A 55,330-nucleotide genomic window follows, 5' to 3' on the forward strand; every position below is an offset into this window, starting at 1 on the left:
GTCACCCTGGAAAGCGCCTCGTCGATGGCGGCCGTGCGCAGGTTCACCTGGCGGGCGAACTCGGTGCCGGTCGAGTCGTTCCAGCTCGGTTCCAGGTGGTCCAGTTCACGCCGCAGCGAGTCGGCGAGCTCCCCCAGTTCCGCCGCGACGGTGCGCCACATCCGGCTGGCCTGTTCGACCCGGACCAGGTGCGTGTGGGCCTCCACGTCGACGAGCGCGAACTGGACCATCGAAGGCAGGCGGGCGTAGTCCATCGCTCAGTCCCGCTCGGCGAGCTCGATGACGGCGCCGAGCACCGCTCGCGCACCCGCCTGGTCGCTGGCCTCGTAGTCGGCGGCGGCCACCGCGGCCGCGGCCTTCAGCGTCGCGATGTCGTCCCTGGTTTCGGCGAGGAAGTGGCCGAGCGACAGCGTCGCGGCCAGGTCGGCGGCGGTGAACCCCGCGCACGCGGACATCCCGGCCGGACAGGGGGTGGCCGCTGGTGGAACCGCGACGTCGGCCACCGCATCGGGCCAGGCGATCCGCTCGGCGAACTCGCGCATCGCCTCCGGGTCGCCGTGCATCTCCTGGCGTGTCTCATTCATGGCTACTCCCCTCGTCCTTCGCCAGCCAGCCGAGCTGGACCAGTCGCGCGGCGTGCCGCCTGCCGACCAGCCACGCCCGGCCCGGCGGCAGCGGTTCCGGTTTCAACCCGCCCAGCAGCGGGCCCTCCTCCTTGTCCCCGGACATCAGCAGGCCGGGCGAACCGACATCGCGCAGCCGGGAGATGAACGGTTCGAACAACGCCCTGCTCGCGCCTCCGGTGCGGCGGGCCAGCACCACGTGCATGCCGATGTCACGACCTTGCGGCAGGAAGTCCAGCAGCGGCAGGAACGGATTGTCCATCTGGCTGACCACGAGGTCGTAATCGTCGATCAGGAGGTACAGTTCCGGCCCCTGCCACCAGCTGCGGTCGCGCAGCTGGTCCGGGGTGACGTCCGGCCCGGGCAGCCGCGCCGCCATCTCCCCGGCCAGCTGCCGCATCAGCCGGGTGGTCGACTCCCGGTCGCTGCCGTAGCCGATGAGGTGTTCCGAGGTGACGTCGCCGAGCAGGCCGCGCCGGTGGTCGACGATGATCACCCTGGCCTGCCTCGGTTCGTAGCTGTCCGTGATGGCCCTGGCCAGGGTCCGCAGGAACGTGGTCTTGCCGGACTCGGTGTCACCGAACAACACCACGTGCGCATCGGCGCCGAAATCCAGCCGGGCCGCGCCGAAGTCGTCCTCCGCGATACCGACGGCCAGCCGGTGCGTGGCGGCGTCGTGGGCACGGGACAGCTTCGCGTAGGGCAGCTGTCCCGGCAGCAGCCGCACGGCGGGCGCGGGCGAGCCCGGCCAGGCCGCGGCCACGGTGTCCACCAGATCGCGCACCCCGTCGGCGAGTCCGGCCGGGTCCTCGACGCCGTCGATCCTGGGCAGCGCGACCAGCAGCTGGTGCTTGCTCATCGTCACGCCACGACCCGGCGCGCCCTCGGGCACCTTGATCGCCGAGGCCCGGTCCACCATGCTGTCCACCGGGTCGCCGATACGCAGTTCCAGCTTGCTGCCGAACAGGTCCCTGATGTTCATCCGCAGGTCGAACATGCGGGCCGCGGACACCACCACGTGCACGCCGTAGGAAAGGCCGCGCGCGGCGATGTCGGCCACCACCGCCTCCAGGTCGTCGAACTCGCTGCGCAGGGTCGCCCAGCCGTCGATGACGAGGAACACGTCGCCCCACGGATCTCCGTCCGGACCGCCGCCTTCACGCACCAGCCGGCGGTAGGCGGGCATCCCGTCGATCTCGCGCTCGGCGAAAACCCGTTCCCGCTGCGCGATCAGCGTGCGCACCTCGGCGATCGTGCGCCGCACTGCGCCCACGTTCTGCCTGCCCGCGACGACGCCGACGTGCGGCAGGCCGCGGATCGAGCCCAGTGCGCCGCCGCCGAAGTCGAGGCAGTAGAACTGCGCCTCACGCGGCGTGTGGGTGAGCGCGAGGCTGGTGACGATCGAGCGCAGCGTGGTGCTCTTGCCGGACTGCGGCCCGCCGAGCACCAGCACGTGCCCCGCCGAACCGGACAGGTTCAGCACCAGCGGGTCGCGCCGCTGGTCCAGCGGCCGGTCCAGAATCCCGACGACGGCCCGCAACGCACCGGCCAGCCGCTCGTGCGCGCAGCCGAAGCCCCGCTCTTCGTGTGCGACGAGATTCGGCAGCAACGCGTCCAGCGTGGGTGAGGAGTCCAGCGGCGGCAGCCACACCTGGTGGGCGGGCGTCCCCCGGCCGCGCATCCGCTCGACGATGATGTCCAGCAGGCTCTCCCCCACCGCCTCCTCGTCCGGCGCGGGCTCGGTCTCCGCGGGGTCGAGCGCGGGTGCCAGGTACCGCGTCGAGTACTCCAGCAGCTCCATCTCGCCGTCGTCCCCGGAGTCCATCGGGCCCGCCTCCCGCGCATGATGCGTGCCGGAGACGTACGCCGAGCGGAACCGCACCATGGACTTGTCGTCCGTCTTGAGGAAACCGTGGCCCGGCGCGCGAGGAAGCTTGAACGCGTCACCGACGCCGAGCACCGTCTTGCTCTCCAGATCCGAAAACGTGCGCAGCCCGATTCGATACGACAAGTGGGTTTCCAGTCCCCGCAGCCTGCCTTCCTCGAGCCGCTGGCTCGCGAGCAGCAGGTGCACGCCGAGCGCACGGCCGACCCGGCCGATCTGCACGAACATGTCGATGAAGTCGGGCTTGGCCGAGAGCAGCTCGCTGAACTCGTCGCAGATCACCAGCAGCGTCGGCACTTCCGGCAGCGGGGCGCCGGTGGCGCGGGCGCGCTCGTACTCGCGCAGTGAGGTGAAATTGCCCGCCGCCCGCAGCAGTTCCTGCCTGCGCAGCAGCTCACCGGTGATCGCGTCGGTCATCCGGTCCACCAGGTGCAGCTCGTCGGCGAGGTTGGTGATCACCGCGCTGGTGTGCGGCAGCTTGTCCAGGGTGGCGAACGTGGCGCCGCCCTTGAAGTCGACGAGCGCGAAGTTCAGCGAGTTCGGCGGGTGGGACACCGCCAGCGCCAGCACGATCGTGCGCAGCAACTCGCTCTTGCCGGAACCGGTGGCGCCGATGAGCAGACCGTGCGGCCCCATCCCGTCCTGCGCCGACTCCTTGAGGTCCAGCTCCACCGGCGTGCCGTCGGTGCGAAGGCCGAACCGGACCCGCAGCCGGTCCCGCGTCGGCCGCCGCACCCAGGTCTCGCCCGGGTCGAAGGTGCGCGGGTCGCCGATCTCCAGCAGTTCGGCCAGATCGAGGTCGGCGCTCAGCGGTTGCTCGCCGCGCCCGCCCGCACTGGCCCGCAGCGGCGCGAGCTGCCGGGCGACGCCCTCGGCGGCGGGAACGTCCAGCGCATCCGCCCACCCGAGTTCGACCGTACCGTCCAGGGTCTGGCTGGCCAGCGTGCCATCCTGGCCCACGTGCAGCACGATGGTCGCCGGGTCGAGCGCGCGCGGCGGCGCACCACGCAGATCGATGACCGTGACACCCTCCAGTCCGCCCTCGGCCATCAGCGTGTCCGAGCCGGCGGTCGACCCGCCGTCCAGCACCACGACCACGTGCGGCATGGCCGTCCGGCTGTCCACCGAGAGGTCGAACCGGGGACGCTCGCCGAGCAGGTCGTCGATCATCGCCTCGATCGACACGATCGAGCCGGCCACCAGCCGCAGTGGTCCCACGGCGTCGGCCCGCTCGGGGTGCAGTGCGTGCGGCAGCCACTTGAGCCACTCCCAGTCCGCCTGCGCGACCGCCGAGGGGCAGGCCGCGATCCGCAGGTCGTCCGGTGACTGCAGCGAGGCGAGCTGGGTGAGCACCGCGCGCACCAGCGCGGTCGAGCGGGACCGGTCGCCGCGGACGTAGATCCGGCTGAACCCGTTGACGGCCATGGCGAGCGGCAGCCCGGGAATGGCGGTGTAGGTGGTGAGGAACCGGCGCAACGCGAGTGCGGACAACGGCTCCAGCTGTTCCAGCGGCTTGGCCTCCGGCGGCACGAGGGTCATCGCTGGCCGCTGCTGCCCGGTGCCGATGCGGGCGACCCCGAAGTCGGCGTCCACCGGGCGGCGCTCCCACAGCCGGTAGCTCGCGACGAGGGAGAGCAGCGCGGCCGGTTCCGGGTGCAGGTAGACCATGGCGTCGCGTTGCTTGTGGATGGAGCGGGTCAGCCGCAGCCGCTGCTGACCGAGGTGGCGGAGGTAGCCACGCCGTTCCTGGCCCATTTCCCGTTTGCTGGGCCCGGAGGAGTTGAGCAACGCGACGCCGAGCATGCCCAGCATGCCGACGCCGAACAGGGCCATCACGACCAGCCGCAGCACCCCGGCGTCGGCACCGAAACTGCCGGAGAACATCAGCATCATCGCGGCCATCATGGCGATCATCGGGATCACCATGAGCACCTGCGTCCACTGCCGTCCGGCCGGCTGCGGGATCTCCGGCGGCGCGTCGAGGATGAGCTCACCGGAAGGTTGTTCCGGGGCGGGCCGGCGGACCGGCCTGCGCACCACGACCGTCGGCATCGCGCTCCCCCTTCGTACCCGGACTCCGACGATTCTCACGCCGGTTCGCGCCGATGCGGGGTCGTTGGCAGGAACGTGCCGCGCGCCCGGCGGGCGGGCCCGCCCGAACTAGCGTCGAAAGTGCCCTGTCACTGCTGAAAACCAAGGGCGGGGAAGACGGCGTGAGCCGCAAACGGGAAAGGAGGCTCCGATGACCGGTAGCGGTTTGATGGACGCCAACACGGACACGCTCGCGAGAGTAGTCCAGATGGCCACGATGGTCGTCCAGGAAATCGAAGGTCACCGCGGCAAGCTCGAGGGTGAAGTGAACAGCGTCATCCCCGCGCAGTGGAACATGAACCAGTCCCAGGCGCTGCTCGTGGCGCACAAGAAATGGGACATGGCCATTCGGAACCTGTGTCAGAAACTGGAGAAGCTGGGTGGCGACACCCAGTTCGCCATGAATGACTACATCGGCGCCGACGAGCAGGGTGTCCAATGCTTCAACGGCGCCCAGGGTGACGGCGGTGCGAGCTCCGGTGGCGGCGGTTTCGGCTTCGGCGGCGGCTTCGGCGGCGGCTTCGAGGGTGGAGGCGGCTTCGGCGGCGGTGGCGGCTTCGGCGGCGCACTCGGGGGTGACCTGGGTGGCGGTCTCGGCGACATCGGCGGCGACATCGGCGGCGGTGATTCCGGCGGCGGCAATTCCGGCGGCGATTCCGACAGCGGTGACGGAGACGGTGGCGGCGGTCATTCCGGCGGCGGTGGTTCCAGCGGCGGTGATTCCGGCTCCACCTACGCGTTCGCCGGGGTGCTCCGGGCACTGTGACCTTTCGCTCCAGCTGAGCAACACATCATGGAAGGAGATGACCCGTGCGCAAACTCGCGATGTTCGGTGCGCTGGACGGACTTTCGGCGAGCATGAACGGCTGTGTCAATGGCGTTCAGCAGTCGATCGATTCCTGGGGCAATGCCTCGGGAATGACCCAGGCCGACTGGACCGACCAGGCCGGCGGGCAGTTCGCCGAGATCAGCAGGGCCTGCCAGCAGGTGATGGTCGCGGGACAGGAACTGATGCAGGCCATGAACCAGGGTGTGCAGTCCTGCAACTCGGAGAACATGGCCGCGGTACAGCGTTCCTGCGGAAGGCTGGGCTCCGGCGCGTGACCGGACCCGGCTGAAGGTGTCCCGGTGCGCTTGCGCGCCGGGACACTTTGCCTCGTGCCGTTGCTTTCGCCCCTGGCAGGAACAGGTCAGCGGCGGTCGCGCGAACACCGAGTCCAGGACAGTGAGGACATCCCGGCGATCTGGCGTTAGTCGTATGAGAGGCCTGCGATGCCCGAACCTGGTGCGGCACAGTCCACGGAATCGCCCGCGTCCGCGGAGAACTCCGGCGAAGCCTCGGCGCCCGCGGCTCCGTCCACGGGGTCCTCATCGGCGGCGCCTGCCGATTCCGCGGGGCAAGCGAAGCCGGAAGGAACATCGGATTCCGGTGGTTCGTCGCAGGAAGCGCCTCAGCCGGACGGTGCTCCGGCGGACAAGGCCACTGAACCCGTACCGGACGGCGGAACCGGCAACGAGGACAAGCAGGCAACGGCCGACCGCGACGGTTCCGCACAGGAGCCCGGCCAACCGGGCTCCACATCGGACGATCCGAACGCATCCCCGTCGGCGCCAGGTGGTGACGAGCAAGAACGGGCGAGCCCGGCCACGCCTGCCGGCGAGGGTGAGCAGAACGAGTTCCGCCGAGCTGTCTACGAACAGGAACCGCCCACCGGCCCGGCCGACCCGATGTACCGGGTGGCCGACGACGTGGACAAAGCCGGCGAGAAAATGGCGACCACCGCCGAAGACGGCGCCCGAGCGTGGGCCGCTACCGAGGCGGACTGGGCAGGCGCGCCCGCCGAGGACGCACGACAGCGTGCGACCGAACTGGCCGAGGACGGCAAGGCGACAGGTCAGCTGGCGAAGTCGGTGGCGGATGCCGCCAGGAAGAGCGCGGACCACGCCGACCAGGCCAGGCTTGCCGACGAGCAGGCGCTCATGGACGGGGAAGGCGACTGGAACCTCGCTCGCGCCTTGCTGGCCGACGGGGAAAGGCAGGTCGCCGAGACACAACTCGCCGCGACGACCGCGGACGCCACCCGGCAGAACCACGCCACCGCCGAGGCGGGAATCCGGCAAGTCTGGGATGAGGTGTTCGGCAAGGGCGGTGAGCTGATCGACGCCGCCGGTGACGCCGTCAAGGATGCCGGTGACCAGGCGGACGAGGCGATCGGCGACGCCGGTGAGGCCTTGGCCGACGGGGTCAGCGGCGCGATCGAGTCCGCGGGCGAGTTGCTGGGCGGCCCGGTCGGCAGGGCGGCGGGAGAAGGGGTCGGTGACGCCATCGGCAGCGACCTGGAGACGGCCGGGGAGCTGGCTGGGGAGGCCGTGGACGGCCTCGCCGGCACGGTCGGCACCGGCCTGGAGACGCTCGGCGGGGTCTCCGACGCGATCAGCGACGGCATCCGCGAGGGCGACCCTTGGAGCATCCCGGGCGAAGTGGGTGCCGAGTACGGGGAAGGTGTCGGCGAGACCGTCGAACACTTGCTGGAGACACGCGACGACATGGCTGACGCCGTCGTCGACGGTGCGGCGGAGGGTGCTGAGGACCTGGGCGAGACCGCGGTCGAAGTCGCGGAGGCAGCCGGCGTGCTCGACGACGCGACGGAGGCACTGCGCGACGCGGGCGACGGTGCTGTGGACTCCGCCTCGTACCTCGGTGAACGCACCGACGACCTCATCGATGGTGCTGGAGCCGGTGTCGGCAACGCACTCCAAGCGCTGGGATTCGCGACGGCGGGGCAAACCGTCACCGGCTTGGCCGATGCGGCCGGCGACGTCGCCGCCGAGGGGGCGTTGGCGCACGGCGCGGGGGTGCGAAACAGCGTCTACGACGCCGCCCAGGGCCTGGATGGTCAAGACCGGGCTCGGACCGTCTACATCTCCCACGAACGCTACCCGGCATCCGCGGAGCACATCGACGAAGCCCAGCGTGGAACCATCTGGCGTGGTGACGTCCCCCGGGAGATCCGACCGGGGATGGACAGTGTTTTCAAGGTCGATCGTGAGGGTGCCGCCGGCCGTCGTGCGGCCGCTCTGGGCTCGCTTCCGTCGAGCTCGGAATACGATCGGGACGAGTATCCGCCCGCGGTCGCGGATACGACCGGCGAGAAAAGCGTGAAAAACCTGCCTTTCTCCGACAACCGGGGCGCGGGATCATCGATGGGCAACCAGATCAACGGGCGAGATGGCTCCATTCAACGCCAGCTCGAAGGGACCGGACTACCGTTCTTCGGTGACGGCCGCGTCGACGACGGCGACCGGATCGAATTGAGGACTTTCCGATGAGCACAGCGTTGACGAGACTGGTGGAGCAGGCCAAGGGGCCGCTCGGGCCGCCGATCGAGGCGGACTTCGGCGTCGGCTTGCCGGGTGAGCTCGGCGTGTTGTTGTCGAAGCTGAACGGGTTCGCGCTGTTCAATTACGGTGTCCAGACGTTCCACGCCGGCCCCTCCGGGCTCGGCCCGGAACTCGGCGCCTGGAACGCCGCGGACACCTGGAAGGACGCCTACGGCGACCTGGCCGGCGGGCTGCTGTGCTTCGCGCAGGATCTGTTCGGCATCCAGTTCGCCATCGACGATGGCCGGCGGGTCGTCGCCTTCGATCCGGAAACGGGCGAGCGCGAGAGCGTCGGTCCGGATCTCGACAGCTGGGCCGGCTGGTTGCTGGAGCAGCCGGCCGTGCACGGCGCGCGGTCGTTCGCCACGCTTTGGCAGGACACGCACGGCGCGCTCGGGCATGACGAACGACTGCTGCCGGTCAAGCCGTTCGTGCTCGGCGGCGAGTACGAGGTGGGCAACCTCGTCGTTCGCAACGCGGTGACCGCGATGCGGATCCGCGGTCCACTCGCCCGGCAGCTTCGCGACCTGCCCGACGGCACACCGATTTCGGTCATCACCACCTGATCCGCGCTGCGACATTCCCGTGTGGCGGAGAAGTCCGCGGAGGGTGGCGGGTCTGCGTCAGGGCCGGCGACGTCGTCTTCGGCGGCACCTACCGGGGGCGAGGACAAGGCGGCGGCTGAGGGGAAGCCGGGTTCCGAGGATTCCTCGCGGACCGTGTCCCCATTGGACGGCGATACGGCGGCACAGGCCGCCGAGCCGGTGCAGGATGGCGCAGCCGGCGACGACGATCCAGCAACGGGCGGCGCTGAGGCTTCCGGGCCGGCGGCTGACCGAACGGACTCCGCCACGGCCGCCCTGGACGCACCACGACCGCGGAGGCGACCCGGCGGAACCACACCGCCGCCCAGACGGGAATTCAGCAAGCCTGGCAAGGGATAGCCGATGACGGCTCGCGCCGCGTGCCGCCCGGCGAACCGGCTGGATCGGCCCAGAACGGCGCGGCGACCGGTACCGTCCACCAGCCGGCGCAAGCCTTGCAGAACGCCCAGAGCGCACTCGCCCAGGCCGGCCAGAACGACCCCGTCGCGAGTCTCCCCGCGCCACCGTCCGATGAGGACCTGCTGCGCGACTACCAGGTCGAGGACGACTGGCTTCCGCCGGTCGAGTTCAACGGCCAGCCGTACACGTGGAGTGAACTCGTCACGGCCCTCAACAGCGGCGCTCCGTGGGGCCAGCAGCGGGTCCAAGGAGAGGCCGCCGATGCGGCCGCGCGGATCTTTCCCGACCCGGACGGCCCCGACGACCCCCAGGGAGGACGTCCTGACGTCGGGGGCAATCATCGTGATGCCTTCCGCCACGCCTATTGGAACGCGCTGAGACCAGGGAGTTCGGCGGCCGAGGTCGGCGTCGGGCACGAGCGGCACCCGGACAGACCTGACCGGGATCCGGCACGGGAAGCGCGGGCGGAAGCGATGGATCTGTACAACAACCAGATCGGCAGGCAGATCGCCGCGAGCTTGGGACCCGACGCCCCGGCCGAGGACGTGCACAGAGCCATCGAGCGAGCGGTGCTCGAAGGGAAACTGGTCGTCTTCAACGAGGACTACAGCCTGCTCGTGCCCAGTGGAGGCCCCGAAGACTTCCCGCCGCCCAGGTAGCGCCGGCAGCAGCCCCGCCGCAGGAAACGGGACCAGCGATTCCGGCGGCACGGCAACGCGGTTCCGCGGAACGACCCCGGCAGCTCTGGCAACCGGCAGCGATGGTCACCGCTCGGTCGGCTGGTTGCCCGCCACGATGTCGCCGATGTTCCGCAGGCCCGGATTGGGCACCTCTCCCCTGATGTACCGGTCGTGGGAGCCGGTATCCGAGTAGTCGGCTTCCTGCGGTGGTCCCGGGTCGGTGCGGAAGAATTCGCTTCCGAAGCCCGAGGCGGTGGGATCGGTTCCGTGCGGTGCCAAACCCAAGGGGGCCGATCCGAGGTCGGCGACGAGGTCGTTGTCGGCCTCTGTGGCCCACACCCGGCCCGGAGGGAGGTTGAGCTCCGACGCGTGGTCCACGCCGAGCCCAGGACTGCTGACCGAGATGAAGTCGTCCACCGGCAGATCCCGGTAGTCGCGTGCCGTGGTCCCGGCGACGGTACTGCCGTAGCTGTGCCCGATGAGCGTGTTGTGCGAGGGTGCACCCTCGTGGCTGTCGCGGAGTCCCTGTTGGAAGCCGGCCAGCTCGTCCTTGGCGTCCTCGGCGTACGAGCCCGATGCCGCGTCCGAAAACCAGTCCGGTGCGTCGTAGTCGAACCACGCGATGCTCGAGACCGACTCCCCGGAAGCCCGGGCCTCCTCGGCGATGGCGTCGGCGGTTTTGAGCACCCCCTCGAAATTGTCCAGATCTGTCATCATGCCGGGGACGAAGGTCGCGACGTTGTCGGCTCTGTCCGGATCTCCGTTCGCCACGATGAACCTCCCGTCGTCATCCCCGTCTACACCGAGGAGGTAGTACCGCTCCCCATCGGGCGAAACGCCTCCCAGGCGCTCCTGGAGTTCATTGAGTGCGTCGATCTTGCCGTCGAGATCGAGGATCTCGTCGCTCAACTCGCCGTACTCCGGATCGTTTCGCGGACCCCGGCCCACTTGCTCGCGTTCGGCCACGAGCCCATCGCGTTCGGCCACGAGTGCGTCGCGTTCCAGGCCGAGCACGATGCGGTTGGCCGTGTCGCGGGCGACCGCCGGTACACCGTCCTGGTTGCCGACGAGTTCCGGTTGTTCCCTGGCGAGTTCGTTCCAGTGCTCCTCGATCTGCTCCCGGGTCGCGCCTTCGGGCGGTTGAGGCAGTTGAGCGGGACCTTGCCCGACCTCGAGGCTTCGGATGCCGGCCGCCGTGATCTCGTCCTCTCGGTTGACGTCGCGCACCGTGGCGGCCTCGATCTGCCCCCTGGCGACGTTCCGGTCTGCGTCGGGAAGGAGATGGGAGAGCTGATAGGGCATGTCGTTCGAACTGACGACCGCCTCCCTGCGTTGAATGCCGTCATCGACGTGAGCGGCCGCCGCGTTCGTGTAATCGGCCAGCGCCGTGGCCTCCTTGTCGAGGGTGTCGGCCTCGGTGGTCACCGAGTCGGCGCGGTTCCGCGTCGCCTCGCCCGCGGAGTCGTTCCATGCCTGTCCGATGGCGGTTGTGGCCTGCTCACCCTGGTCGCGAGCCGTGGTGGCCGTCCCGCTGATGTTGCGCACCTCGTCGCCGACCGTGCGCAACCGCTCCGGCGGGGTCACCTCCTGGACCTTTCCCTGCACCGCCTGTGCCAGCTCGCTCTTTTCGCCGTCCGCATCGGACGTACCGGATTGCTCCCGGGCCTGACCCCGGTCTGACGACGATGCCGCGTCGTGCGCTCCGTCTTCGACCGCGTCCTGGGGCGCAGCAGGCTCGCCGGAACCGTCGGCAGGGGCGGCCTCGGTGGCCGTCGCGGACGAGCCTTCGCCCGTGGGCGTGGTTTTCTCAGGCTGGGCAACGGGTTCTTCCGCCTTGGGCGCGGCCGGCCCGGCGGGCGCCGAAGGCGCCGTGGCCGTGCCGCCGCCGGCGCCGCCCGAGTCCTCTGCCATCTGCGGAACTCCTCGATCGACACAGTGGAAGGAAGCCCAGCTTCGCGTGCCGAGAACGGCCGTGACGGCGGCTGACCTGTTCCGGCCAGCGCACGCCCGGGACCCGGGTGGCCGGAACAGGCCAGCCGCCGCCTCACCACCCATACCGGCGCAACACTGGGCTCGGCGCTGATCACCAAGGCTCCGGGCGGGTCGATCGAGAAGTTCAGGGAGTCCCAGATGGCCGAATCACCGGGAAACGGTCCGACCGCGCCCGCCGACGGCGCAAGCAGTGGTTCCCCTGCCGCACCAGCGGATTCCGATGCGGGCGCCTCGGCTACGACGGGCCCGGCTCCCTCGGACAGCCAACCGGCAGCGGCCCAGCCCGCGGACGCGGAGACCAAGGACCCGGCGGCCGGGGATCCCACGGCGAAGGAACAGGGGCCTACGGACCCCGCGGCCAAGGACACCGGAACCACCGAGCCGAACGAGGACCCGGCGCGGGCACAGGACGGTGGCCGCACCGATGGGCGGGACGGGGCCGCCGGGAACGACGATCCCGCCAGGACAGCCGACCCGGGTCAGCAGCCGCCGGACGAGCCGGGGTCTGCGGGTGCTCAGCCCGCGGCACCGGAGGGCAAGACCCCGGACGGCGACGAACTCACCCAGCGAGTGCTCACCGGGGAGCCGCTGCCCGAGACCGATACCGGAGTGCTCCGTACCGCCGCCGATGGGCTGCGCACGTCAGGGACCCGCGGACAGGAAGCCGCCGACGAGGCGCTGAGCGTGGCTCACGGAACCGGGCAGGACTGGCGTGGCCGACCGGGCGAGCAGTTCGGCGAGCAGACGACCGAGGAGGCCGAACGGACCAGGGCGACCGGCGAGGACATGATCAAGCTCGGCGACGGACTCTCCCGCGGTGCCGACACCGTGGACGCGCTCACGCGGGAACGGCTGGCCGACATCGACGACAGCCGTCCGATCTTCGACATGAGCCGGACGATGCCCCGTGGAGAAGGCACCTTCGTCGAGGAGCGCGTGGTGGGCGACCTCGTCCAGCGCGGCAAGACGGCGACCGAGCAGGCCACGCAACAGGTGCGTGGAGCCTTCGAGGGCTGGCAGGTCAGTCCGGTCCAGTACGAGCGGGGTCCCGTGGAGACCGGGCACCGGCTCGAAATCGACACCGGGAGCAAGAAGCTCGGCAGGAACCCCGAGAAGCCGTTCGGCGCGAACAAGACCGAGGACCAGATCGAGCGCAGCAAGCTGAGCGACCCGTCGCTGGTGCGGAACTACGACGCGGTACGCGACGCGTCGTTCCAGGTCGACTCCGGACTGCGCAACCTCGAAATCGCGGGCGACGACGTGCCGGTACGGCTCACCGCCGACGTCACGGGATGGCGCAGCGACTCGTCGCCGCTCGGGGGGTCCCTGTACACCGAATTCCTGGACACGCCCACCCCGAAGGGGGGCCGGTTCGATGGAAGAGCGGCCTGGGGCGCGGGCGGGTCGGCAGACGTGCGCGCCGACGTCGGCGACACCTCGGTCCGGGCCAGGCTCGAAGCGCTGGCCGGCGCCGAGGGCGAGGCCAAGCTCGACGTCGGCTCGCAGTTCTTCGGTGCCGGGGCCGGCGGCTTCGCCGGGGCCAAGGTGAGTGCGGCCGGGTTCGGCGAGGTCGGCGGATTCGGCGCGGGCGGCAAGGCCGAGGCCCGGGCCGGCATCGGTCTCGACGCGGGCGTGACCTTCGGCCAGAAGGACGGGCACTGGGTGATCGGCGGCAAGATCGGCGCCGCACTCGGCATCGGCGGGAAGCTGGAGGGGCAGATCGTCATCGACCCGGCCAAGGCTGGACAGACCTTGCAGGACATCGGGTCGGCCATCGTCGAGGGTTTCCGGGATCCAGGCCCTTCGATTCCCCACACCACCTACTTCTAGCGGAGATCCACGGTGCCGGCGAACATGTCTTTTCCCATCGAGTTCACGATGCCACCCGGCTGGCGGGCCCCGCGGCCGCAGGAGGCCGAGTCATCCGCGGGCACGGTGGTCGCCGTGCGACCCGAGCGGGCCGCGACCATCACGTCGGCAGGCGAGTTCCGTCCGGACGGCGCGGGCCTGCCCGAGATCGCCGACGAGGCCGTCGCCGCGCTGATCGAGCCCGGCGCGCGCGTCGACGTGCTGAGCCGGACGGAGGTCGGCGCGCCCGACTCGCCGGGGCTCGCGCAGATCCTGCTTCTCGGCGGCGCCGAGGCGGGCACCCAGGAGGTCGTGCAATGCCAGGCGTTCCTCGCGATGCTCGATGTCGGCGGCGGCAGCGTGCGCGCGGTGCTGCGGTTCGTGCTGACCACGACCAGGCAGCAGGCCGGGGCCTTGGTGGGTGACTTCCAGCAGTTCCTCGCCACCGTCCACCTGACGGCCGGGAGCGTGGAGCAGGACGAGCAGCCGGCCGCCGGGCCGCAGGCCCCCCGGCACACCCGGTCGGGCTCGCCCGGCGAGAAAACCCCGATGGCGAACGGAAAGTCCAGGGAGGACCCATGGTGAAGCCGATGATCGACCCGGCCGCGCGGAAGGCGGACTACGAACGCCTGCGCGACGACCTGCTCGAAATCAGGGAAAAGATCGCCGGCATCGAGGCGTCCGCCGACTCGCCCGACGGCCTCGTCAGCGCCACGGTGGCCGGCCGCGGCGAACTGAGCGAGCTGTACCTCGATCCCAGGATCTACCGGACGCACGACTCGAAGGCGCTCGCCGCCTCCATTGTGGACACGATCAAGGACGCGGTCGCGCAGTCGCAGGAGCGGCTGTTCGAGATCACCCGCCAGTACCTGCCGCCCGCTGCGAAGCTCGAAGACACCGATGTGCACACCGGCCCCTTCCTGCACCAGCTCGACCGGAAGATCAAGGGAGAGTTCTGATGGCGGACTACGACATGGACCCGGATGCCGTGAGCCGCGGCATCAACCAGCTGCGCGCTGTCGGCGAGGACTTCGGCGGCGCGTGGGAGACGCACAAGCAGGCCATCCAGGCCGGGCAGGCAGGCATCGGTGGTGACACCCTCGCCCAGGCGTTCCTGGAGAAATATCTTCCGCTCGCCGAAAAACTGACGGCGAAGGCCGACGGCATCCCCGCCGCATACGGCAGGTTGTGCGACGACGCGATGGGCTGCGTGGCGGACTACCGCGCGGCGGACGCCCAGGGAACCGGCGCGGTCAACCGCCTGACCGGTACCGACGGCCGGGAAGCGCCGGCCTAGCGTCATGACCGGTAGCAGGCTGGCGGCGGCGGCCGTGGTCGCCGCCGCCCTGGTCGTCCATCCCGGCGTGGCGACGGCGGCACCGCCGCCGGGTGCTTGTGGCGACCCTGCCCCGGCGAGCCCCACTGTCACCGAGGTGCCCTGGGCACAGCGGACGCTGGACACGAAGACCGTGCACGAGCACGGCACCGGCGCCGGCGTGGTGGTCGCCGTGATCGACTCCGGGGTGGACACCGACCATCCGCAGCTGCGGCAGCCCGGAAAGGTCCAGCCCGGTCAGGATTTCTTCCTCGTCGGCGATCTCCCCGGCAGCTTCGACTGTGTCTCACACGGCACCGGGATCGCCGGCATCATCGCGGCGGCACCCACCCCCGGCATCGGGTTCACCGGTCTGGCGCCGGACGCCACGATCCTGCCGGTCCGGATCAGCGAGAGCGACACGACCGACGGCGCCACCCAGTCCATCGACCCCGTGGTGCTCGCCAGGGGCATCTGGTACGCGGTCGACCAGGGTGCCGACGTCATCAATCTTTCCGTCGCGGGTGGACTCGACAACGGCTACGTACGCGACGCGATCCGGCACGCGGTGGAAAAGGACGTGGTCGTGGTCGCTGCCGCGGGCAACGCCCAGGAGGGCGCCGCGCCCGGCCCGGCGAGCTATCCCGCCGGCTACGACGGCGTGCTCGGGGTCGGTGCGGTGGACATGACCGGGACCCGCCTGCCGAGTTCGCAGATCGGGCCGCAAGTGGATCTCGTGGCCCCGGGGGCGGGGGTGCTCAGCGCCGCGCGGGCGGGCGGGCACCAGTACCGGGACGGCACCAGCTTCGCGGCGCCGTTCGTGTCGGCGACCGCGGCACTGGTGCGCGCGGCCGGGCCGGAGCTGTCCGCCCCGGAAGTCGTGCAGCGGATCCTCGCCACCACGAGCCCGGCGCCGGGCGGCCGGGACAGCGCCGCCTACGGGGCCGGGCTGGTCAACCCGTACCGGGCGCTGACCGACACCCTCGTGACAGCCGGCCCGGCCGCCGTGCCCGCCGTGCGGCGTCCCGTGCCCGATCCCGCAGAGGTGCGCCTCGCCGAATGGTGGGACGACAGCACCTCGACGGCATGGACCATCGCGATCCTCACCGGCGCGCTGGCCGCCCTCGGCGCGACGACAGCCCTCGTGCTGACCCGGGGGCGCCGCAGTGGCTGGCGATCCCGGCGCGCTGTCCTTCCACCCGCCGAGCCCCCGCGCGATGACCTGCCGGACGAGATGTTCGTGGTGCCGCCACCACCGGCGGAACGCTGACCCACCGGTTCAGGGTGCCAGCACCGCGGCCGGGTCGAGGCCGCTACCCAGCGGCACCCTGTCGACGAGGCCGGCGGGCAGCCGGATGGGTTCCGCGTCGCCGTAGCCGAGGATGTTCAGCACCTCGCGGCTCGCCAGCGGATACGCCCGGCCCTGGTCGGTGACCAGTACGAGGGTGCCGGCGTGCGCCCCCGCGCTCGGCATCACCTCGACCAGCATCGCCCGGCCCGGCTCGACATGGACGCGGTCGGCCATCGGCATCCCGTGCGCACCCCGGCGCGGCGTGGCCGTCGTCGCGGTGCCGGGCACCGGGGAATCGACGTGCAGCACCGGAACCGCCGCGGCGGACTCGTAGGTCGCGCAGAGCGTGCCCCCACCGGCGAACCGGGGCCGCACCGCGGGCGCCGCACCTGGGCCGGCCGGCGCAGGGGGCGCCTTGGGAGCCGCGGCGGCCGCGGCCGGGCCGAGCGGAACATCCACCGGCTGGCCGCCGTCGTAAGCTCGCCCGGTTTCCGGATCAGCGCGCTGGATGTCGTATTGCAGCGGGGAAATCGGCCGGAGCCGGTCCGCCTCGGCCAGGTAGTGTTCCCGCCCGCCGGAGGTTTGCACGACGAGCAACTGGCCCACCCGCAGGCTGGCCACGCTCGGCACGGCCGTGGACGGCGAGCCGGCGCCGGCCGGGCGGATGGGCTCGATCGGCGCGCCCGCGGGCAGGATGTCCACCAGCGGCATCCCGGCCCGAGTCCTCGGCTCGGCGCTCAACGCGAGCCCCGCCGACACGATGTCCGGCTGCTGGACGCGGTGCCGGTAGCCATTGGCGATCAAGTAGGTCTCCCCGCTGGCAGGCACCTCGGCGAGCACCGCCGCGCCGGCCACCGGCCTGCCGCCGGGCGCGCCGGTGCCCACCAGTAGCAGCGATTCGTCCACAGTGGACCCGCTCGGGTCGGGTACCGGCCGCGAGCAGAGACTCCAGCCACCGGTGAGCAGCTTGTCCGGGGCAGGCAGCTCGTCCGGCGCGTCCGGAATCCCGATCCACGGCCCGCGCGGGACACCCGCCAGCGAATCACTGGACACCGAGACCGTCTCGGCATGCTCGCCGAGTGCGAGCAGCGCCGAGGCGTAGTTCGTCACCGGGTGCAGCACGCCGCCGAGGTAGACATAACGCGCCCCGGATTCCTGCGCCACGATCACCGAGGGCTTTTCCCGCCACGACGTGTTCCCGCCCGGGTTGACCAGCCCGTACACCCAGAACCCCACCAGGGCCAGCACACCGATGACGATACTGCCCACCGCGGCGCCGCCGGGACGGCGGAACGGCGGTTGTTCCGGGTCCGGCTCACGCGTCACCAGTGCCGAGATCACCCGCTGAGCCAGGAACTGGTGCGCCTGCAGCAGGTCGCGTTTGGACGCCATCGCCTCAGCCCCCCAGCCCGCGCACGAACCCGTACAGGCCCAGTACCGCGCACAGCACCGGCATGCACGCCAGCACGATCCCGATTTCCAGCAACTCGGCGAACCTGCCGAAGAACGGGCTCGGCAACCGCTTGCTGTGACCGAGGCCGGTCAGGATCGCCAGACCGGCCACGGCGAGCAGGACGGGAGTGGTCACCGCGAGCAGACCGCCCGATCCGGCCATCACCGGGCCGATGGCCAGCGCACCCGCGCTCGTCACGCCCGCGAGCAGCAACGGAGCCCGGTGCCGCAGGGCCGGGTAGAGCCGGGCACGCAGGCAGAAGCCCACCGACAGCACACAGAGCAGCACGACGACCGAGGTGCTCGCCTGCCTGGCCATCACGAACTGGCCCAGCACGGCGACCATGGCCGTACCGCCGATCGCGCCGGTGAGCAGCTGGTCGGCTCGCAGCACCGCGGCGTACACCGCGTGCCGCGGCGGCTGCGGATCGTCCCGCACGAGGTCGGCGGTGCTGCGCGGGAGCACCGGCATCGGCACCCGGCCCAGCCGGGTGGCCAGCGGGCCGAGCAGCGGCGAGAACAGCAGCACCACCACGGCCGCGACCGCGGCGCCGTCCACTCCGTCCAAGGCGTCCAGGCTGGCCAGCCAGGCCGCGAGCCCACCCAGCAGGCCCGCGGTGACGCCCCCGATGAACAGTTCGGCGCGTTCGACCACGCCGGCGTACCCCAGCGCGGAGGCCACCACCAGCGCCGAGCACGCGGTGAGCAGGTGCGGCGCGCCGAACCCCGCGACCTGCGGGCCACCGCCGAGCAGCAGCCCGCCGCCGGCGAAAGCGAACGGCAACCCCAGCGCGGCGACGACCGCACCGGCGCCCGCGTCGCCCAGCGCGCGGGCCAGCGCGGTCCCGGCGACGAGCAGGGCCGCGCAGCAGCAGAAGGCGACCCACGCCGCCGTCGCCCATGGCGGCCCGGCCCTGACCACCGCCAGCAACGCGAGGGCGGCCGCGAACGCTCCGGTGAGCAGGCCCGCGGCACGGGTGTGCACCGGCCCCCACAGCCGGCCGGCCCGCCCGGCGCCCTGCGCGATGGTGTCGGCGAGGTCGTCGTACTCCAGCTCGGGCCAGTGCAGGCGGCGGGACACCAGGTGCAGTACCTCGCCGTCGCGGATGCCGCAGGTGCCGAGGGACGTGGCGAGGTCGAGTGCGGTGCCGTCGGTCTTGCGCAGCAGCCAGCCACCGTCGGTCACCCCGTCGTCGGCGAGGTTTTCCCCGGCGCGGCGCAGGAGGCCTGGCAGGACCTCGGCCACCGAGGCGCGCTCCGGCAGCGCCACGTCGATCCGCCGGGCCGGTGCGTCGATGGTCACTCTGACGAGGTTCGTCGTCATCCGCGTCGTCCTCCGGGCCTTTGTGGATTGGGCGGCAGCATCCTGCCGCCACCGTGGGAATTCTCGTTCCCACGATGGAATGCCGACGGTCGGAGTGAGCGAGAACGGCAGCTACCGGACACTGGTTTCACCGGGCGGTTCGTCCGCTCCGGTGAGACCGCGGATGGTGCTCGTGCCCTCGGCGTTCGCGGCCAGGTAATCGTCGACGCAGCACTGCATGTCGTCACATGTGGTGCGGTATGAGTCGGACAGGCCATCGGCGCGAGACATCAGACGTTCGGCGATCGGCAGGTACCGCGAAAGGAACGCTTGTGTCATCACGTCGTCGCCAAGTCCGGACGCACCGGCGGCGAGCGCCTCCCGACGGCTTTGCCACGCCGAGCCGAACGTCTCGCCCACGGCCCGAAACCGGTTGATGCCGTGGCTGACTCCGTCGGGATCCATGTCGTACCGGGTCATGTCGCCTCCTCAGCTCAAGCAGTGGTGTGCCGGACCGTTGTTCCGCTCTCGGTCACTTTCCGTGGGGGCGTGGTGCGGAGTTCCGGCGGGATGACGACATCGAGGAGAACCAACTCGAACGGTTGTACTCGCTGAATTCGCTCCAGCATCTTCGTCGGCAGCAACAGCCACGGCTGCTGCTCACCACAGCAGGACTTGAGCCTGTCGAGCGCGGAGTACGCCATGAGCGCCATACGACTGTCGTTCGTGCGACGCAGTTCGACAACCGCGTCGGCGGGATCCTGCACATGAGCTTCGCACGGCAGGTAGACCACCGGCGGAAACTCGGTGTCGTTCATTTTCTGACTCTCCTCACGTGTAAGCGTCAGTTCCGGATCGATGCTTCCCTACTCGTTGCCTGTCAGCCATTTTGCGCCGCCCCAGAGCGCCTCTCCGGCGGAAACGATGTCAGTCCACCCGTTTTCGGCGGCGCGCCCTACGTCGAAGCCGTTCTCGAAGAAAGAATCCACCATTCCCGACGTGAATGCCCCCGCCACTGTCCCGGCAAGAGCCCCGACACCGGCGCCGACCGCCGTGCCGACAATGGGTACGGGGATAAAACTTCCGACCGCGGCACCGACGGCCGCCCCAGTCGCGACCGAGGTGCCAAGTCCGACCCCGTTGGAGACGATGGCCTGCGGAGCCGACTCGCCGCCGTTGTAGTAATCGTTGACAGCGCCAGCGACAGCGAAAGGCGCACCTACCACCCCGCCCACTTTCAACCCGTGCGAAAGAGATTTCCCGATCTCCGCCCGGCTCTGGTGTTCGGCGGCCGCATCCAGGAGCGCCGCGGCCTCGGCTTTTGTCGCTTGGCTCCATTTGTCATAGCGGCCATCGAACATCCAGTCCACGATGTTGGCGCGAGCATCCAGTAAGTCGCCTCTGGCCATCAGGTCTGGTGCCGCCATCTTGGAGAGGTCGGCCCTCACCCCATTGACCGTGTCGGCGCCGGCCGCTGCCGCGGTGGACGAACCCGTGATCAGGCCGGACACATCCACGGTGTCCGCGGGCGGAGCTTCCCACTGGTCCCAGGCAGGATCGTTCCTGATCTGCTCCGCTGTCAGGTTGGCGATCCGTTCGCGTTCGGCCGCAGCCATGTCCTGAGTACGCTGATCCACGACTTCGCTTTCCCCGGCACCGAGAAGCGGGCGGAGGAGATCGACCGATCCCGCATCCTGATCGCTCTTTTCGATCTCTCGCAAGGCCGCGTCGATCTGCTCTTGACTGCGGCCGACTTGTTGCCCCAGCGCGTCAGCGGAATCGCCGACGCCTTTCGTCTCATCGAGCGTTCGGCCGGTCCTGTCGCGCGCTGGGTCCTGGTTCGGGTCCAGCCAGGAGTCGACTACATCGCGGCTGCCGCGGTCGCCCTCGGAATGCGCTACCTCAGAATCGCGCTTCGTACCCTGCAGCTGCTCGATCAGGGGCTGCAGAGACCCCGCCGTGGAATCGTTCCGCTGATCTTCTGGCGCGACGGGTCCGATGAAGTCGTCGTCGCCAGGGCGTGGGCGCGTGTCCTCGTTGTTCACCTCCTTCATGTCCGCGCCGGGCGTGGTCCCCGGAACATCCTCTTCGCTCCCATCGGCGGGCGCGGCCTGTCCAGGCTGCTCCGCGCCCCCAGGCCCGCGTTCTTGGGCGTCGTCGCCAGCGGGATCACCAGGCGGATCCTGGTTCGCTGTCGTGTCCCCGCTGGCACCGGCGGCGTCGGAAGGTGGCGTCGGTTCCGACGTGGATTCCGGTGCCGGTGCCTCATCCGCGGAGTCTTCGGCGGGCTTGCCCGGCGCCGAACTGCTCTCCGGCGCCGCGGCCGACGTATCCCCCGACGATTTCTCCGGTGCCGGGGCTTCAGGTGTGGGCGGCGCGCCCGATGAGCCGCCGTCGGTGCCCTCGCCGGAAGGTGTCGTCATCTCGTACCCCCGAGACCGAAGATGCGTTGCAGTCGCACCTCAGTCTCCGCCGACCCCCTGTAGTGCTGAGCGGTTTGTCAGGTTCCGGCCACCCACAAACCGGATCGGAAATCGTGCATCAATCCTCCAGCCTTCCTCGCGTGCTGAACGTGAGCAAGTGGCCACGGGTTGGCGTTGGGCAGTTATGCTGTCACTGCTATCTGGGGGGGTGGCGTGGTGTCACGGGGGTACGCGTCAACATCGAAGCGCTGAAAGCCGCCAATTCTGCGCCGACGTTCCCGTTCGGAGTGACAGCCCGGGTGATGATGTTGCGGTTCGCCTCGTCAGTGTTGATGGCGAGGAACCGCCCGTCGGGGCTCAGTCTCAGCGTGTGTGCGTGCGAGCCGACGACGGTTTGCCGAACCACCACCGGCCGTCGCGGATCACACGTTGCCGACCTCGGTCACCCCGCGGGTGCGCAGCACATAAGCCCTGGTGCCGTCCGGAGAGACGCTGATCCGTACGGCGGGCCGACCACGGAGTTCTCCACGCGGGTTCTCCCGCGACGATCCCGTCCTCGTCCGGGTGCGGCTGCCTCGGCACCCCGACCTGCAGGGGGCAGACCGAGGACGGTCAGCGCGTCCGTGTCGCCTCTCACCTCCCGATCGCCCGGCTTGAGTTTGCCGTCCATGAACGCCGACGCGGCCATGTCCGCGTCGCTGAGCATCAGCAACCGGGAACCGTCGAAGTCGGTCGGCAACTGGTTCGGCGGCGAGTCGGCTGCACATTCGCCGCGGGTTCCGCTCGCCGCGACCTCCGAGCCACCGACCGCTGTCGCGGACGGAGCGTCCGTGTCCACCAATAATACGGAGATGCCCACGGCAGCACCTGCGGCAGCGGCCATCTTCCGGCCGCGTGAGGTCCTCATCGATCGATCCTCCACATAGGCCCGACAACACAGTGCCGTAACGCTATGGAGCGCTACCGTCCACTCGGACGGAAGCGCGGTGCTCTCGCCCACCGTCACCAAGCGGGTCATCGACACCTTCGCCGACAAGCATTCCCCAGACACCCGCGCCGCCAAGGAACGCCTGGCCGCTCTCACCGAGCGCGAACGAGAGGTCGCCCGGACGGTGGCCCGGGGGCTGGCCAACGCGGAGATCGCCAGGGAACTCGGCATGACCGAAACCACGGTCAAGGCCCGCATCAGCCGGTCACTCACCAAACTCGGACTGACCAACCGGGTACAAATCGCGCTACTCGTCCGCGACGCCGGCTAGTCGGGCACCGGGCGAGCGGGGAACGTTCACCGGCTCGATCGTGATGCTCGAGGCCTTCGGCGGGCACCCGTAGAGCTACGTTCTTCAAGGTCGGACTTTTCGCGTAGCGAGGGCACCTGATTGATCTCAGGCTCTGGCAACTGCGCGACACGGGCACATTCCGCCCAGCACTGTCCCTTCACCTGCCGCCTTGAATCGACCGGGGTCGGACTTACACGGCGGCAGCATGGTGCTCAGCGGCCTCTCCCTCGGTCGGCCATCCCTCCCATCGGCTTCGGTCACGTCCGGCCACCACTTCGTCGCCGACGCCCGCGTGCGCTCCAGCAGTGGGCTCGCTCACCCGCGAGGCCCTGTTCGCGTCTTGGTGACAGCACCGTGACAGAGACGGTTTCTAACTTTCGAGGTCCATTCGAAAGTCAAGGGAGAACAATGAAGAAGTCCCTGTTCGCGCTGGCCGTGCTGCCCGCCGCCGGCGCACTGGCCGCTCTGGGCGCGGGCACCGCCTCCGCCACCACCACGACCACCACCAGCGCGGCGTCCTCGATCCAGGCGATGGCGAACTGCGATCCCATCTGGAGGCTCGCCGACCGGGCCGGGGGCAACTGCCACGACATCGCGTTCCGGGTGGGTGTCCGGTGCAAGTCGACCAGCGGTGACTGGCTGACCTTCTTCAGCGACTGGCACCAGCCGGGCAACCCCGGGACGGCCTTCTGCCCGGGCGGCTGGGAGTCCGTGAGCGCTGCCTACGACCTCCCCGAATAGTCTCGAGAACGGCCTTCCCGGTGATCACCGCCGGGAAGGCCGCCCCACCCCGACCTGCTCGACCAGCGCTCCATCCGAGTGCGCGGCGAGGCGGTCGATGCTCTTCTCGACGCAGGTCTCATCCTTGGCATACCACCGCAGCAACCCGTTCGGGATTTCCTCCGCCCAGGCGAGGACCTCATCACCCCAGCGCTGGCACTCCTCGGTGGCGACCTCGCGCCAGCAGCAGCCGGAGGTCCGGCCGGGAAAGGGACGAGGTGGCGGAGCCCAGGTGTCTGTGCCGCCCGGCTCGGGCGGATGCGCGTCCCCGCGCTGACCGGCGTCGCCGGGTGCGCAACCCGTTCCGCGAAGCGGGGTTGCGGGCCCGGGCGCGCGGTCGGCTGCGGCTGCGCGCAGCCGCCGAGCGGAGGCACGTCCGGATCTGCACAGCGGAGCTGGACATCGGCGGAGACCCACCCGGGAGTCGAACCCGGTGATCACCACGGCTTTGCAGGCCGCGTCACGACCGTCGTGAAGTGGGCCGAACAGGCACTGGCGCGAACGCCAGGCCGGGGTCGCGCGCCGTGGTGTCGATCCACGTCGGCAGGGCTTATGAGGCCCCGCTGGCTGCCGAACCGCGCGCGGTGCCGCCACGGGATGCCCCGTGGTGGAATTGGGGTGGCCGACCGGACTCGCACCGGCTTCACCCGGGGTCACAACCCGGGGCCTCGTCTACTTCGGCGTCGGCCACAGTCGTCCCACCAGGAGTCGAACCTGGTGCCTCCCGATCAACAGTCGGGTGCGCAGCCTGTTGCGCCTCGAGGGAATGAACGTGGTGGTGCCCCCGGCAGGAGTCGAACCTGCATGCCCGCCAGCGCGGGCGCGCGGGTTTGAGCCGCGTGCGTCTGCCTGTTCCGCCACAGGGGCTTGCGCTGCCCGCCGAGGATTCGAACCTCGCTTTCCGCGATCAGAGCGCGGTGTCGTGCCATCTGGACCAACGGGCATCGGGGGTGCAGCTGGCTCCCGGTCCAGGGATCGAACCTGGGCTCACGGATCCAAAGTCCGGCGTGCTGCCAGCTACACCAACCGGGAATGTGCGTGCCCCACCAGGATTCGAACCTGGACTGGCCGCGTTCTGAACGCGGTGCCTCTTCCGGTGGGCTACAGGGGCGTCGTCCGCGCCCGGGCGAGCCGGACGGGGCGGTGGAGCCGCACCTGGGAGTCGAACCCAGTGCCTCCCGTTTACGAGACGGGCGCTCGGCCGGGTGAGCTTGTGCGGCGAGTCGTATCGCGTGGGGCCCCGGGGAATCGAACCCCCGACTGGACTGGTCCTCGGCCAGATGCCTCTGCCGTTGGGCTAGTACACGGCGCTTGCGCCGCGGTGGTCGTCGAGATATGCGTGGTGGCTCCCCAGGGACTCGAGCCTGACCACCGGGACTTCACTCCGGTGCTCTGCCTGCTGAGCCAAAGAACCGTGCGGGAAAGTCGTCATCGGAGCTGGAGCACCACGCCCGAAGGCGAGCCCTCCACCCCGAGCGGGCCACCCTCGGGACCCGGTGACGAGCCGGGACCCCTCGCGTAGCGCGTACGGGATTCGAACCCGTGTCTCCCGGGCGAGAACCGGGAATCCGTGCCAACTGGACCAACGCGCCATTCGACCGATGTCCAGCGGCCAAGCCGCTTGGATGGGCCGTGGTCGGATGCCCGCGAGTCGAACGCGGTGACTCCTGATCCCAAATCAGGTGGGGTCGCCAGTGCCCCTCGCATCCGGTGCGATCGGCACGTGCCGACCTTGAGCGCTCACGACGGGACTCGAACCCGCGATCCCCGCATGGACAGTGCGGTGCCCTCGCCGCTGGGCCACGTGAGCATTGGGACTCCGGCGATTCGCGCGCCGGCCAGTACCCCTGCCAGGACTCGAACCTGGGGCCTTCGCATTCGTAGTGCGACGCTCTGTCCTGCTGAGCTACAGGGGTGAGGCGGACCGTTGGCGCCGAAGCCGATGCCCGGTGGTCCGCGAGGTAGCGCGTACGGGATTCGAACCCGCGCCGCCCGGGGTGAAAACCCGGTGTCCTTCCCATAGACGAACGCGCCATGCGAGCGGCCGGAGGGCATCGAACCCTCTGCTTCGGTTTGGAAGACCGACGTGTCCGCCGAGTTCACCACGACCGCACGATCGCGCCGGGCCTGCCTCGGCCGCCGACGCTGGTGCCCCCAGCAGGACTCGAACCTGCGCCCATCGGCTTAGAAGGCCGCTGCTCTCTCTCCGCTGAGCTACGGGGGCTGGGGTGGTGAAGGAGGGAGTCGAACCCCCTGTGTCACGAGGACGCCCGGTTTACGGCCGGGTGGGGCTCCGACAGCCCATCTTCACCGGTGGGCCCGGCCGCGCTGCGGCGGCCGGGCCCGGTGCTCGCCCTGGCCACCGGTGCGGCGACGGGGACGAGCCTGGGGAAATGTCTTGCTCCGCTGTGTAGATGTCAATGAACTGCACCGGCCCAACGTGAATGGGCGGCGCGACGCACCGGCGGAGGGAGTCGAACCCCCGGCAGACGGTTTTGGAGACCGCCGCGCTACCGCTAGCTCGCCGATAGAAATTAATCGTTTCGGGTACTCTAAATAGAGAAAGCCGCCCGGATCGGTTTCCCGATGGGCGGCTCCCTCGACATGACGAGATCTACGTCATGGTGGGGAGCCCGCGTCGCCCAGAAGGCTCTCTTCTTGCCAAGACAAGGGCTTCTGGTGGTCATCGTTCGACGTACACGCGAAAGCGATCGCAGCGGCCGGATACTGGCGTCGCGTCCCTCGCTCCCGCATGGTCGTCATGGCTGCTCCTTCGTTCGCTGTGTGTATTCATCATCGCCCATGAGTCCGCCCCGGTCAATCGTATTTAGCGGAAAGTCGAGCACCTGGTTGTCCGGCACGATCTGGCCTCCCAATTCCGGAAGACGGGGCAGTCATGCCCACCGGTCGGCGTAGCCCCCAGAACGCCGCCAGCGGGAACAGCGCGCGCAGCGGGTCAGCAGCGCCGGGTCGTCGCCGGGCAAGAGAGCGGCGCAGGCGTCCGCGAGCGCGTGCCGCGGGTCGGTGGTGGCGACACGGTAGGCCATGATGGCCGATCTGCGCTGGCCCGGGGGAACACCTATGTGTACCCCGCGGCCTCCGGGGGAACCATATTCGTTCACTGCTGAGAGGTTCGGCAAAGCACGGTCGAATAGATCGTTATACACGGCGGTGGATGTGTGCGCGTGGCGGCCCCGGGAGCCCAGCGTAGACACTGGCCGGTGGCGGGAGATTTTTGACGGGGTGACGGCTTGGGCGGTGGGCCGGTTCGGGCGGATGGAGCCGCGTTGGCGGGCGTGGGCGTTGGTGCTGGGGTTGTTGTCGGATTTTGCCGCGCAAGAATTGCTGGACCTTGGCGGAGCAGGCCGGGGATGCCACTCCGGATGCATGCAGCATCTGCTGTCCACGGGCGGTGTGGGACGCCGTTTCAGGCTGCCCTGAAAGGGCTCGACAGCAAATCGCGCCCCATGCAATCGTCCTATCGTGAAAACTGGACACAAGAAAAGGGCGGCCATCGTTGCCGGACTGGTCAGCGTCGCCAGCCTGATCGGCTCGGGAAGCGCCTCAGCCGCGCCACAGCCCGATGCCGCAACGGGCAAATATTGCGTGACCACGCTGAAGAAACTCCAACCAGGCGAGGCCACCTCCAAGGTCACCTCCCGACGGTGCAGCGACGATTCGGCCACTTTCGAGATGGCCAAGAGCTCCGGTATCGCACTTGCCTTCCTGCACGAACACAACGACCTGGGCGGCAACTGGGAGATCTATCAGGGCGACGACGGGCCTTGTGACGCCTCCGGCTACGGCATCGACTGGGTCGGCGCCGTCATGCACCACAAGACGTCCTCCATCCTGATCGATAACTGGTGCAACAGCCTCACCCTGTTCCAAAATTCCTACCGGGACCCTTCAGCGGGCTCGGCTTACATTTCCCAGCCCGGCTGGCAGGCTAGCAGCTGGAATTCGCTGCCGCAGTTCAATGATCGAACGGCCTCCTTCAACATCTTCCGTCGCTGACCCGGCAATCAAAGAATTACCCATTCAGCGATGTGCACAGAAGTACCGATCAGATTCCAGCGCGTAGGAATTTTCTTCATGAGATAGCAGCAAGAAAAGGGCGACCATCGTCGCCGGACTGGTCAGCGTCACCAGCCTGATCAGCTCGGGCAGCGCCTCAGCCGCGCCACAGCCCGATACCGCGCCGGGCAAATACTACGTGACCACGCTCAAGAAGCTCAAGCCGGGCAGGACGGGCCCTGTGACTACGGCATCAACTCGGTCGGCTTCGAAATGGAAAACGCGACTTCGTCACTCATTACCATTCGTGGTGCAACGACGTGACGTTGTACAACTGGGTCGGACGTGACCCGGGCGGTGGCACCTACCGGCTGAGGAGTCTTGGCATCGAAATCTCCGGCTGCCGCACCGTGGCTCAGGTGCCCCCGTCGGCACCGCTGCCGGACTCTGCGGACCCGGCGGTACCGCCCCGGCGCCTGATCCGGTTGAGGGTGAACCACGTACTGACGAGTCCGACCGGGACCACCACCAGTTCCCAGAAGACGATTTCGCCCGTGGTCGCCCCGTCGCGCCTCACCGCGATGTACCACGCAACGCCGGCGTACACGACTGCCGCGGCGAGCATGACCCACCAGCGATGCCTGGCGGCCCAGGAATCCAACCTGGCCGACCGCTCACGGTCGAGTCGCGCGGCGCGGGGAGACCGGAATTTATGCCCCAGCTTCCGTCCTAGCTGCAGTCCGACCACGGCCCATCACCGCTTCTCGTATTCGACCACTTCGGTCGCCCCACGCTTGCCGAAAGCCGCCCACAGGTTGAATCCGATAATGGCGAGGCCACCGGCTACCCAGAGCCAGATGAACGGTCCACCTTTGCCGATTCCGCCAAGGACAACGAAGAGAATGACAGCCACGCCGAAAATCGCGCCCAAGATGGCAGCGGGTTTCGACGGTCTGACCTTGAACGACGACATTCCACTCACCCTTCCCAGCGATCCCTACATAACTTCAGGCGAATGTTTCGTGGTGGAAGGTTCCCCGTCGTCAGCCGATGTCAAACCGGATTGCCCCCGCATTGCTTGATCTTACTCCCTTCGCACCATCGGGTAGGACCGTTAGGGCTAACGCGCAGCTGACCGGCGACGTCGGGGATCTGCTAAGCCCGCGCACCCGCCCGCCTAGGGTCACCGGCAGGCCTCAACGGAGCCGCGGCATCGTCCAGAACCCACCTGACCATGCCGTTCGCCCCGAGCGGCGCCGGTGTCCGCGTGGACTGATGACCACAATCCACAGCCACACCGACGACCAGCCTGGCCTGAACAATCCGCAGCAGGATCCTCGTTGGGCCCGATCCGCCGCAGTCGACATGATCTCCACCAGCACCGCCAAGGCCATCGCCGGCCTGGCGGGCAAGTTCGCTTCCGCTGTTCGGTCGGAGCCGCCAGTCGGCTTCGTCAGTGATGGCGGGCTGCTCCGGTGGCCTGTCCCGATTCGGTCGTCCGCGAACCTGCGCGAGCGGCGGGCGCGCCGGTGCGGTGCTGGGGTTCGTCAGGCGGCGCAGAGGTCGGCGGCGCGAAACAGCCGACCGCCGCGGACAAACTCGGGGTTCAGGCGCACGACACCGCCAACCGACGGCTCCTCGCCGTCCTCACCTACCTCGGCCACTCCCCCTGGCTGACCGCAGGACCACACCACGATGGCAAGCAATCCGGTGGACGCCAGCGGCGCCGAGGGCTCTGGTCCGATACGGATTCGGTCAGGCGACAAAGATGCAGAAAGGGTGGCCTGCCGGATCGGCGAACACATACAATGGTTCCTCAGGATCCTCATGCCGGTCGAACAGCAACTCGGCGCCCAATGACTCCGCTCTACCCCGTTGACGTTGCAACTCAGCCAGCGTCGGAACCGTCAAATCGAGGTGCGACTGCATGGGGATGGTGTGCTCGGGCCACGTCGTCCGAGGTAGCCGGTCCACCCGTTGGAACGCGAGCTTGTTCACCCCGGCCGAATCCCGGAGCACCAACCAATCCGGCTCGTCCGACCCGCTCGCCGACGGCAGTTCATCCCCTGGCCGATACACCAAACCGAGCAACTGTCGGTAGAACTCAGCGAGCCCGCGCGGGTCGGTGGTGTCCAGCACGGTGTGCAGCAGGCTGGGGTACTCGGTCATTGGTCTCCTCAAGGAACACGGTTAGTACCCCACTCTAAAACCATCTTCCCCGCTCAGCACGGCGCAGTAGACCTGGGCCCGTGGCGCGGTATTGCTCGATCTCCTACGTCTCCGGCAGCCGGATAACTCAGCTTGATGCGGAAGCGGCCTACGCTTGACTCGGCTTGAATCAGTTCGGCTGTCGACGGAGAAGTGTGGGCGTGATGTCCAGTGGTGGCGGTCGCACTGACCGTGCCGGGAGTGTTCGGGCGGGCCGGTAGCACGCTGGCGGAACCGTGCCTGGCGTATGCGAGATCCTGGGGGTACCTGCTCCGCCGAGCACGATCTTCGCCCTGTCAGTGGTGGCGGTTTCGCGGTCGATCTCGGCCTGCTCGAGGGCTGCCGGTAGGCACTCGCCCGAAGGTACCTCTCGGTGCGCGCCAGGCACTGCCGTGCTCGATCCAAAGTGGCTTGCGCGAGTTCGATCTGCTCGGCACTGCGGGCGACGCATTGTCGGCCGCGCTCGCCCAACCGCCGCTGACGGTCCACCGTGCTTCTTCGCGGGCATCGGCGACCGACTCCCGTTCATCTCACCACACATTCCGAAGCCAGGTTTGATTCGATACGGCGGCTGGCCTGGCGGGGTCGCCGTGGGGATGCGGGCCGGTCCTGGCGGAAGGGCAGCCGGGCCGACATGGCCCCGCGCCTGCCCTGTACCTGCACACCGGTCAGTGAAGCCCACCGATCCATCGCAGGTTCCCCGATGGGGTTGGGCAGGCGTGGTTCAAGCGATGAGTCCCTCGTCAAGAGCGAGCTGGCAGGCGGCGGCGATGCGGATGGTGAACCAGTCCAGGCCGGTGCCGTGGACGGGGGCGAGCGGCAGGGCGTCGCCCGGCAGGTTCGTGCCGAGGTAATCCAGGGCGCGACCGAGCACGTGCAGGTAGAGGGTGAGAGTGGCGCGGTCCGGCGGCGTGCCGGCGAGAGCGAGTTCGGTTCGGATCTCGTCCCGGTGATGGTCCAGGACCGCCGAGCACCATGAGTCGGCTCGCAGAGCGGCGATGGTGGAGCGGACCGGGCCGGTCATCCAGATCTCCAGCGTCACCGGTTAGCTCATGTCAGCGATCCTCTCGTGATCCGGCCAGGTGGCGCGTGGTCCCGCCTGACCTGCGACTTCGGGGATAAGACACTCGGCCTCCAGCTGCGGAGGAAATCTATGCCGGGCGGGGTAGACATTCGCCGCCGGGTGTGTGTAGTGTTCTGCTCGTACGGAGAGAGACAACGTCAAGTGGCGCGGGAGAGGACGTAACTACCCGCGATATGAGACAGGACGGTCACGCGAGGCGGAACCCAGGCAGGATCGGGATTCCGGCCGTGACCGGGAGCAGTACCCGTGGACCACGCAGTGAAGACGGAAGTACCGGTCCCGGTCAAGTAGTGCAAGACGCGGACGGAGCAACAGCGTCCGTGGAAGTGCAGTGATGGCGATACCGTAGTTCGCAGTATCTCGTAGTATGCAGTGAAGTTCGCAGTACGAAGTGAAGTTTGCAGTTTTGCAGTATGCAGTGAAGTTCGCAGTATGAAGTGAATACGGCCGGGTGTGCCGAAGCCGAGCAGGATTTTGTGGCTCCGGCGCACCGGGCCTGCGGCACCACGCGTGCTGGGGCCGATCTCGGTAAGGGGTTCTGGCCGGTGGTGATCGCGACAGCAGTGCAAGGTAAGGAAGAAACACAGGATAGAAGGGAAAGGGCGCATCATTGGATCGCCCGCCGCGGCTGTGCAGCAGGGCCGCGCGGGTACCGCAGTCCCATCGGATTGGCAGGTGGTTCTCGGTTACGAATCAGCGATCCCCGCACAACCGGTCTCACGGCTGGGCTCCGCGGGTGTAATTCACCGGCCGTCGGGCCGGTTGACAATGGTGAACTCTCGACCCCTGGAACCCCGGGTGCCGTGTCGGCACCCGGGGTTCTTCGTGATGTGGAGGTGGAATGATCCCTGACCAACAAGACCCGGTCGCGACCGGCAAGTTCGATGACGAGCACTACCCGGCCTACACCATGGGGCGGGCCGCCGACATGCTCGGCACCAGCCAGAATTTCCTGCGCAGCCTGGACGGAGCCGGTGTGATCGAACCGCAGCGCTCCGCCGGCGGGCATCGCCGCTATTCCCGCCACCAGTTGCGCATCGCCGCGCGGGTGCGGGAACTGGTCGATCAGGGCACCGCCGTCGACGCGGCGTGCCGCATCGTCTCCCTCGAAGACCAGCTTCACCAAGCCCAGCACCGCGACGTGGGCAGGCAACTTCAACACTGAGAACGTGGGGGGTACCGCCGGGCACCGGTGGTACACCCGCAACAGGCACGCAGTGCAAGCGCAACGTTCTATCCGAATGTGGGCCTCACGCGGCACAGGACACACCGCGAGGGCGGCATCCGCTCTTCCCACTCAGTCTTCACCGCACTCGACGCCGTCAACCTGCGTGTAGTACCGACCGTGACCGTCACACTCGCGGTGGCGCCGGAGGTTGCGGCTGATCGGTGGGGTGTTCTTGCGATGTGCCGCGGACCGCATTGGATCGGGGCGCGGCTGGGCGTGCCAGTCCGCACTGGCGCGCGTGTGCGGGCCCGCCATCGCCCTCTACCCCGCGGATAGCCGCGACAATCTACTAGGCGGGCGAGGCGGTGTCCGTGTCGGCGCCATTGTCGGCTTGGCGTTCGGTGCGGAAGGTCCCGTGCCAGTCCAGGCACAGCACGGTGGCGTCGTCCTGCAGCTGGTTCCGGCAGGCGTACCTCACCGCCCTGGTCACCGCCCGCACCACTTCTCTGGAGTGCAGCTCCTCGGTCTCGCGGAGCAGAGCGGGCAAGTCGGCGTTGGCGGCGTCGCGTTCGAACATGCCGTCGGTGAGCAGCACCAGCCGGTCACCGGGGCGCAGGTCCAGCCGTTGCACCCGGTACTGGTACGGCTGGACGCCGAAGAGCCGGTCGATCTCGAGCTCGATCGGCTCCACCACACCGTCGCGCAGCAGCAGCGGTGCGGGGTGCCCGGCGTTGACCAGCTCGACCCGCCCGCTTTGCAGATCCACGCGCAGCAGCAGCCCGGTCGCCAGCGATAACTTCTCGCCGTGGTCGAGCAGTGCCTGGTTGGCCTGCCGTGCCTGTTCTGCCAGGTCGTGACCGGCTCGGCGGGCCCCGCGCAGCGCACCGACCAGCAGGGTCGCGGTCAGTGCCGAGGCCACGTCGTGACCAGTGGCGTCGGTGATCGACAGGTGCAGGGTGTCGCGGTCCAGGGCGTAGTCGTAGGTGTCGCCGCCGATGTCGTCGGCGGGCACCAGGGCGCCGGCGACGGTGAACTGGGCCGCCTCGCAGCAGGACGCCGAGGGCAGCAGCTGGTGCTGGATCTCCGCGGCCAGGCTCATCGAGGTGGTGCGCCGGCCGGAGTGGTAGACGTCGGTGAAGCGACGGTCGGTGACGATGACGTAGGCCAGCGCGTGCGCGGCCTGCCCCAGCTGCGCCAGCACCTCGTCGTCAAGGGTGGGCACGGTCACTTCCAGCACGCCGACGCAGTCGCCGCGATTGGTCACCGGCAGTACCACCCGCACCCCGTCGTCGTCCTGCTCCAGCCACGATCGCTGGGTGCGCAGCACCTCTTCATAGGCGCTGCCGCGCAGATCGACGCGCCCCGGGGCCTGCGCGGTCGAGGTCAGCCGGACCAGCTGTTCATCGATGAGGTCGACCAGCAGGAACGACACGTCGAAGGCACCCAGCCGCTTCGCCAGGTCGCGCGCGACGACCTCGACCGACTCCACGGGCGGTGCGCTCTCAGCCGCGGCCAGCACATCAGCCGGGCCCAGCACCCCACCGTCCACGGCAACCTCCGATCACTCGGAGCCCACCCAACCACATCACCCGCACCACTGGAGCACAACAACATCACCGTTCACGCACGGCCGCGCACCTCCGGCCCGTTCAATGCCCCCCGGCACGCCCACACCGAGTGTATGAGGCCATGACGTTGGTGACGCCGGCGTGGAGCCGAGATGCTGGTGGCTGATCTCCAGCGGCAGTGTGTGGTCGACGGTAGTTGTAGTGAATGTTCCAGATGGCCGGGGCCGTGGTGCGGTGTTGTTCGCTGGTCCAGGCCCTCGACAGACAACGGGCATCGCTGGCGCCGACGGAACTACGATTGCTGCTGGAGCTTTCGTCGTCGCCCGGCCGCGTGATGTCGCGGCAGCAACTGCTGGAGTCCGTGTGGGGCCAGGACTACCTCGGCGACTCCCGGCTGGTCGACGCCTGCGTGCAGCGGCTGCGTTCGAAGATCGAGCGCGACCCGGCCGCGCCCGTGTACGTCCAGACCGCGCGGGGCTTCGGTTACCGCTTCGGGCCGCTGTGACGCTCCGCCTGCGGCTGCTGCTCGCGTTCGCCTTCCTGACCGTCCTGACCGCGGCGGCCGCGTCGGGCGCGGGGTACGTGCGGGCGCGGGACGCCATCGTGCAGCGCGCCCAGGACAACGTGGTCATCGAGACCACGAACCGCGTCGAGCAGCTCTACCCGCTGCCTGCGCGACCGGTGGACACCGCCACCCTGGAAAATGTCGCAGGAGGGGTCTCCGGCCGTGAAGGGGAGGCTCTGGCTTACGGCAACGGGGTTTCCGCGGGAGGCATGGACCCCTCCGTGATCACGCCCGAGTTGCGGTCCCTGGTCTCGTCGGGACGTGCCGGCTGGCAACGCGTGTCGTACGCGGGCACGGTGTCGCTTGTCATCGGCATGCAGTTGCGGGTGACCGGAGGCGGCCCGTCGGGCATCGAGGTCTACGTGCTGCGGCCGTTCACGTCGGAGATCGCGTTCGTCGACGAACTGGCGCGCAACGCGTGGCTGATCGGCGGTGGCGTGCTGGTCCTGGCGCTGGGGCTGGCTTTGCTCGCCGCACGCGGCGTGCTGAGGCCCGTCCGGGAGCTGCATCTCGCGGCCTGGAAGCTCGGCCAGGGCGAGCTTTCCGCTCGGGTACCGGTGCGCGGGCGGGACGAGCTGGCGTCCGTCGCGTCGACCTTCAACAGCACCGCTTCTTCGTTGGAACGTCACGTCGGCGAGCTGCTGCGGATGGAAGCGGACGCGCGGCGGTTCGTCGCGGACGTCTCGCACGAACTGCGGACACCTTTGGCCGCGATGACCGCTGTGACCGACGTGCTGGACGCGGAGACCGCTTCGCTGCCGGGCGTGGCCGGGCAGGCGGCGCGGCTGGTGAACCGGGAGACGCAGAACCTGACGCGGCTGGTGAACGACCTGATCGAGGTCACCCGGTTCGACTCGGGAACGGCGGCCTTGGCGTTGGACGACGTCGACGTCGCCGAGGCGGTGCGGACCTGCCTGCGCATGCGCGGCTTCGAGATCTCGGCGACGTTGCCCGACGGGGTGCGGGCGCAGCTGGATCCGCGGCGCCTGGACGTGGTCGTGGCGAACCTGGTCGGGAACGCCCTGCGGCACGGTGCTCCGCCGGTGTCCCTGGTGCTGTCGGTCGAGGACTCATTCCTGGTGATCGAGGTCGCCGACGCCGGGCCCGGACTGCCCGCGGAGGTGCTGCCGCACGTGTTCGCGCGGTTCTACAAGGCCGATTCAGCTCGGAAGCGGTCGGAGGGCAGCGGGCTCGGGCTCGCGATCGCGTGGGAGAACGCCCGGCTGCACGGAGGCACGTTGACGGCGACGAACCGCCCCGGCGGCGGGGGGCTGTTCACGCTGCGGATGCCGCTGGGTGGTGCGCCGTGAAGCGTTGGACCTGGGCGTTGCTCGTTCTGGTGCTCACCGGGTGCGGTATTCGCCCGAGCGATCCGATCCCGGGTCTCGAAGCTCCCAGCGGCCCCGTCGAGAACACCTCGCCGTCGCTCTACTGGGTCTCCGAGGGCAGGCTCGTCCCCATCAGCCAGCCGCTGGGCAGCCTGAACGGCTTCGAGGTCATCGCGCTGCTCGCCCAGGGCCCCACCAGCGCCGAGCAGAGCCGCGGCCTCACCACCGAGGTCCCCTTCGACGCCGCGCCCGCCACCGTGCACCGCGTCGCCGACGGCCTCGACGTGAGCATCTCGAGCGACGTCTCGCAGCTCAGCACCCTGGCCGTCCAGCAGATCGTCTGCACGTTCCTTGGCATCCAGGCAGTCGGCACAGTGAACCTGCGCGGCGGCGGCCGTTCGCTGGAGTTGCAGAAGTGCGCTTGAATCGGCGCGCCCAACTGATCACCACAACCGACATCGACCACACCGTCTTCAGCATAATTTGATGATTTGCATATATATATATCTTTACAAATAGCCCACAACACTGACTACGTCAGACGCATTGAGTGGCCGTTCCGTCGTAGCACGCTTTGACAGGCAACACGGAGCAGGAACTATGTCGAATCCTTTGGGCGAGGCTCCCATGCGCCATGAAGCGGCCATGCCACGATCACGGATAGAGCCGCTACGCGAGAGATGCGGCCTTCGGACGGCAGGGCAAGCCCTCGATCGGCCATCCAGCACGCCAGTGAGAACGGAGCCCCCACGGAGCCCACAGCGCCCGACCACCAGCGGCAAGTTAATCGCGATTAGCACTGAACTAGCAGGTCAGTGGCCAGATTCAGGGTGGGCCGGGCGGGGCTCGAACCCGCGGCCAAGGGATTATGAGTCCCCTGCTCTGACCAACTGAGCTACCGGCCCCCGCGAGCCTGCGGGCGCGATGGAGCCCCCGCGGATCGCTGGTCGAACTTACCCCATGGCTGTCGGGGGCCGCAGCTAGGGTGAGCGCATGGCCGAACCGACGGACAGTCCCACCGAATGGGTGGCCCAGCACGTCCAGCGCTACGTCGAGACCGGCGGTGAGCAGGGCGGCGTCTTCCACGGGGTGCCCGCCCTGCTGCTGACCACCCGCGGGCGCAAGAGCGGCCAGTCGCGGCGCACCGCCCTCTACTACGGCGAGGACGACGGCCGGTATGTCGTGGTCGCCTCCAACGGCGGGGCGGCGAAGCATCCCGCCTGGTACCTGAACCTGATCGCCGAGCCGGAGGTCAGGGTGCAAGTGGGCGCGGATGAATTCACCGCCGTCGCCCGGCCCGCAGAGGGCGCGGAATGGGACCGGCTGTGGGAGCTGATGGCGGACATTTTTCCCACCTATCGGTCGTATCGGACGAAGACCGACCGCGAGATTCCGCTGGTGGTGCTCACCCGCAAGTAGGAGCTGGCGCGAGCGTGGGACCCGCGCTCGCGAATGTGGGACTCGGCTGCACGGGCGTGGGTCTCGGCTGCTCGAGTGTGGAACTCGGCTTCCTGAACGTGGAACTCAGATGCCTGAACGTGGGACTCAGGTGCCTGAGCGTGGGACTCAGGTGCCTGAGCGTGGGTTCGACTGCTGGAGTGTGGAGTTCGGGCGCGCGAATGCAGGACTCGGGCGCACGGGTGTGGGACTCGGCTGCGTGAATGTAGAACTCGGGTGCCTGAACGTGGAACTCGGGTGCACGAGTGTGGAACTCAGGCGCCCGAGTGTGGGGTTCGGCGGGCCCGGGCGCGCGAATGCAGGATTCGGGTGGCCCGGGCGAGGGGTTCGGCTGCACGAGTGCGGGTTTCGGGTGTCTGAACGTGGGTTTCGGGTGTTTGAACGTGGGGGTCGGGTGCTGGGTTCGGGGGTTCGGGGGTGGGGGGTTAGTGGGGGCGGAAGGCGGCTACGGCGGTGTGCTGGGGTTGGGCTGGGTCCAGGGAGTAGAGGATTTCGGTGGTGAGGGCGCCGGTGGGGGCGGGGATGACGTAGGGGCGCGCGGGGTCGACGCGTTGTTCGCCGTACGAGGCGAGTTCGGCGGCGCCCGCTTCCGGGGTGGGGCCGAAGAACTTGACGTGGTGCACGGTGAACGAGACGAAACCCAGGCTGATCACCAGGTCGGCCGCGACCGCGGGGCAGACGAGGGTTTTGGACACGTAGGTCCCCGGGGTCAGTTCCACGCTGTTCTCCTCGTTGTCGAACTTCGGGGCGGCGGCGACGCCGAGGTCCCACGGCGTCACGTCGTCGCACGACGGGTTGGGCATGACGGACAGGTGCAGGTGGCTGGTGTGCGGGTTCTCCCCGTAGTAGGGCCGCCACTGCCACGGGCTGGTCCGCGAGTCCGCGATCCGGCGGTCCCAGATCACGTACTTGATCCGCCAGTCCCGGACCTCGATCAGCCGCGCGGCCAGCCAGTGGCAGTCGAGACCACCACCCGGGTCGTGGGTGAAGTCCCTCGCCGTCACGATGCCCGGCCCGTACCACGGGTTGTGGTCGCTGTCGCGGTTCTGGTGCGAGGTGTCCCCGATCGAGCCGTCGCTGGCCCGGTTGCGGTTCGGGGCCAGCGCGTTCAGTTGTGCCAGCAGTTTGTCCAGTGCGTTCGCCACTCGCCACGCCATGCCGGTTACTACGTGCCCGGAACGCCGGTGGATCACCCGGGGATCGGCAACTTCGCTCCGTCACGCAGGAACAACGGGATGCGATCGAGGGGTGCCTCGACCAAGCCGCCGCCGGACACCTCGCCCGTCCACGCGTCCGTCCACTGGGCACCGGAAGGCAGGTGGACGTGCCGGGACGTGGCGCCGGCGTGCAGGATCGGCGCCACCAAAAGGTCCGGGCCGAGCAGGAACTCGTCGTCGACCTCCCACGCGGTGGGATCGTCCGGGAATTCGGTGAACAGGGGGCGCATCGGTGGCGTGCCGTGCTCGTGCGCGGCCCGCATCTGCGTCATCAGGTACGGCCGGATCCGCTCCCGCAACCACAACGCCGAAGCGATCAGCTCCCCCGCCTCCGGCCCGTAGCTCCACACCTCGTTCGGCCCGCCGGTCATCTCCGGCCCGAACGCGCCCCGCGGGTCCCGCACCCCGTGCAACCGGAACAACGGGCAGAACACCCCGTACTGGAACCACCGCACGATCAGCTCCCGGTACTCCGGCGAATCCGGATCACCCCCGTGGAAACCGCCGATGTCCGTGGTCCACCAAGGGATTCCGGAGAGCGCCACGTTCAGGCCCGCCCGCACCTGCGCCCGCAGCGAATCCCACGTCGCCGGGATGTCGCCCGACCACAACGCGGCGCCGTACCGCTGGCTGCCCGCCCAGGCCGAACGGCACAGCAGCACCACGTCGTCGGCACCGGCGGTGCGGCTGCCTTCGTGGAAGGTCTGCGCGCTCGCCAGCGGGTAGAGGTTCGCCACCTCGCTGCCCGGTCCACTGTGGAAGCTCAGGTTGTGCGGGTGCCCCGGCTGCAGCTCGGGTTCGCAGGCGTCCAGCCAGAACGCCCGCACGCCCCGGTCGTAGTAGTTCCGCTTGACCGTCTCCCAGACGAACTCCCGCGCTTCCGGGTTCGTCGGGTCGTAGAAGGTCACCGGCATTTCGACGTCGAATCCCTTGTCGTGCCAGGGCGCGTGCGCGGGGAGGCCGTGCTCGGTGCCCACCAGCAGCCCCCGGTCGCGCATCGCGGCGTAGTTCGAGCTCAGCGGGCTCACCGACGGCCAGATCGACACCATCAACCGGATTCCGAGCGAGTGCAGCTCGGCGATCATCGCGTCGGGGTCCGGCCACTCGGCCGGGTCGAACCGCCAGTCACCCAGGTGCGTCCAGTGGAAGAAGTCCGCCACCAGCACCGACATCGGGAGGCCGCGGCGCTTGTGCTCCCTGGCCACCTCGAGCAGCTCCTGCTGGCTGCGGTAACGCAGCTTCGACTGCCAGAACCCACTCGCCCACTCCGGCAGCATGGGCGTGTGCCCGGTCGCGTCGGCGTAGCGGGACAGGATCTGCAGCGGTGAACCGGCGGTGACCCAGTAGTCGATCTGCCGGGCGGAGTCGGCGACCCAGCGCGTGCCGTTCTCCGCCAGCTCGACCCGGCCGACCGCCGGTGAATTCCACAGTAGACCGTAGCCGCGGCTCGACAGCACGAACGGGATCGACACCTCTCCGTTGCGCTGCACCAGATCGAGCACCATGCCCTTCTGGTCCAGGCGCCCGTGCGTGTGCTGCCCGAGGCCGAAGAACCGCTCCCCCTCGTAGGCGTGGAAGCGCTGTTCCAAGCGGGCGTAGCCGCCACCGCGTTCCTCACGCAGACGCGGACCGGGCCACCAGAAGTGCGCGCGCTGCTCGGAGAACAGCTCCGCGCCGGTGTCCGTGCGCGTGAACGACAGCACCGGGACCACGCCGGTGTCCGTGCCGACCAGTTCCACCGTGGCGGTCAGGGAACCGTTGACCACCCGGTGTTCCGACTCCTCGACCTCGGCCGGTTTCGGCGCGACGAGCGCACCGGGCAGGTCCTCGGTGATGCCGTGCCTGCCCACGCGCACGCGCAGGCTGTCCGGGCCCCACGGCTCGATCCGGATCACCTCGTGGCGGACCCGCACTTCGATCATCTTCGGAAACTCCTAGTCCTTGAGGGCGCCGCCGGTGACCCCGGCGACCACGTACCGCTGCGCGATGACCAGCAGCACCGCCGCCGGGATCGAGGCCAGTACCGCGGTGGCCAGCACCGCGTTCCAGTCCGCGCTCTGATTGCCGATGAACCGGTAGATGCCGACCGTGATCGGCTCGATCGCCCGGCCGGTGGTGAGCGTGACGGCGAACAGGAAGTCCGCCCACGCGAACAGGAACGAGAACAGCCCGGCGGTGACCATCGCGTTGCGGCTGACCGGCACGATGATCGAGCGGAACACCCGCCAGTACCCGGCACCGTCCACTCTGGCCGCTTCCGACAACTCGCGCGGGATGGAGAGCATGAACGCCCGCAGCACCAGGATGGCGAACGGGATGGTCGCGGTGGAGTCCGCCAGCACCAGTCCCGCGTAGCTGTCGATCAGGGAGAACTCGCTGAACAGCGTGTACAGCGAGTTCGCCATCACCGGTCCGGGGACCATCTGCACGATCAGCAGCGCGAAGACGAACGCCTGCACGCCGCGGAACCGCAGTTGCGCCAGCGCGTACGCGGCCGGCATCGCGACGATCAGCGACACCACCACGGTGCCTGCCGCGACCGCCAGGCTCGCCAGCAGGTGACCGCCCTGGGTGGACAGCGCGCTGCGGTAGCCGTCGAGCGTGCCGTTCACCGGGAGCCAGTCCGGCGACGGCTTGAGCAGGGATCCCGCCGGTTGCAGCGAAGCGTTGACCATCCAGTACAGCGGGAACAGCAGCACGATCACCACCGCGACGCCGAACGCGGTGCGCAGGTACCGGGTCACCGCTGTTCCTCCCGCAGGGCGGCGCGCGCCGAACGCAGGTACAGCAGGCCGAACGCGGTGGCGATGAGCACCAGCAGGTTGCCGACCGCGGCACCCTGCCCGAAGGCGAAGTCCCCGTCGAAGGACAGCTGGTAGGCCCAGGTGGTCAGGGTCTGCGTGGCGTTGGCCGGGCCACCGCCGGTGACCACCATGATCACGTCGAACACCTTGATCGTGTAGACCAGCCCGAGCATCAGCACCACCGCGGTGACCGGGCGCAGCAGCGGCCAGGTGACGTGCCGGAACCGCTGCCAGGCGGTCGCGCCGTCCAGCGCCGCCGCCTCGTACAGCGAAGCCGGGATGGCCCGCAGCCCGCCGTGCAGGATGACCAGGTTGAACGGGATGCCGATCCAGATGTTCACGATGATCACCGCGGGCAGCGCCCAGCCGGGGTCGGTCAGCCACGGCGTCGGCCCGTCGGCGAGGCCGACCGCGCGCAGTGCCGCGTTGATCACGCCGTGGTCCTGGTCCAGCATCCACCGCCACACCGCGCCGCTGACCACCAGCGGCAGCAGCCACGGCAGCAACAGCAGCGAGCGCAGCAGGGCGCTGCCGGGGAAGCGGCCGCTGAAGAACACCGCGAGCGCCAGGCCGATGGTGAACTGGAAGAAGATCGAACCGAGGGTGAACAGCGCGGTGTTGAGCAGGGCCGTGCCGAACAGCGGGTCGCCGAGCACGGCCGCGTAGTTGTCCAGGCCGGCGAACGGGGCTTCACCGGTGTAGAACGAGCGGACCGAGTAGTCGCGCAGGCTCATCGCGATGTTGTTGACCAGCGGATACCCGAAGAACAGCAGCACGTAGACCAGTGCGGGCAGCAGGAACGCCCAGGCGGCCCGGCGTGAGGTGCCCAGGGTCACGGACGGCCCGCCTGCTCCTGCGCCGCCCGCAGCGCGTCCTCCGGCGACTGCTGCCCGGCCAGCACCGACTGCAGTGCCGCGCCGAGTGCCTGCGAGACCGTCGAGTACCGCTCACCGAGTTCGGCGGTCCGCGCACGGGCCGTCTCCACTTCGGTCACGAAGGGCTGCATGGCGGGGTTCTCCTGGCCGAACTTCTTGGCGACCTCCACTTTGGACGGGACGTAGGCGTGCGCCTTGTCCCAGGCGACCATGTTCGGCTCGTTCAGGATGCAGCCGAGCACCTTCGCCGCGGCCTGCTGGCGGTCGGCACCGGTCGCCGGGATCGCGCCGACCTCGCCGCCGAGCGCGACCGCGGGGGCGACACCGGGCCGCGGGGTCGGGATCGGCACCACGCCGTAGTTCAGCCCGGCCGTCTCGTCCAGCCGCGCCAGGTTCCACGAGCCGTTGACCATCATCGCCGCGTTGCCGGTGACGAACTGGTCGGCCACGTCGTTCTGGTTCCAGTTGAGCACCGACTTCGAGGCCGAGCCCGCGGTGACCAGGTCGCTGACGAAGCGCATCGCCTCGACCGCCTGCGGTGAGTCCAGTTTGGCCAGATCGGCGCCGTTGCTCCAGAAGAACGGGAGGAACTGCCAGGTGCCTTCCTCGGTGGCCAGCGCGGAGAAGGCCAGGCCGTACTTGCCGTCCTTGGTCAGCGCGGTGGCCGCGGCCTTCAGCTGCTCCCAGGTCTGCGGGGGCTCGATCCCGCTCTGCTGCAACAGGTCCTTGTTGTAGATCAGGGCGAGGCCGTTCACGCCGGGCGCGAGCCCGTACACCTTGTCCTGGTAGGTCCCGGCCTTGACGATGCCCGGGTAGTAGCCGTCGGTGGAAATGCCGTAGTCGGTCAGCGGGGTGAGCGCGCCCGTGCTGGCGATCTGCTGCAGCGAGGGGTTGTCGGCGAAGAGCAGGTCCGGCAGCGTGCGCGAACTGGCGTCCTTGAGGATCTTCGGCAGCATCTGGTCGGTGGGCACGGTCTGCCGGTTGACCTTGATCCCGGTCTCCGCCGCGCAGGTGTCCAGCACCTGTTGCCAGGCCTTGCTGCCCTGCTGGTCGGCGTAGTAGTCCAGGGCGGTGATCTCGGTCGCCGCCTGGCCGGATTCGCTCGGCCCGCACCCGGCGAGCACCAGGGCGCTCGCGGTGACACCGGTGATGACGAGGTTTCGAGCTAGAGCGGCACTGCTCATCTGATCCTCCGAATCTTGGCACTGTCGAAGCGCTTCGAAATGCGGCGTGCGGAATCCACCGGCGCCCGCGGCTTCAGCGGCGGCGCGCGGTACTGCCTCCCTGGGTCAGTTTCGGCGACAGCAGCCGGACCTCGGCCGAGCCGGAGCCTTCGAGCTGGCGCATCGCCATCTCCACGGCGATCCGCCCGACGTCGTCGGACGGGATCGCCACGGTGGTCAGCGGGGTCGAGTACTGGGCGGCCATGTCCTCCGGGCAGATCGCCACCACGGAAACGTCGGCGGGCACGCGCCTGCCGTGCCGTTCCAGCTCGGCGAGCACCCCGCCGAGCACGGCTTCGTTGTGCACCACCAGCCCGGTCAGTTCCGGCTGCCCGGCCAGGATCTTGGCCACGCACTCGCGCACCGCCGCGTAGGAGGGCGCGCAGGCGTGGTTGGTGGCACGCAGGCCGCGTTCCTGCGCGCTGGCGGCGAAACCGCGCAGGAACCGGCCCGCGAAACTGGTGCCGCGCTCGTACACCGTCGGCGACGGTCCGATCAGCGCGACGTCGGTGTGCCCGAGATCGGCCAGGTGCTGCACCGACCGCGCGGCCGCGGCGGTGAAGTCGAGGTCCACACAGGACAGGTCGGCGGGGTCGTCCGGCACGCCGATCAGCACCACCGGGCGCAGCAGCGACTGCAGCACCGGCACGCGTGGCTCGTCGGCTTCGACGTCCATCACCAGGATGGCGTCGGCGCTGGCCGAACCGGCGACCCGGCGCAGTCCGTCGGGGCCCTCGTCGGCGGTCAGCAACAGCACGTCGTGATCGTGTTTGCGGGCCGAGGTGACCACCGAGGTGACGAACCGCATCACCACCGGGACGTGGATGTCGGTGCGCAACGGGACCACCAGCGCCAGCACCTGCGTGCGGCTGCTGGCCAGCGCACGGGCGCCGGCATGGGGGTGGAAACCCAGCTTGCGCACGCTGGCTTCGACGCGGCGGCGGGTCTCCAGGGAAATCGAGCGCTTGCCCGAAAGCACGTAGGAAACCGTGCTCGGGGCGACCCCGGCGTCACGGGCGACATCGGCGATGGTGATCATCCCACCTGCCTCCCGTGAGTCGAAGCGCATCGACGCATGTCTTGGGTGGGTGAGATTAGGCCAGTCCGCTGAAGAACACAAGCAGCGTTGACCCCATCGGTCATCCGATGCCATAGTCCCGGACACCGCGCACCACTGCATTCCCGACAGGTCCTCGATGATTGTCGAATCGCTTCGATAGCGTTGTCCGGAGGTGGCTGTGTCCTCGAAATACCCGAAGTCCCCGAAATACCCGAAGAACCCCAACGAGATCCCCCGCCGCAGCGTGCTGGCGCTCGCCGCCGCGGCACCCCTGCTGGCCGCGACCCTGCCGCGCACGGCCCGCGCGCAGGTCGCCGACTTCCCGTTCCGAGATCCCACGCTCGGCCTCGAAGCACGGGTGGCCGACCTGCTCGGGCGGCTCACGCTCGACGAGAAGGTCGCGCTGCTGCACCAGTACCAGGCGCCCGTGCCCCGGCTGGGCGTGGCGGCGTTCAAAACCGGCACCGAGGCGCTGCACGGGGTGGCGTGGTCGACCGACAGGTCCGCCGGCGGCGCGGTGGTGACCGCGACGGCGACCGTGTTCCCGCAGGCCATCGGCCTGGCCAGCACCTGGGACCCGGCGCTGGTCGAGCAGGTCGGCACCGCGGTCGGCACCGAAGCCCGCGGGTTCCACGCGGAGAACCCCGGTGTCTGGGGCCTGCAGTTGTGGGCACCGGTGGTCAACCTCCTGCGCGACCCGCGCTGGGGCCGCAACGAAGAGGGCTACTCCGAGGACCCGTACCTCACCGGCGCGATCTCCACCGCCTACGGCCGGGGCATCCAGGGCGAGGACCCCGACCACCTGCGGGCCGCCCCGGTGCTGAAGCACTACCTGGCCAACAACAACGAGGTCCGGCGCGACACCACCTCCTCGGTGCTGCGGCCCAGGGTCAAGCGCGAGTACTACGAGTCCGCGTTCCGGCCCGCGCTGGCCGCCGACGCCGCCACCGGGGTGATGTCGGCGTACAACCTGGTCAACGGCAGGCCGATGACCGCGCACTTCGACCACAACGACGTGGTGCGCACCTGGACCACCCGCACGCTCTTCAACGTCACCGACGCCGGCGGGCCGAACAACCTGACCGGCAGCCAGGCCTACTACGCCACCCAGCCGGAAGCCGACGCCGCCGTGCTGCGGGCCGGGCTGGACAGCTTCACCGTCGACGACACCAACTCGGCGAAGACCATCGAGGCCGTGCACGCGGCGCTGGCACAGGGCCTGCTCGCGGAGTCCGATGTGGACACCGCGGTCCGGCGCATCCTCAGCATCCGCGTGCGGCTCGGCGAGTTCGACCCGGGCGGCGGGCCGTACGGCCACCTCGGCAAGGAAGTGGTGGACACCCCGGAACACCGGGCACTGGCGCGGAAGACCGCCGGGCGGGCGATCGTGCTGCTGAAGAACGACGGATTGCTGCCTTTGCCCCGCGGCCGCACGGTGGCGGTGATCGGCCAGTTGTCGGACACGCTCTACACCGACTGGTACTCCGGCGCGCTGCCCTACCGGATCACGCCGTTCGACGGGATCACCGAAGCGGCGGGCGCGGCGGTGACCACCACCGAAGGCGTCGACCGGATCGCGTTGCGCACGACGGATGGGTACGTCACGGCGACCGCGGCCGCCACCCCGCTGACCGTCTCGGCTTCGACCGGTGACGACACGCGGTTCGACGTCTACGACTGGGGCGAAGGGATCGTCACGCTGCGCGCGCTGTCGAACGGCAATTTCCTCTCATTCGGCCCCGACCGCACGCTGGTGAACAACGCCCCGCAGCCGAACGGCTGGTTCGTGCAGCAGCAGTTCAAGCTCGTCGCCCACGGCGGCGGGCACGTACTCGAGTACGCGGGCAACGAGACGGACGACTCGTGGTTCGGCGACCAGAAGTACGTGGCCGTCGGCGCTGACGGGCGGCTGACCATCACCGCGAAGTCCCCGGCCGAGGCCACGGTGTTCACCAAGGAGGTCGTGCGCAGCGGGATCCAGAGCGCCGTCGCGGCGGCGAGTGAAGCCGATATCGCCGTGGTGGTCGCGGGCAGCATGCCGTTCATCAGTGGCCGTGAGGACGACGACCGGCAGAGCCTGGACCTCGCGCCCGCGCAGCAGGCCGTGCTCGAGGCGGTGCGGCAGGCGAATCCGGACACCGTGCTGGTGCTGGAGAACAGCTACCCGACCACGATCGGCTGGGCACAACAAAACCTACGATCGGTCGTCTGGACGACGCACGCGGGCGCGGAGACCGGCCACGCGGTGGCCGACGTGCTCTACGGCGACGTCAACCCCGCGGGCAGGCTCACCCAGACCTGGTACCGCTCGGCGGCCGACCTCCCCGACCTGCTCGACTACGACATCATCAAGGCGGGCCGCACCTACCAGTACTTCGGCGGCGATCCGCTGTACCCGTTCGGCTTCGGGCTGTCCTACACCTCGTTCGACTACCGGAACCTGCGGCTGAGCGCGCCGACGATGTCCGGGCAGGGCGAGATCGGCGTGAACGTCGTCGTGACGAACACCGGCACGCGGGCGGGCGACGAGGTCGTGCAGCTCTACACCCACCAGCGGACTTCACGTGATCCACAGCCAAAACTGCGGCTTCGGGCGTTCGCGCGGGTGCACCTGGCGCCCGGCGAAGCCAAGACCGTGACGCTCTCCCTGCGAGCCGCGGACCTGGCGCACTGGGACGTCACACGGGATCGCTGGGTGGTCGAGACCGCGACGCACGACGTGCTCGTGGGCGCGTCCAGCGCGGACATCAGGCTGCGCGGCACGCTGCGCGTCCGGGGCGAGGCCATTCCACAGCGCGACCTGCACAAGACGACCGAGGCCGAGAACTTCGACGACTACGCGGGCATCACGCTCACCGACCGGACGAAGGAACGCGGCACCTCGGTCACCTCGGCCGGTGGTGGCTGGATCGCCTTCCGGGACGCCGACCTGCACGCGCGGCAGCTCAGCGCGCTGGTGTCCGCGCAGGCCCCCACGACGATCACCGTGCGGACCGGACGGCCGGACGGCCCGGTGCTCGGCACGCTGACCGTGCCCGGCACCGGGGACCGGTATGCCTATGTGAGCGTCTCGGCGCCGCTGACCGGCGCGCAGGGGCGGGGCGACCTGTACCTGGTGTTCGGCGGCCCGGCCTCCCTGGGGACCTTCAGCCTGAAGCGGTGAGCGGGCGGGCGGCCCACGCCAGTGCCTCGTCCACGGTGGGCCGCACCACCAGCAGTTTGTGCAGGCTGAGCAGTTCGATCGGCCGGAGCACGGCGTGCTGCCGCGTGGCGATGGTGAACGGGATGCCGGCGGCGTGGGCGTCACCACAGGCGCCCACCAGTGCGGACAGGCCTTCCGACGAGCAGAAGGTGACGGTGGTCAGGTCCACCACGACCGCACGCGGGCGCAGCAGGATTTCGGTGGTGAGCTGATCGCGCAGGCGCTGGACGATCAGCGCGTCGATCTCACCGCTGACCGCGACCACGGTCGCTTCGGCGGTGGTGGACACGGTCATGCCGGCGCGGGCGGGCAGGTAGGGCACGCGGCCTCCTCACGGGACACGCGAGGACGCCAGGGGCCGCCCCCGGGTGCGGTTGGTCCAACCGGAGTGGGTGACGGCTGCTGTCTGAACCGAGTCACCCCGACCGTACCGACAATCACCCGATGGTGCAGCCCTTAAGCTGTGGCGCCCCCTGTCCCCACGGCTTTGGAGAGCGTCATCGGCGCGTTGTACGGATCGCTGTCCGCCATGGCACTGGCGGTGTTCGTCTCGGGCTTCCTCCGGGAACCGCGGCGGGTGAGCAACGCGGTGTGGCTGGGTGTGGCGGCCACGCTGTTCGGCCTGGCCCTGCTGGTGTTCTCGCCCGGCTGGGTGGGCGAGTCGCTGGTGCTGCCCGCGATCGCGGTGGTGGCGCTGCTCACACCGGTCGCCCTGCTCGGCAACGGGGTGGTGATGTGGCGGCGGGAGGGTCACCGCCCGGCCAACGTGCTCTCCCTGCTGGCCGGTGCCGGACTGGCCGCCGTGGTGGTGCTGACGCTGGTGATCGGCCCCGGCGGCAGCCGGTGGACGGTGGCCGCGCTCAGCTCGGTCCTGCTCGCCTGCGCGTACGTCACCTTCCTGTTCGCCTGCCTGCTCGGGTATTCGGTGCTCTACGGGCGGATCGTGCGCCGGCGCGGGATCACCGCGATCCTCGTGCTCGGGACGGGACTGCTCGGCACGCAGGTGCCGCCGCTGCTGGCCAGCCGCCTCAACCGGGCACGGCAGTTGTACCGGCGGCAGAGCGGGCAGCCGCCGCTGATCGTCGTCTCCGGTGGCCAGGGTCCTGGAGAGGACAAGACCGAGGCCGCCGCCATGCGCGACTACCTCGTGCAGCGCGGAATACCCGAGGACCGGATCCTGCTCGAAGAGGAAGCGACCACCACCGAGGAGAACCTGCGCCTCGGGCTGGAAGTGCTCGGAAAACGACCGGCACGCAAAGAGGTCGTGGTGGTGACGAACAATTACCACGTTTTCCGGACCGCGGTGACCGCGCGCCGCCTCCGCCTCCCGGTGCGCGTACTCGGTGCACCGACGGCGTTGTATTTTCTGCCGAGCGCGGTCATCCGTGAATTCATCGCGCTGGTCGTGCACTACTGGCGCCTCAACGCGATACTGTTGTGCCTGCTGGTCGCGCTGCCGTGGCTGCTGACACTGAGCTGGAGCTGAAACCCGGGCCTAAAGACCCGGTAAGGGCAAGGCCGATGGGCCGTAGCCGCATTTCCCGCGCGGGCGCACCCTTTTCCCATGGTGAAGAAAATCGTGGTCGCGGGTGCGTTGTTCCTCCTGAGCGGTTGTGCCGGAATGCCGGGGAAAGCGGTCACGCTCGCGCCGCTGGCCACACCGGTGCCCGCCGTGCCGACGCAGACGCTCGTGGTGCAGCCGCCGGTGACGGTGACCGCACCACCTCCCGCCGTGCAGGCGCCGCCGCAACCGCAGCCGCCGCGCAACCAGACCGCGTGCCAGTGGATGCACACCAATGGCTACTCCTACACCGCCGCGTACAACGCCTGGCAGGACGCGGGTTATCCGCTGAACTGGGACGCCGACCGCGACGGCTGGCCGTGCGAGCAGAGCTTCGGCGACCGGAACTAGGTCACCCCGTCGCCGGAACCTCGTTGAGCTTGCCGGTGGCGACGTCGAACACGAAGCCGCGCACGGAGTCCTTGACCGGGATGAAGGGGCTGTGCTTGATGCGCGCGATCGATTGGCGCACATCGGTTTCCAGGTCCCCGAAGGCTTCCGCGGACCACGACGGCTTGATGCCGACCTCGGCTTGGATGGAGCTCTTGAACTCGTCGTCGGTGAAGGTGAGCATGCCGCAGTCGGTGTGGAGGATGCACCGCCACCTGCTTGGCGGGCGGCAGGGGCAGCGGCCCCTCGAAGGACTCGGCGTAGCGCGCGTTGTTGGCGAGCAGTTCGTCCGTGGCGGTCATGGGCCAAGTCGACCGTCGCATGCACTCATGCGCAACCTTGCCCACGCGCTGTACTTGAACCGGCGGGTTCAATCTAGTGTTCTCGGTGGTAAGGTCGGCACATGGCGAAGACAGTGGTGATCACCGGCGGCACGGACGGGATCGGAGCGGCGCTCGCCCGGGCGCTGGCCGGAAGAGGTGACCGGGTGGTGGTGCTGGGGCGGAATCGGGAGCGGGGCGCTCGGCTCGTCCGCGGGGGCGGCGGACTGGTCACCTTCCACGAGACCGACCTCGGCCTGATGTCGAACACCCGTGCCGTAGCGGCGGAGATCGCGGAGGCGCACCCGGTGATCGACGGGATCGTGTTCTGCGCACGGTATTTCCGGACCAACCGGGTGGTCACCTCGGAAGGGCTGGAGCACAACTTCGCGTTGTTCTACCGAAGCCGCGCGGTGCTCGGGGAGGCGCTGCTCGGGCCACTCGAAAAGAGCGGGCGCGCGGTGGTGATCAACGTGGCCGGGCCGGGGCACGACACCCCGGTCGACTGGGACGACCTGCAGAGCGCACGCGGTTACGACGGCGTGCGCGCGATGTTCCAGGCCGGGCGGCTCAACGACTTCCTCGGCGTCGAATTCGCCGAGCGGCACCCCGGGATCGCCTACGTGCTGTTCCACCCCGGCACCACGGCGACCGGGTTCGCCGGGGAGTACGACGCGGCCACGGCCGCGTTCATCGAACAGCAGAAAGCAAGGGCGAAACCCGCCACCACGGTGGTCCCGCCCTTGCTCGATCTGCTGGACCAGCCGCCGTCGAAGGCGCTCAGCGCGTTCCACCTGGACACCGAACTCGATGTCCACAGTGGACTCTTCGACCGCGCCGGCGCGGCGAGGCTGGCCGCCGCGCTCGGACCTACTTCTTCCAGGTGACCGGGTCGTCCTTGTACTCGTCGCTGTCGGTGTAGGTCGCGCCGCCGATCTCGCCGCCCTCGCGGATGGCCTGCAGTTCGCAGGTCTCGTACTTCGCGCCCGCGGTGGTGAAGTCCTTCTTCGCCGACTCCGACTCGCACTGCGGGGTCTCGCCGGTGATGATCACGCCGGTGCCGCGCCCGTCCGGGCCCACCGCGCGCAGGCGCACCGAGCTGTAGGCGAGATCGGTGCCGCCGACGTTCTCCACGGTCATCCGGATGTACACCGGCGTCATGCCCTTGGCCTTGTCGCCGAAGGACGCCAGGTCGGCGTTCGAGCCGAGGTCGATCGAGGTGACGGTGACCGCGATGGTGCCGGTCTTGTCCGTGCCGTACTTGAACGGGACGACCGCGCGCTCGCCGACCTTCAACTCGGTGCCGGGCGCGGTGACCTCGGCGGAGCCGGTCGAGCCCGCGGGGGCGGCGCTCGGTGCCGACGAGGGCGACGGCGGCTCGGCGGCGGAGGATTCGGCGGGCGCGGGGGCCGGGGCCGGGACGGCGGCCTGCTCGGTCCCCCCACCGCAGGCGGACAGCACCAGCAGCGCGGCCAAACCGGTGGCGAACAGGGCGGTGCGGTCGTGCTTCATGGATCTCCTCGGCTCCCCCGCCGAATCGGCTCCGGCGCTCTCGCCACGCACCGTAATCGCCAGGGGGGCCATCCGGTGTGGCCCGTTCACACCACAAGCGATCACAAATCGCTTACGCCGATCAGCCCATCCTGGATCGCCCTGGCCACCAGCGCCGCCTTGGTCGGCGCCTCCCTGCCGATCTGCGCGTACTTGATCCGGATGCGCTCCAGGTGCGAGTTGACCGTGTTCGGGGAGATGCCGAGCCGGTGCGCGACGAATTCCTTCGACTCCGACTGGAACCACTCGATGAGCACCTCGGTCTCCCTGGCCGAGAGCGCCGGGCGCCGGTCCGACCGGTCACCGGCCAATGCCCCGGCGAGGGACGGCGGTGTGTACGCCCGGTCACCGGCGGCGGCGCGGACGGCTTCGACGAGGTGCTGGTCGCCCTCGGCCTTGGTGAGGTAGCACAGCGCGCCGAGTTCGAGGCACTGCAAGGCGATGTCGTCGTCGGCGCGCATCGAGTAGACCACCACCCGGCGGCCCGCCTCGGTCAGCCGGCGCAGGTCGCCCATGGCCGGGGTGGTGCTGTTCAGGTGCAGGTCGAGGATCACCACGTCCGCCAGCGCGCCGTCACCCATCCACGCCACGCGCACGTCCTCGCCCTCGGCGACCACCCGGATCGGCGGTTTGCCCGAGGACAGCCAGTGCACCACCCCGGCTCGCACGGCGGGGTGGTCGTCGATCACCACCGCGGTCAAGTTGGTTCCGAACGCCATTTCGCCTCCATCCACAGCCGCTCTCCCAGTGTGTGGCACTCGACCCGCACCCGAGGGCTGCCGTGCGGTGACTCACCCGGCTCGCCCGGTTCACCATCGGTGATCACCGCGACCCGGACTTCGTCACCGCCGCGCAGCACGCTCACCCGCGCCTGCGACCGCGCGCCCACCAGCGCGGTCATCAGCGGGGACGTCAGTTCCCGGCGGACCGCGGTCGGCACCGGCGTCGGCTCGCCGCTGACCGCCAGCGCCACGGTCAGCCCCCGGCGCTCGGCGAAGTCGACGCAGGCCGAGACCTCGTGCACCAGCGGGTCGGGCACGTCGTCGTTCTCGGCGAACAACCGCCGCAGCTGGGTCGCCGCCAGTACGCACCGCTGCCGGGTCTGTTCGGTCCGCGGGTCCACTGTGGAGTCGGCCAGCGCGGCCAGCAGCGGCAGCGTGGCGCCGAGCTGACCGGCGAACCGGAGGCGCTGATCGGCTTCCAGTTGCTCGGCGAGCGCCTTGCGGTTGGCCAGCCGGTCGCGCTCGGCGGCGGCTTCGGCGGCCTGCCGCGCCCGCCGGTGGACCAGGCGCACCAGCGCGAGCGTGGCCAGCTGGAAGCTGATCACGCTGAGCACCACGATCGCCACCCCGCCGATCTCGGCGCGGTCGGCGGGCGTGGTGGTGACCAGGCGCGCCAGGTTCACCGCCACCTGCACCCCGAGCGCGCCGACTGCGAACGCGGGCCGGTCCAGCAGCAACACCAGCAGGTGCCAGCCCGCCAGGCCGAAGGACCAGTGCTGGTCCCCGAACAGTTCGTCCGGCGGCACCACCCAGGTGGCCACCGCCGACGCCACCAGCACCACGACCGCACCCGGCAGCGCCACCGGCAGCGGCACCGCGCACCCGCGCAGCACCCAGCACGCGGCCACCACGGTCACCCCGGCCAGCGCGACGAACGCGGACCAGGCGGCGGGCCCGTGCACGCCGGGCAGGCTGAGCACCGGCTGGATCGCGGCGACCACCACGAGCAGCGCGATCCGGCACACGGCGAGCACCCGCCCGGCTTCGGTCTCAGTCATCGGGCCACACCAGTTCCACCGTGGTCCCCGCACCCGGCGCGGAGGTCACCGTGGCCCGGCCGCCCACCGCGGCCATCCGCTCGACGAGCGAACCGCGGATGCCGCGCCGGTGCGGTCGCACCTCGGCCGGGTCGAACCCGCGGCCGGTGTCACGGACGGTCACGCGGACGCCGTCTTCCACGGTCAGCACGGCTTCGGCCACACCCGCGTGCCGCTCGACGTTCACCAGTGCCTCGCGCACCGAGCGCACCAGCGCCAGCGCGACGGACGCGGGCAGCAACGGCACCGGCGACCACCGCGCGTCGACGCGCAGCGGGCTCTGCTCCAGCACCCCGCGCAGGGAGGATTCCAGCTCGACCATGCTGTCGTGGCCGGTCTCGCCGGTGAGGATGCGCAGGTCGCGGCGGGCGTACTCGGCGACCTTCGCCGGGTCGGCGGTCTCGCCGCGTTGGGCGACCATCAGGAAGGTCGCGGACGCGGTGTCGTGCAGCACGGCCAGGTACTCGCGCTCCTGCCGCCGCCGTTCGACGGCCAGGAACTCCTCGCGTTCGAGCCGGGCCCGCCGCTCACGCAGGCGGTCGACCTGGCGGGTCGAGCGCAGCAGCAACAGGAACGCGAGCCGCGCGAGGACGCTCTCGATCAGCACCCGCAGCACCACGCCGACGCCGTCCTCCGGGGCGAGCGGCAAGAGCTGGATCACCAGCAGGCAGGCGACCGCGGGCACGGTGACGCGCGGCGGCCATTCCCACTGCAGCGTGATCGCGGTGATGGTGAGGACGTTGAGCGCCCACTGGTTCAGCTCACCCGGCTCGGGTGCGGTCGCGACCTGGGCCGCGCCGATCGCCGCCGCGCGAACCAGCGCGAGCACGAAGGCGGCCCGCCTGCCGCGGCCGGTGCGCGAGGCGTACCCCTCGACGGCGGCGGTGAGCAGCGCCAGCGCGAGCAGCCCGAAGGCGAGCGGGAGCGCGCCCGCCGGGGTGGCGAGCACGCCGAACACGCTGATCACCAGCAGTCCGGCACCCCGGGCCAGCCCGGCGAACCGGCCGACCACCGCGAGCGACTCCGCTTCGACGGAGGCAGCACGAACGGACGGCACGGGAGGCAGTCAAGCAGACGACTTGACCACCCGCTTCCGGACCGCGAATGTCACTCGCCGGGGGCGGCCAGTGCCAGGAATTCCGGGGTGTCGTCCACCCGGACGCGCAGGATCGGCACCGCCTTGTTCACCGGGTCACCCCGTTCGTCGAAGGAGATGTCGCCGCTGGCGCCCGGTACGGCCAGCTCCCCGTGCAGCCGGTTCCGCACCTGCAGCACGTCCTTCGCGGTCACCTTGCTCGCCGGGTTCGCCACCGAGTGCCGGATCGCCCACACCGCGCTCAGCATCGCGTCGTGGGCCAGGATCGCGACGCCGTCGTCGAGGCGGTCGTCGGGGAACATGGCCCGGAAGCACTCCGTGCAGCCCGGCTCCTCGAACCCGGCGACCGAGCCGCCGTTGAACTGCTCCGGCGTGGTGGCCCAGGCCTGCGGGTGCGCCAGTCCCGGCGCCAGCACGGTCACGTTGGCCTCCAGTCCCCGGCGCATCGCCGCGTCGGGAGCTTCGACCAGCGCGAGGTCGCCGGTCAGCACGGTGATCGGCTGGTCGAGGCACCGGCGGTTGGCCAGTTCCGCGATGAACGCGGTCAGGTGGTTCTCCCGGCCGGCGAAGTAGACGACATCCGGGTCGTTGCCGCACAGGTTCGGCATCATCTGCAGGAAGGTGTTCTCCACCCCGGGCAGGGTCGAGTCGTACGGCTCGGGCCGCCCGATGATCTTGTGCTCGGCGTCGGTGAACTGCGCGGTGAACGCGTCGGCCAGTGTCTTCGGGTAGAGGTCGCCGGGGTTGCTGTCCCGCACCAGCATCGCCGTGCGCGCGGTGGGCTTGATGTAGTTCGCCGCGGACTTGGCGTAGGTCGAACTGGTCGGCGAAACCCGCAGGAACCCGGGGATCTGCGACAGTTCGTCGGCCGCGAGGTGCGAGCCGATGATCGGCACCCGCAGTTCGGCCAGCCGGGTCATCGCGCGCCGGGCGTCGTCCAGGCTCAGCCCGATGCCGGTCACCGCGACCAGGTGCTCCGGCTCGATCCGCCGCTCCAGTTCGGCGACCACCGGCTCCCACTGGGCCAGCCTGCTGCCCGGGTTGGCCAGCAGCAGCCGGATCATCGGCGCGCTGCCGCCCCACGCCCCGCGGTTGGCCCGGAACTGGGCCAGGTAGGCGCCCTGCAACTGGTGGCGGACCCACTCCGGCGACAGGATGTCCTCCTCCGCCAGCGTCATCGGCAGGAACACCGCGACGCTGACGTACGGCTTGCCCGACGCGGCCACGGCGTCGTTCTCGGCCCGGATGCGGCCCTGCACGTCGGCCAGGTCCGGGGCGAACACGTACCGCCCGTCGGTGACCCCGGTGCACTCCGAGAGTTCCCCGCGCTGCTCCACGCCGTCGTCGCAGGTGCGCGAAGCCAGGTTGATCGCGGGGACCACCACGGTCACCGCGACCACCACCGCCGCGGCCAGCAGTGCCGCGCCGCCCACCCACAGCCACTTCCACCACGCGGGCTTCGGCGGGG

The 55,330-nt window shown here is 69.7% G+C and carries 49 protein-coding genes, 18 tRNA genes and 3 pseudogenes (2 of these 70 cut by a window edge); 24 read left to right on the top strand and 46 right to left on the bottom strand.

Going from position 1 to position 55,330, the window contains the following annotated elements; translation table 11 throughout:
• The 3 genes in view from L3Q67_RS44215 to eccCa are tightly spaced (at most 3 nt apart) and all read right to left on the bottom strand, a layout consistent with a single transcriptional unit that may run on beyond the window.
• Window positions 1-254, bottom strand: partial view of a WXG100 family type VII secretion target gene (locus L3Q67_RS44215; protein ID WP_499187358.1) — the 5' portion only. 991 nt of this gene lie to the left of the window's left edge; only the first 254 of its 1,245 coding nucleotides appear in the window; the start codon lies at window positions 252-254; its stop codon lies off the left edge, out of view.
• Between the two features lie 3 nt (window positions 255-257).
• Entirely contained in the window at window positions 258-584 is a 327-nt protein-coding gene (locus tag L3Q67_RS44220) for a hypothetical protein (protein ID WP_499187359.1), read from the bottom strand.
• Window positions 577-4,560, bottom strand: a complete 3,984-nt coding sequence (eccCa, locus tag L3Q67_RS44225; protein WP_499187360.1) for a type VII secretion protein EccC — start codon at window positions 4,558-4,560, stop codon at window positions 577-579. Before eccCa ends, L3Q67_RS44220 begins: the two co-directional genes overlap by 8 nt.
• Before the next feature lie 190 nt (window positions 4,561-4,750).
• On the opposite strand from eccCa, the gene L3Q67_RS44230 reads away from it, so the two are divergent.
• From L3Q67_RS44230 to L3Q67_RS44250, 5 genes are all read left to right on the top strand, one after another.
• Window positions 4,751-5,365, top strand: a complete 615-nt coding sequence (locus tag L3Q67_RS44230; protein WP_499187361.1) for a hypothetical protein — start codon at window positions 4,751-4,753, stop codon at window positions 5,363-5,365.
• Between the two features lie 44 nt (window positions 5,366-5,409).
• Window positions 5,410-5,703, top strand: coding sequence for a hypothetical protein (locus tag L3Q67_RS44235; RefSeq protein ID WP_499187362.1), 294 nt, complete (start codon window positions 5,410-5,412; stop codon window positions 5,701-5,703).
• Between the two features lie 168 nt (window positions 5,704-5,871).
• On the top strand, window positions 5,872-7,929 hold the full coding sequence (locus tag L3Q67_RS44240; protein ID WP_499187363.1) for a hypothetical protein: 2,058 nt from the start codon (window positions 5,872-5,874) through the stop codon (window positions 7,927-7,929).
• Entirely contained in the window at window positions 7,926-8,546 is a 621-nt protein-coding gene (locus L3Q67_RS44245; RefSeq protein WP_499187364.1) for an SMI1/KNR4 family protein, read from the top strand. The genes L3Q67_RS44240 and L3Q67_RS44245 overlap by 4 nt, the downstream gene beginning before the upstream one ends.
• A gap of 398 nt (window positions 8,547-8,944) precedes the next feature.
• Entirely contained in the window at window positions 8,945-9,643 is a 699-nt protein-coding gene (locus L3Q67_RS44250; protein WP_499187365.1) for a DUF6973 domain-containing protein, read from the top strand.
• 105 nt (window positions 9,644-9,748) lie between these two features.
• On the opposite strand, the gene L3Q67_RS44255 is transcribed toward L3Q67_RS44250, so the two are convergent.
• Window positions 9,749-11,575, bottom strand: coding sequence for an alpha/beta hydrolase family protein (locus tag L3Q67_RS44255; protein ID WP_499187366.1), 1,827 nt, complete (start codon window positions 11,573-11,575; stop codon window positions 9,749-9,751).
• A 219-nt stretch (window positions 11,576-11,794) separates the two neighbouring features.
• Here L3Q67_RS44255 and L3Q67_RS44260 point away from each other — a divergent pair, with 219 nt between their 5' ends.
• From L3Q67_RS44260 to mycP, 5 genes are read left to right on the top strand one after another with little or no spacing between them, the layout of a single operon-like run.
• Complete coding sequence (locus L3Q67_RS44260; RefSeq protein ID WP_499187367.1) at window positions 11,795-13,486, top strand: hypothetical protein; 1,692 nt, start codon at window positions 11,795-11,797, stop codon at window positions 13,484-13,486.
• A gap of 24 nt (window positions 13,487-13,510) precedes the next feature.
• Window positions 13,511-14,089 (top strand): hypothetical protein, encoded by a 579-nt coding sequence (locus L3Q67_RS44265; RefSeq protein ID WP_499187368.1) that lies wholly within the window; start codon window positions 13,511-13,513, stop codon window positions 14,087-14,089.
• On the top strand, window positions 14,083-14,463 hold the full coding sequence (locus L3Q67_RS44270; protein WP_499187369.1) for a YbaB/EbfC family nucleoid-associated protein: 381 nt from the start codon (window positions 14,083-14,085) through the stop codon (window positions 14,461-14,463). The genes L3Q67_RS44265 and L3Q67_RS44270 overlap by 7 nt, the downstream gene beginning before the upstream one ends.
• Entirely contained in the window at window positions 14,463-14,801 is a 339-nt protein-coding gene (locus tag L3Q67_RS44275) for a hypothetical protein (RefSeq protein WP_499187370.1), read from the top strand. The genes L3Q67_RS44270 and L3Q67_RS44275 overlap by 1 nt, the downstream gene beginning before the upstream one ends.
• A 4-nt stretch (window positions 14,802-14,805) precedes the next feature.
• Window positions 14,806-16,089 (top strand): type VII secretion-associated serine protease mycosin, encoded by a 1,284-nt coding sequence (gene mycP / locus L3Q67_RS44280; RefSeq protein WP_499187371.1) that lies wholly within the window; start codon window positions 14,806-14,808, stop codon window positions 16,087-16,089.
• 9 nt (window positions 16,090-16,098) lie between these two features.
• Here the strand turns inward: mycP and eccB are convergent, their stop codons facing one another.
• The 5 genes from eccB to L3Q67_RS44305 form a co-directional block, all read right to left on the bottom strand.
• Window positions 16,099-17,502, bottom strand: a complete 1,404-nt coding sequence (gene eccB / locus L3Q67_RS44285; protein ID WP_499187372.1) for a type VII secretion protein EccB — start codon at window positions 17,500-17,502, stop codon at window positions 16,099-16,101.
• Between the two features lie 4 nt (window positions 17,503-17,506).
• On the bottom strand, window positions 17,507-18,886 hold the full coding sequence (gene eccD / locus L3Q67_RS44290) for a ubiquitin family protein (RefSeq protein ID WP_499187373.1): 1,380 nt from the start codon (window positions 18,884-18,886) through the stop codon (window positions 17,507-17,509).
• A 111-nt stretch (window positions 18,887-18,997) separates the two neighbouring features.
• Complete coding sequence (locus L3Q67_RS44295) at window positions 18,998-19,345, bottom strand: hypothetical protein (RefSeq protein WP_499187374.1); 348 nt, start codon at window positions 19,343-19,345, stop codon at window positions 18,998-19,000.
• A 14-nt stretch (window positions 19,346-19,359) separates the two neighbouring features.
• On the bottom strand, window positions 19,360-19,683 hold the full coding sequence (locus L3Q67_RS44300; protein WP_499187375.1) for an SAV_915 family protein: 324 nt from the start codon (window positions 19,681-19,683) through the stop codon (window positions 19,360-19,362).
• Between the two features lie 48 nt (window positions 19,684-19,731).
• Window positions 19,732-21,288 carry an ICP22 family protein gene (locus L3Q67_RS44305; RefSeq protein ID WP_499187376.1) on the bottom strand — a complete coding sequence of 519 codons (1,557 nt, stop codon included), beginning with the start codon at window positions 21,286-21,288 and terminating at the stop codon, window positions 19,732-19,734.
• A gap of 668 nt (window positions 21,289-21,956) precedes the next feature.
• Between L3Q67_RS44305 and L3Q67_RS44310 the strand changes: the two genes are divergently transcribed.
• The 3 genes from L3Q67_RS44310 to L3Q67_RS44320 all read left to right on the top strand — a co-directional run bounded on the left by L3Q67_RS44310 (window position 21,957) and on the right by L3Q67_RS44320 (window position 23,309).
• Window positions 21,957-22,214, top strand: a complete 258-nt coding sequence (locus L3Q67_RS44310) for a hypothetical protein (RefSeq protein WP_499187377.1) — start codon at window positions 21,957-21,959, stop codon at window positions 22,212-22,214.
• A 60-nt stretch (window positions 22,215-22,274) separates the two neighbouring features.
• Window positions 22,275-22,547 (top strand): response regulator transcription factor, encoded by a 273-nt coding sequence (locus tag L3Q67_RS44315; RefSeq protein WP_499187378.1) that lies wholly within the window; start codon window positions 22,275-22,277, stop codon window positions 22,545-22,547.
• A gap of 429 nt (window positions 22,548-22,976) precedes the next feature.
• Window positions 22,977-23,309 carry a hypothetical protein gene (locus tag L3Q67_RS44320; RefSeq protein WP_499187379.1) on the top strand — a complete coding sequence of 111 codons (333 nt, stop codon included), beginning with the start codon at window positions 22,977-22,979 and terminating at the stop codon, window positions 23,307-23,309.
• Between the two features lie 653 nt (window positions 23,310-23,962).
• Here L3Q67_RS44320 and L3Q67_RS44325 read toward each other — a convergent pair.
• From L3Q67_RS44325 to L3Q67_RS44410, 18 genes are all read right to left on the bottom strand, one after another.
• A tRNA-His gene (locus L3Q67_RS44325) sits at window positions 23,963-24,039 on the bottom strand.
• A 5-nt stretch (window positions 24,040-24,044) separates the two neighbouring features.
• A tRNA-Asn gene (locus L3Q67_RS44330) sits at window positions 24,045-24,108 on the bottom strand.
• Between the two features lie 16 nt (window positions 24,109-24,124).
• Window positions 24,125-24,215 (bottom strand) — tRNA-Leu (locus L3Q67_RS44335).
• A gap of 5 nt (window positions 24,216-24,220) precedes the next feature.
• Window positions 24,221-24,292 (bottom strand) — tRNA-Gln (locus L3Q67_RS44340).
• A 13-nt stretch (window positions 24,293-24,305) separates the two neighbouring features.
• Window positions 24,306-24,380: transfer RNA gene (locus tag L3Q67_RS44345), tRNA-Gln, on the bottom strand.
• Window positions 24,381-24,386: 6 nt separating this feature from the next.
• Window positions 24,387-24,460 (bottom strand) — tRNA-Leu (locus L3Q67_RS44350).
• Between the two features lie 32 nt (window positions 24,461-24,492).
• Window positions 24,493-24,568: transfer RNA gene (locus L3Q67_RS44355), tRNA-Thr, on the bottom strand.
• A 13-nt stretch (window positions 24,569-24,581) separates the two neighbouring features.
• Window positions 24,582-24,649, bottom strand: a tRNA-Leu gene (locus tag L3Q67_RS44360).
• A 218-nt stretch (window positions 24,650-24,867) separates the two neighbouring features.
• Window positions 24,868-24,940 (bottom strand) — tRNA-Glu (locus L3Q67_RS44365).
• A gap of 41 nt (window positions 24,941-24,981) precedes the next feature.
• Window positions 24,982-25,058 (bottom strand) — tRNA-Pro (locus L3Q67_RS44370).
• Window positions 25,059-25,085: 27 nt separating this feature from the next.
• Window positions 25,086-25,158 (bottom strand) — tRNA-Asp (locus L3Q67_RS44375).
• Window positions 25,159-25,190: 32 nt separating this feature from the next.
• Window positions 25,191-25,264 (bottom strand) — tRNA-Arg (locus tag L3Q67_RS44380).
• Between the two features lie 46 nt (window positions 25,265-25,310).
• Window positions 25,311-25,382, bottom strand: a tRNA-Glu gene (locus tag L3Q67_RS44385).
• A 5-nt stretch (window positions 25,383-25,387) separates the two neighbouring features.
• Window positions 25,388-25,460: transfer RNA gene (locus L3Q67_RS44390), tRNA-Gly, on the bottom strand.
• Between the two features lie 34 nt (window positions 25,461-25,494).
• Window positions 25,495-25,572, bottom strand: a tRNA-Arg gene (locus L3Q67_RS44395).
• A gap of 5 nt (window positions 25,573-25,577) precedes the next feature.
• Window positions 25,578-25,660 (bottom strand) — tRNA-Tyr (locus L3Q67_RS44400).
• 147 nt (window positions 25,661-25,807) lie between these two features.
• Window positions 25,808-25,877 (bottom strand) — tRNA-Trp (locus L3Q67_RS44405).
• 365 nt (window positions 25,878-26,242) lie between these two features.
• Window positions 26,243-26,395, bottom strand: coding sequence for a hypothetical protein (locus tag L3Q67_RS44410; protein ID WP_499187380.1), 153 nt, complete (start codon window positions 26,393-26,395; stop codon window positions 26,243-26,245).
• Window positions 26,396-26,831: 436 nt separating this feature from the next.
• On the opposite strand from L3Q67_RS44410, the gene L3Q67_RS44415 reads away from it, so the two are divergent.
• Complete coding sequence (locus L3Q67_RS44415; protein WP_499187381.1) at window positions 26,832-27,365, top strand: hypothetical protein; 534 nt, start codon at window positions 26,832-26,834, stop codon at window positions 27,363-27,365.
• A 754-nt stretch (window positions 27,366-28,119) separates the two neighbouring features.
• On the opposite strand, the gene L3Q67_RS44420 is transcribed toward L3Q67_RS44415, so the two are convergent.
• The gene (locus L3Q67_RS44420) at window positions 28,120-28,338 is read right to left on the bottom strand and encodes a hypothetical protein (RefSeq protein ID WP_499187382.1); all 219 of its coding nucleotides are present in this window, start codon (window positions 28,336-28,338) and stop codon (window positions 28,120-28,122) included.
• Window positions 28,339-28,640: 302 nt separating this feature from the next.
• On the opposite strand from L3Q67_RS44420, the gene L3Q67_RS44425 reads away from it, so the two are divergent.
• Entirely contained in the window at window positions 28,641-29,042 is a 402-nt protein-coding gene (locus tag L3Q67_RS44425; RefSeq protein WP_499187383.1) for a hypothetical protein, read from the top strand.
• Between the two features lie 78 nt (window positions 29,043-29,120).
• On the opposite strand, the gene L3Q67_RS44430 is transcribed toward L3Q67_RS44425, so the two are convergent.
• Together L3Q67_RS44430 and L3Q67_RS44435 are read right to left on the bottom strand one after the other, a co-directional pair.
• The gene (locus L3Q67_RS44430; RefSeq protein ID WP_499187384.1) at window positions 29,121-29,534 is read right to left on the bottom strand and encodes a VOC family protein; all 414 of its coding nucleotides are present in this window, start codon (window positions 29,532-29,534) and stop codon (window positions 29,121-29,123) included.
• Window positions 29,535-30,297: 763 nt separating this feature from the next.
• Window positions 30,298-30,615: a DUF6401 family natural product biosynthesis protein gene (locus tag L3Q67_RS44435; RefSeq protein ID WP_499187385.1), complete on the bottom strand. Its 318-nt coding sequence runs from the start codon at window positions 30,613-30,615 to the stop codon at window positions 30,298-30,300.
• A gap of 883 nt (window positions 30,616-31,498) precedes the next feature.
• Between L3Q67_RS44435 and L3Q67_RS44440 the strand changes: the two genes are divergently transcribed.
• On the top strand, window positions 31,499-31,822 hold the full coding sequence (locus tag L3Q67_RS44440) for a helix-turn-helix domain-containing protein (protein WP_499187386.1): 324 nt from the start codon (window positions 31,499-31,501) through the stop codon (window positions 31,820-31,822).
• Between the two features lie 352 nt (window positions 31,823-32,174).
• Here L3Q67_RS44440 and L3Q67_RS44445 read toward each other — a convergent pair whose 3' ends face one another.
• Together L3Q67_RS44445 and L3Q67_RS44450 are read right to left on the bottom strand one after the other, a co-directional pair.
• Window positions 32,175-33,374 (bottom strand): PP2C family protein-serine/threonine phosphatase, encoded by a 1,200-nt coding sequence (locus L3Q67_RS44445; RefSeq protein ID WP_499187387.1) that lies wholly within the window; start codon window positions 33,372-33,374, stop codon window positions 32,175-32,177.
• A 100-nt stretch (window positions 33,375-33,474) separates the two neighbouring features.
• Window positions 33,475-33,654 (bottom strand): annotated as a pseudogene (locus tag L3Q67_RS44450) (hypothetical protein); the annotation flags it as partial.
• A 13-nt stretch (window positions 33,655-33,667) separates the two neighbouring features.
• On the opposite strand from L3Q67_RS44450, the pseudogene L3Q67_RS44455 reads away from it, so the two are divergent.
• From L3Q67_RS44455 to L3Q67_RS44465, 3 genes and pseudogenes are all read left to right on the top strand, one after another.
• Window positions 33,668-33,898: pseudogene (locus tag L3Q67_RS44455) on the top strand (winged helix-turn-helix domain-containing protein); the annotation flags it as partial.
• Window positions 33,895-35,268 (top strand): sensor histidine kinase family protein, encoded by a 1,374-nt coding sequence (locus L3Q67_RS44460; RefSeq protein WP_499187388.1) that lies wholly within the window; start codon window positions 33,895-33,897, stop codon window positions 35,266-35,268. The pseudogene L3Q67_RS44455 and the gene L3Q67_RS44460, both read left to right, overlap by 4 nt.
• Window positions 35,265-35,711, top strand: a complete 447-nt coding sequence (locus L3Q67_RS44465; RefSeq protein WP_499187389.1) for a GerMN domain-containing protein — start codon at window positions 35,265-35,267, stop codon at window positions 35,709-35,711. Before L3Q67_RS44460 ends, L3Q67_RS44465 begins: the two co-directional genes overlap by 4 nt.
• A 406-nt stretch (window positions 35,712-36,117) precedes the next feature.
• Here the strand turns inward: L3Q67_RS44465 and L3Q67_RS44470 are convergent.
• Window positions 36,118-36,191 (bottom strand) — tRNA-Ile (locus L3Q67_RS44470).
• Between the two features lie 88 nt (window positions 36,192-36,279).
• Between L3Q67_RS44470 and L3Q67_RS44475 the strand changes: the two genes are divergently transcribed.
• The gene (locus L3Q67_RS44475; protein ID WP_499187390.1) at window positions 36,280-36,705 is read left to right on the top strand and encodes a nitroreductase family deazaflavin-dependent oxidoreductase; all 426 of its coding nucleotides are present in this window, start codon (window positions 36,280-36,282) and stop codon (window positions 36,703-36,705) included.
• 464 nt (window positions 36,706-37,169) lie between these two features.
• Here L3Q67_RS44475 and L3Q67_RS44480 read toward each other — a convergent pair whose 3' ends face one another.
• The 6 genes from L3Q67_RS44480 to L3Q67_RS44505 all read right to left on the bottom strand — a co-directional run bounded on the left by L3Q67_RS44480 (window position 37,170) and on the right by L3Q67_RS44505 (window position 43,902).
• A complete protein-coding gene (locus L3Q67_RS44480) occupies window positions 37,170-37,901 on the bottom strand; it encodes a hypothetical protein (protein WP_499187391.1) in 732 nt (243 codons plus the stop codon).
• Window positions 37,902-37,933: 32 nt separating this feature from the next.
• Window positions 37,934-39,883: a glycoside hydrolase family 31 protein gene (locus L3Q67_RS44485; protein WP_499187392.1), complete on the bottom strand. Its 1,950-nt coding sequence runs from the start codon at window positions 39,881-39,883 to the stop codon at window positions 37,934-37,936.
• A 12-nt stretch (window positions 39,884-39,895) separates the two neighbouring features.
• A complete protein-coding gene (locus tag L3Q67_RS44490) occupies window positions 39,896-40,705 on the bottom strand; it encodes a carbohydrate ABC transporter permease (RefSeq protein WP_308158757.1) in 810 nt (269 codons plus the stop codon).
• Complete coding sequence (locus L3Q67_RS44495) at window positions 40,702-41,601, bottom strand: carbohydrate ABC transporter permease (protein WP_499187393.1); 900 nt, start codon at window positions 41,599-41,601, stop codon at window positions 40,702-40,704. The genes L3Q67_RS44490 and L3Q67_RS44495 overlap by 4 nt, the downstream gene beginning before the upstream one ends.
• Window positions 41,598-42,824 (bottom strand): sugar ABC transporter substrate-binding protein, encoded by a 1,227-nt coding sequence (locus tag L3Q67_RS44500; RefSeq protein ID WP_499187394.1) that lies wholly within the window; start codon window positions 42,822-42,824, stop codon window positions 41,598-41,600. Before L3Q67_RS44500 ends, L3Q67_RS44495 begins: the two co-directional genes overlap by 4 nt.
• A 73-nt stretch (window positions 42,825-42,897) precedes the next feature.
• Window positions 42,898-43,902, bottom strand: a complete 1,005-nt coding sequence (locus L3Q67_RS44505; RefSeq protein ID WP_499187395.1) for a LacI family DNA-binding transcriptional regulator — start codon at window positions 43,900-43,902, stop codon at window positions 42,898-42,900.
• Window positions 43,903-44,101: 199 nt separating this feature from the next.
• On the opposite strand from L3Q67_RS44505, the gene L3Q67_RS44510 reads away from it, so the two are divergent.
• Window positions 44,102-47,086: a glycoside hydrolase family 3 protein gene (locus L3Q67_RS44510; RefSeq protein WP_499187396.1), complete on the top strand. Its 2,985-nt coding sequence runs from the start codon at window positions 44,102-44,104 to the stop codon at window positions 47,084-47,086.
• Here the strand turns inward: L3Q67_RS44510 and L3Q67_RS44515 are convergent.
• Window positions 47,070-47,447, bottom strand: a complete 378-nt coding sequence (locus tag L3Q67_RS44515; RefSeq protein ID WP_499187397.1) for an STAS domain-containing protein — start codon at window positions 47,445-47,447, stop codon at window positions 47,070-47,072. The genes L3Q67_RS44510 and L3Q67_RS44515 overlap by 17 nt on opposite strands.
• A 141-nt stretch (window positions 47,448-47,588) precedes the next feature.
• On the opposite strand from L3Q67_RS44515, the gene L3Q67_RS44520 reads away from it, so the two are divergent.
• Both L3Q67_RS44520 and L3Q67_RS44525 read left to right on the top strand, forming a co-directional pair.
• The gene (locus L3Q67_RS44520) at window positions 47,589-48,611 is read left to right on the top strand and encodes a YdcF family protein (protein WP_499187398.1); all 1,023 of its coding nucleotides are present in this window, start codon (window positions 47,589-47,591) and stop codon (window positions 48,609-48,611) included.
• A 78-nt stretch (window positions 48,612-48,689) separates the two neighbouring features.
• Window positions 48,690-49,037 carry a hypothetical protein gene (locus tag L3Q67_RS44525; RefSeq protein ID WP_499187399.1) on the top strand — a complete coding sequence of 116 codons (348 nt, stop codon included), beginning with the start codon at window positions 48,690-48,692 and terminating at the stop codon, window positions 49,035-49,037.
• A 1-nt stretch (window position 49,038) separates the two neighbouring features.
• Here L3Q67_RS44525 and L3Q67_RS44530 read toward each other — a convergent pair.
• Window positions 49,039-49,378: pseudogene (locus L3Q67_RS44530) on the bottom strand (carbonic anhydrase).
• Window positions 49,379-49,479: 101 nt separating this feature from the next.
• Here L3Q67_RS44530 and L3Q67_RS44535 point away from each other — a divergent pair.
• The gene (locus L3Q67_RS44535) at window positions 49,480-50,283 is read left to right on the top strand and encodes a Rossmann-fold NAD(P)-binding domain-containing protein (protein ID WP_499187400.1); all 804 of its coding nucleotides are present in this window, start codon (window positions 49,480-49,482) and stop codon (window positions 50,281-50,283) included.
• On the opposite strand, the gene L3Q67_RS44540 is transcribed toward L3Q67_RS44535, so the two are convergent.
• From L3Q67_RS44540 to L3Q67_RS44560, 5 genes are all read right to left on the bottom strand, one after another.
• Window positions 50,267-50,908, bottom strand: coding sequence for a hypothetical protein (locus tag L3Q67_RS44540; RefSeq protein ID WP_499187401.1), 642 nt, complete (start codon window positions 50,906-50,908; stop codon window positions 50,267-50,269). The genes L3Q67_RS44535 and L3Q67_RS44540 overlap by 17 nt on opposite strands.
• Before the next feature lie 101 nt (window positions 50,909-51,009).
• Window positions 51,010-51,666: a response regulator transcription factor gene (locus L3Q67_RS44545; protein ID WP_499187402.1), complete on the bottom strand. Its 657-nt coding sequence runs from the start codon at window positions 51,664-51,666 to the stop codon at window positions 51,010-51,012.
• Window positions 51,645-52,727 (bottom strand): histidine kinase, encoded by a 1,083-nt coding sequence (locus tag L3Q67_RS44550; RefSeq protein ID WP_499187403.1) that lies wholly within the window; start codon window positions 52,725-52,727, stop codon window positions 51,645-51,647. The genes L3Q67_RS44545 and L3Q67_RS44550 overlap by 22 nt, the downstream gene beginning before the upstream one ends.
• Window positions 52,720-53,823 carry a sensor histidine kinase gene (locus tag L3Q67_RS44555; protein ID WP_499187404.1) on the bottom strand — a complete coding sequence of 368 codons (1,104 nt, stop codon included), beginning with the start codon at window positions 53,821-53,823 and terminating at the stop codon, window positions 52,720-52,722. The genes L3Q67_RS44550 and L3Q67_RS44555 overlap by 8 nt, the downstream gene beginning before the upstream one ends.
• A 50-nt stretch (window positions 53,824-53,873) precedes the next feature.
• Window positions 53,874-55,330 carry the 3' portion of an ABC transporter substrate-binding protein gene (locus tag L3Q67_RS44560; RefSeq protein WP_499187405.1) on the bottom strand. 25 nt of this gene lie beyond the right edge of the window, so 1,457 of the gene's 1,482 nt are visible here — the last part of the coding sequence; the start codon falls outside the window, past its right edge — the gene reads right to left on this strand; it ends in the stop codon at window positions 53,874-53,876.

The sequence above is a fragment of the Saccharothrix sp. AJ9571 genome (assembly GCF_021725495.1).
GTDB classification, from domain to species: Bacteria; Actinomycetota; Actinomycetes; order Mycobacteriales; family Pseudonocardiaceae; genus Amycolatopsis; species Amycolatopsis magusensis.

Excerpts from the sequence above, each read along its gene's own strand:
- L3Q67_RS44220 (WP_499187359.1), bottom strand. The coding sequence starts at position 584 with ATGAATGAGACACGCCAGGAGATGCACGGCGACCCGGAGGCGATGCGC.
- eccCa (WP_499187360.1), bottom strand. The coding sequence starts at position 4,560 with ATGCCGACGGTCGTGGTGCGCAGGCCGGTCCGCCGGCCCGCCCCGGAA.
- L3Q67_RS44230 (WP_499187361.1), top strand. The coding sequence starts at position 4,751 with ATGACCGGTAGCGGTTTGATGGACGCCAACACGGACACGCTCGCGAGA.
- L3Q67_RS44240 (WP_499187363.1), top strand. The coding sequence starts at position 5,872 with ATGCCCGAACCTGGTGCGGCACAGTCCACGGAATCGCCCGCGTCCGCG.
- L3Q67_RS44245 (WP_499187364.1), top strand. The coding sequence starts at position 7,926 with ATGAGCACAGCGTTGACGAGACTGGTGGAGCAGGCCAAGGGGCCGCTC.
- L3Q67_RS44255 (WP_499187366.1), bottom strand. The coding sequence starts at position 11,575 with ATGGCAGAGGACTCGGGCGGCGCCGGCGGCGGCACGGCCACGGCGCCT.
- L3Q67_RS44260 (WP_499187367.1), top strand. The coding sequence starts at position 11,795 with ATGGCCGAATCACCGGGAAACGGTCCGACCGCGCCCGCCGACGGCGCA.
- L3Q67_RS44265 (WP_499187368.1), top strand. The coding sequence starts at position 13,511 with ATGTCTTTTCCCATCGAGTTCACGATGCCACCCGGCTGGCGGGCCCCG.
- L3Q67_RS44270 (WP_499187369.1), top strand. The coding sequence starts at position 14,083 with ATGGTGAAGCCGATGATCGACCCGGCCGCGCGGAAGGCGGACTACGAA.
- L3Q67_RS44275 (WP_499187370.1), top strand. The coding sequence starts at position 14,463 with ATGGCGGACTACGACATGGACCCGGATGCCGTGAGCCGCGGCATCAAC.
- mycP (WP_499187371.1), top strand. The coding sequence starts at position 14,806 with ATGACCGGTAGCAGGCTGGCGGCGGCGGCCGTGGTCGCCGCCGCCCTG.
- eccB (WP_499187372.1), bottom strand. The coding sequence starts at position 17,502 with ATGGCGTCCAAACGCGACCTGCTGCAGGCGCACCAGTTCCTGGCTCAG.
- eccD (WP_499187373.1), bottom strand. The coding sequence starts at position 18,886 with ATGACGACGAACCTCGTCAGAGTGACCATCGACGCACCGGCCCGGCGG.
- L3Q67_RS44295 (WP_499187374.1), bottom strand. The coding sequence starts at position 19,345 with ATGACCCGGTACGACATGGATCCCGACGGAGTCAGCCACGGCATCAAC.
- L3Q67_RS44300 (WP_499187375.1), bottom strand. The coding sequence starts at position 19,683 with ATGAACGACACCGAGTTTCCGCCGGTGGTCTACCTGCCGTGCGAAGCT.
- L3Q67_RS44305 (WP_499187376.1), bottom strand. The coding sequence starts at position 21,288 with ATGACGACACCTTCCGGCGAGGGCACCGACGGCGGCTCATCGGGCGCG.
- L3Q67_RS44310 (WP_499187377.1), top strand. The coding sequence starts at position 21,957 with ATGAACGCCGACGCGGCCATGTCCGCGTCGCTGAGCATCAGCAACCGG.
- L3Q67_RS44320 (WP_499187379.1), top strand. The coding sequence starts at position 22,977 with ATGAAGAAGTCCCTGTTCGCGCTGGCCGTGCTGCCCGCCGCCGGCGCA.
- L3Q67_RS44410 (WP_499187380.1), bottom strand. The coding sequence starts at position 26,395 with ATGGCCTACCGTGTCGCCACCACCGACCCGCGGCACGCGCTCGCGGAC.
- L3Q67_RS44420 (WP_499187382.1), bottom strand. The coding sequence starts at position 28,338 with ATGTCGTCGTTCAAGGTCAGACCGTCGAAACCCGCTGCCATCTTGGGC.
- L3Q67_RS44425 (WP_499187383.1), top strand. The coding sequence starts at position 28,641 with ATGACCACAATCCACAGCCACACCGACGACCAGCCTGGCCTGAACAAT.
- L3Q67_RS44430 (WP_499187384.1), bottom strand. The coding sequence starts at position 29,534 with ATGACCGAGTACCCCAGCCTGCTGCACACCGTGCTGGACACCACCGAC.
- L3Q67_RS44440 (WP_499187386.1), top strand. The coding sequence starts at position 31,499 with ATGATCCCTGACCAACAAGACCCGGTCGCGACCGGCAAGTTCGATGAC.
- L3Q67_RS44475 (WP_499187390.1), top strand. The coding sequence starts at position 36,280 with ATGGCCGAACCGACGGACAGTCCCACCGAATGGGTGGCCCAGCACGTC.
- L3Q67_RS44480 (WP_499187391.1), bottom strand. The coding sequence starts at position 37,901 with ATGGCGTGGCGAGTGGCGAACGCACTGGACAAACTGCTGGCACAACTG.
- L3Q67_RS44485 (WP_499187392.1), bottom strand. The coding sequence starts at position 39,883 with ATGATCGAAGTGCGGGTCCGCCACGAGGTGATCCGGATCGAGCCGTGG.
- L3Q67_RS44500 (WP_499187394.1), bottom strand. The coding sequence starts at position 42,824 with ATGAGCAGTGCCGCTCTAGCTCGAAACCTCGTCATCACCGGTGTCACC.
- L3Q67_RS44505 (WP_499187395.1), bottom strand. The coding sequence starts at position 43,902 with ATGATCACCATCGCCGATGTCGCCCGTGACGCCGGGGTCGCCCCGAGC.
- L3Q67_RS44525 (WP_499187399.1), top strand. The coding sequence starts at position 48,690 with ATGGTGAAGAAAATCGTGGTCGCGGGTGCGTTGTTCCTCCTGAGCGGT.
- L3Q67_RS44535 (WP_499187400.1), top strand. The coding sequence starts at position 49,480 with ATGGCGAAGACAGTGGTGATCACCGGCGGCACGGACGGGATCGGAGCG.
- L3Q67_RS44540 (WP_499187401.1), bottom strand. The coding sequence starts at position 50,908 with ATGAAGCACGACCGCACCGCCCTGTTCGCCACCGGTTTGGCCGCGCTG.
- L3Q67_RS44545 (WP_499187402.1), bottom strand. The coding sequence starts at position 51,666 with ATGGCGTTCGGAACCAACTTGACCGCGGTGGTGATCGACGACCACCCC.
- L3Q67_RS44550 (WP_499187403.1), bottom strand. The coding sequence starts at position 52,727 with ATGACTGAGACCGAAGCCGGGCGGGTGCTCGCCGTGTGCCGGATCGCG.